At 67.0% G+C, this 56599-nt stretch carries 55 protein-coding genes, 1 tRNA gene and 1 pseudogene (1 of these 57 cut by a window edge); 25 read left to right on the top strand and 32 right to left on the bottom strand.

Annotation, left to right across the window (positions count from 1 at the left end; translation table 11 throughout):
- Window positions 1–1100: the 3' portion of a hypothetical protein gene (locus tag VI480_RS13180; RefSeq protein WP_323673315.1), read on the top strand. The gene continues 10 nt to the left of window position 1, outside the view; 1100 of the gene's 1110 nt are visible here — the last part of the coding sequence; its start codon lies beyond the left edge, outside the window; its stop codon occupies window positions 1098–1100.
- Between the two features lie 34 nt (window positions 1101–1134).
- Here the strand turns inward: VI480_RS13180 and VI480_RS13175 are convergent, their stop codons facing one another.
- The 5 genes from VI480_RS13175 to VI480_RS13155 all read right to left on the bottom strand — a co-directional run bounded on the left by VI480_RS13175 (window position 1135) and on the right by VI480_RS13155 (window position 7539).
- Complete coding sequence (locus VI480_RS13175) at window positions 1135–2091, bottom strand: TauD/TfdA dioxygenase family protein (RefSeq protein WP_323673314.1); 957 nt, start codon at window positions 2089–2091, stop codon at window positions 1135–1137.
- A gap of 19 nt (window positions 2092–2110) precedes the next feature.
- Window positions 2111–2845 (bottom strand): ABC transporter ATP-binding protein, encoded by a 735-nt coding sequence (locus VI480_RS13170; RefSeq protein ID WP_323673313.1) that lies wholly within the window; start codon window positions 2843–2845, stop codon window positions 2111–2113.
- 59 nt (window positions 2846–2904) lie between these two features.
- A complete protein-coding gene (locus VI480_RS13165; protein WP_323673312.1) occupies window positions 2905–4842 on the bottom strand; it encodes a dipeptide/oligopeptide/nickel ABC transporter permease/ATP-binding protein in 1938 nt (645 codons plus the stop codon).
- A complete protein-coding gene (locus tag VI480_RS13160; protein ID WP_323673311.1) occupies window positions 4839–5783 on the bottom strand; it encodes an ABC transporter permease in 945 nt (314 codons plus the stop codon). Before VI480_RS13160 ends, VI480_RS13165 begins: the two co-directional genes overlap by 4 nt.
- A 106-nt stretch (window positions 5784–5889) precedes the next feature.
- Window positions 5890–7539, bottom strand: coding sequence for an ABC transporter substrate-binding protein (locus VI480_RS13155; RefSeq protein ID WP_323673310.1), 1650 nt, complete (start codon window positions 7537–7539; stop codon window positions 5890–5892).
- 132 nt (window positions 7540–7671) lie between these two features.
- On the opposite strand from VI480_RS13155, the gene VI480_RS13150 reads away from it, so the two are divergent.
- Window positions 7672–7878, top strand: coding sequence for a hypothetical protein (locus VI480_RS13150; RefSeq protein ID WP_323673309.1), 207 nt, complete (start codon window positions 7672–7674; stop codon window positions 7876–7878).
- A gap of 18 nt (window positions 7879–7896) precedes the next feature.
- Here the strand turns inward: VI480_RS13150 and VI480_RS13145 are convergent, their stop codons facing one another.
- On the bottom strand, window positions 7897–8118 hold the full coding sequence (locus tag VI480_RS13145; protein ID WP_323673308.1) for a hypothetical protein: 222 nt from the start codon (window positions 8116–8118) through the stop codon (window positions 7897–7899).
- Between the two features lie 138 nt (window positions 8119–8256).
- On the opposite strand from VI480_RS13145, the gene VI480_RS13140 reads away from it, so the two are divergent.
- Window positions 8257–8676: a hypothetical protein gene (locus tag VI480_RS13140; protein ID WP_323673307.1), complete on the top strand. Its 420-nt coding sequence runs from the start codon at window positions 8257–8259 to the stop codon at window positions 8674–8676.
- 16 nt (window positions 8677–8692) lie between these two features.
- On the opposite strand, the gene VI480_RS13135 is transcribed toward VI480_RS13140, so the two are convergent.
- The 3 genes from VI480_RS13135 to mog all read right to left on the bottom strand — a co-directional run bounded on the left by VI480_RS13135 (window position 8693) and on the right by mog (window position 11324).
- Window positions 8693–9856 (bottom strand): enolase C-terminal domain-like protein, encoded by a 1164-nt coding sequence (locus tag VI480_RS13135; protein WP_323673306.1) that lies wholly within the window; start codon window positions 9854–9856, stop codon window positions 8693–8695.
- Complete coding sequence (gene udp, locus VI480_RS13130) at window positions 9853–10644, bottom strand: uridine phosphorylase (protein ID WP_323673305.1); 792 nt, start codon at window positions 10642–10644, stop codon at window positions 9853–9855. The genes VI480_RS13135 and udp overlap by 4 nt, the downstream gene beginning before the upstream one ends.
- 95 nt (window positions 10645–10739) lie before the next feature.
- Entirely contained in the window at window positions 10740–11324 is a 585-nt protein-coding gene (mog, locus tag VI480_RS13125) for a molybdopterin adenylyltransferase (RefSeq protein ID WP_323673304.1), read from the bottom strand.
- Window positions 11325–11458: 134 nt separating this feature from the next.
- Here mog and VI480_RS13120 point away from each other — a divergent pair, with 134 nt between their 5' ends.
- The 3 genes from VI480_RS13120 to VI480_RS13110 all read left to right on the top strand — a co-directional run bounded on the left by VI480_RS13120 (window position 11459) and on the right by VI480_RS13110 (window position 14383).
- Window positions 11459–12538 (top strand): iron ABC transporter permease, encoded by a 1080-nt coding sequence (locus tag VI480_RS13120; RefSeq protein WP_323673303.1) that lies wholly within the window; start codon window positions 11459–11461, stop codon window positions 12536–12538.
- Window positions 12539–12612: 74 nt separating this feature from the next.
- Window positions 12613–13611, top strand: a complete 999-nt coding sequence (locus VI480_RS13115) for an ABC transporter substrate-binding protein (RefSeq protein ID WP_323673302.1) — start codon at window positions 12613–12615, stop codon at window positions 13609–13611.
- A 7-nt stretch (window positions 13612–13618) separates the two neighbouring features.
- The gene (locus VI480_RS13110) at window positions 13619–14383 is read left to right on the top strand and encodes an ABC transporter ATP-binding protein (protein ID WP_323673301.1); all 765 of its coding nucleotides are present in this window, start codon (window positions 13619–13621) and stop codon (window positions 14381–14383) included.
- 346 nt (window positions 14384–14729) lie between these two features.
- Here the strand turns inward: VI480_RS13110 and VI480_RS13105 are convergent, their stop codons facing one another.
- Both VI480_RS13105 and VI480_RS13100 read right to left on the bottom strand, forming a co-directional pair.
- Entirely contained in the window at window positions 14730–15173 is a 444-nt protein-coding gene (locus tag VI480_RS13105; protein WP_323673300.1) for a Fur family transcriptional regulator, read from the bottom strand.
- 52 nt (window positions 15174–15225) lie between these two features.
- The gene (locus VI480_RS13100) at window positions 15226–16014 is read right to left on the bottom strand and encodes an alpha/beta hydrolase (protein WP_323673340.1); all 789 of its coding nucleotides are present in this window, start codon (window positions 16012–16014) and stop codon (window positions 15226–15228) included.
- Window positions 16015–16133: 119 nt separating this feature from the next.
- Between VI480_RS13100 and ribA the strand changes: the two genes are divergently transcribed.
- Genes ribA through VI480_RS13080 form a run of 4 tightly spaced genes read left to right on the top strand, consistent with a single transcriptional unit; the run spans window position 16134 to window position 19884 of the window.
- Window positions 16134–16814, top strand: coding sequence for a GTP cyclohydrolase II (gene ribA, locus VI480_RS13095; protein WP_323673299.1), 681 nt, complete (start codon window positions 16134–16136; stop codon window positions 16812–16814).
- Window positions 16795–17982 carry an iron-containing alcohol dehydrogenase gene (locus VI480_RS13090; protein ID WP_323673298.1) on the top strand — a complete coding sequence of 396 codons (1188 nt, stop codon included), beginning with the start codon at window positions 16795–16797 and terminating at the stop codon, window positions 17980–17982. The genes ribA and VI480_RS13090 overlap by 20 nt, the downstream gene beginning before the upstream one ends.
- 51 nt (window positions 17983–18033) lie before the next feature.
- Complete coding sequence (locus VI480_RS13085) at window positions 18034–19212, top strand: M20 family metallopeptidase (RefSeq protein WP_323673297.1); 1179 nt, start codon at window positions 18034–18036, stop codon at window positions 19210–19212.
- 36 nt (window positions 19213–19248) lie between these two features.
- The gene (locus tag VI480_RS13080; RefSeq protein WP_323673296.1) at window positions 19249–19884 is read left to right on the top strand and encodes a hypothetical protein; all 636 of its coding nucleotides are present in this window, start codon (window positions 19249–19251) and stop codon (window positions 19882–19884) included.
- A gap of 9 nt (window positions 19885–19893) precedes the next feature.
- Here the strand turns inward: VI480_RS13080 and VI480_RS13075 are convergent, their stop codons facing one another.
- Genes VI480_RS13075 through VI480_RS13065 form a run of 3 tightly spaced genes read right to left on the bottom strand, consistent with a single transcriptional unit; the run spans window position 19894 to window position 23197 of the window.
- A complete protein-coding gene (locus tag VI480_RS13075; RefSeq protein ID WP_323673295.1) occupies window positions 19894–20916 on the bottom strand; it encodes a WD40 repeat domain-containing protein in 1023 nt (340 codons plus the stop codon).
- On the bottom strand, window positions 20913–21896 hold the full coding sequence (locus tag VI480_RS13070) for a GTP-binding protein (protein ID WP_323673294.1): 984 nt from the start codon (window positions 21894–21896) through the stop codon (window positions 20913–20915). The genes VI480_RS13075 and VI480_RS13070 overlap by 4 nt, the downstream gene beginning before the upstream one ends.
- 26 nt (window positions 21897–21922) lie before the next feature.
- Window positions 21923–23197, bottom strand: coding sequence for a Fic family protein (locus tag VI480_RS13065; RefSeq protein ID WP_323673293.1), 1275 nt, complete (start codon window positions 23195–23197; stop codon window positions 21923–21925).
- A 173-nt stretch (window positions 23198–23370) separates the two neighbouring features.
- On the opposite strand from VI480_RS13065, the gene VI480_RS13060 reads away from it, so the two are divergent.
- Window positions 23371–24189, top strand: coding sequence for a phytanoyl-CoA dioxygenase family protein (locus tag VI480_RS13060; RefSeq protein ID WP_323673292.1), 819 nt, complete (start codon window positions 23371–23373; stop codon window positions 24187–24189).
- 42 nt (window positions 24190–24231) lie between these two features.
- Here the strand turns inward: VI480_RS13060 and VI480_RS13055 are convergent, their stop codons facing one another.
- The gene (locus VI480_RS13055) at window positions 24232–24924 is read right to left on the bottom strand and encodes an O-methyltransferase (RefSeq protein WP_323673291.1); all 693 of its coding nucleotides are present in this window, start codon (window positions 24922–24924) and stop codon (window positions 24232–24234) included.
- A gap of 188 nt (window positions 24925–25112) precedes the next feature.
- Here VI480_RS13055 and VI480_RS13050 point away from each other — a divergent pair, with 188 nt between their 5' ends.
- From VI480_RS13050 to VI480_RS13020, 7 genes are all read left to right on the top strand, one after another.
- Window positions 25113–26246 (top strand): aromatic ring-hydroxylating dioxygenase subunit alpha, encoded by a 1134-nt coding sequence (locus VI480_RS13050; protein WP_323673290.1) that lies wholly within the window; start codon window positions 25113–25115, stop codon window positions 26244–26246.
- Window positions 26243–27271, top strand: a complete 1029-nt coding sequence (locus VI480_RS13045; RefSeq protein WP_323673289.1) for a hypothetical protein — start codon at window positions 26243–26245, stop codon at window positions 27269–27271. The genes VI480_RS13050 and VI480_RS13045 overlap by 4 nt, the downstream gene beginning before the upstream one ends.
- 6 nt (window positions 27272–27277) lie before the next feature.
- Window positions 27278–28135 carry an FAD binding domain-containing protein gene (locus tag VI480_RS13040; protein ID WP_323673288.1) on the top strand — a complete coding sequence of 286 codons (858 nt, stop codon included), beginning with the start codon at window positions 27278–27280 and terminating at the stop codon, window positions 28133–28135.
- 7 nt (window positions 28136–28142) lie between these two features.
- Entirely contained in the window at window positions 28143–28442 is a 300-nt protein-coding gene (locus VI480_RS13035; protein ID WP_323673287.1) for a (2Fe-2S)-binding protein, read from the top strand.
- A complete protein-coding gene (locus VI480_RS13030; RefSeq protein WP_323673286.1) occupies window positions 28439–30802 on the top strand; it encodes a xanthine dehydrogenase family protein molybdopterin-binding subunit in 2364 nt (787 codons plus the stop codon). The genes VI480_RS13035 and VI480_RS13030 overlap by 4 nt, the downstream gene beginning before the upstream one ends.
- A 122-nt stretch (window positions 30803–30924) precedes the next feature.
- Complete coding sequence (locus VI480_RS13025; RefSeq protein ID WP_323673285.1) at window positions 30925–31620, top strand: DUF6338 family protein; 696 nt, start codon at window positions 30925–30927, stop codon at window positions 31618–31620.
- Complete coding sequence (locus VI480_RS13020) at window positions 31617–31775, top strand: hypothetical protein (protein ID WP_323673284.1); 159 nt, start codon at window positions 31617–31619, stop codon at window positions 31773–31775. The genes VI480_RS13025 and VI480_RS13020 overlap by 4 nt, the downstream gene beginning before the upstream one ends.
- Before the next feature lie 133 nt (window positions 31776–31908).
- Here the strand turns inward: VI480_RS13020 and VI480_RS13015 are convergent, their stop codons facing one another.
- Window positions 31909–33315, bottom strand: a complete 1407-nt coding sequence (locus VI480_RS13015; RefSeq protein WP_323673283.1) for a glutamine synthetase family protein — start codon at window positions 33313–33315, stop codon at window positions 31909–31911.
- A gap of 3 nt (window positions 33316–33318) precedes the next feature.
- On the bottom strand, window positions 33319–34620 hold the full coding sequence (locus VI480_RS13010; protein ID WP_323673282.1) for a Rieske 2Fe-2S domain-containing protein: 1302 nt from the start codon (window positions 34618–34620) through the stop codon (window positions 33319–33321).
- Between the two features lie 167 nt (window positions 34621–34787).
- Between VI480_RS13010 and VI480_RS13005 the strand changes: the two genes are divergently transcribed.
- The 4 genes from VI480_RS13005 (at window position 34788) to VI480_RS12990 (ending at window position 38595) form a co-directional block, all read left to right on the top strand.
- The gene (locus VI480_RS13005; RefSeq protein WP_323673281.1) at window positions 34788–35630 is read left to right on the top strand and encodes a phytanoyl-CoA dioxygenase family protein; all 843 of its coding nucleotides are present in this window, start codon (window positions 34788–34790) and stop codon (window positions 35628–35630) included.
- Window positions 35631–35794: 164 nt separating this feature from the next.
- Window positions 35795–36844, top strand: a complete 1050-nt coding sequence (locus tag VI480_RS13000; protein ID WP_323673280.1) for an IS630 family transposase — start codon at window positions 35795–35797, stop codon at window positions 36842–36844.
- A 318-nt stretch (window positions 36845–37162) separates the two neighbouring features.
- Window positions 37163–37747: a type IV toxin-antitoxin system AbiEi family antitoxin domain-containing protein gene (locus VI480_RS15700; RefSeq protein WP_416246696.1), complete on the top strand. Its 585-nt coding sequence runs from the start codon at window positions 37163–37165 to the stop codon at window positions 37745–37747.
- Entirely contained in the window at window positions 37744–38595 is an 852-nt protein-coding gene (locus tag VI480_RS12990) for a nucleotidyl transferase AbiEii/AbiGii toxin family protein (RefSeq protein WP_323673278.1), read from the top strand. Before VI480_RS15700 ends, VI480_RS12990 begins: the two co-directional genes overlap by 4 nt.
- A gap of 49 nt (window positions 38596–38644) precedes the next feature.
- Here the strand turns inward: VI480_RS12990 and VI480_RS12985 are convergent.
- From VI480_RS12985 to VI480_RS12955, 7 genes are all read right to left on the bottom strand, one after another.
- Window positions 38645–38731 (bottom strand) — tRNA-Leu (locus VI480_RS12985).
- 80 nt (window positions 38732–38811) lie between these two features.
- On the bottom strand, window positions 38812–39651 hold the full coding sequence (locus VI480_RS12980; RefSeq protein ID WP_323673277.1) for a TIGR03560 family F420-dependent LLM class oxidoreductase: 840 nt from the start codon (window positions 39649–39651) through the stop codon (window positions 38812–38814).
- A 61-nt stretch (window positions 39652–39712) separates the two neighbouring features.
- Window positions 39713–39940 carry a preprotein translocase subunit SecG gene (gene secG, locus VI480_RS12975; protein WP_323673339.1) on the bottom strand — a complete coding sequence of 76 codons (228 nt, stop codon included), beginning with the start codon at window positions 39938–39940 and terminating at the stop codon, window positions 39713–39715.
- A gap of 55 nt (window positions 39941–39995) precedes the next feature.
- Window positions 39996–41582 carry a thioredoxin family protein gene (locus tag VI480_RS12970; RefSeq protein WP_323673276.1) on the bottom strand — a complete coding sequence of 529 codons (1587 nt, stop codon included), beginning with the start codon at window positions 41580–41582 and terminating at the stop codon, window positions 39996–39998.
- Window positions 41583–41648: 66 nt separating this feature from the next.
- Window positions 41649–42659, bottom strand: coding sequence for a patatin-like phospholipase family protein (locus VI480_RS12965; protein WP_323673275.1), 1011 nt, complete (start codon window positions 42657–42659; stop codon window positions 41649–41651).
- 52 nt (window positions 42660–42711) lie between these two features.
- On the bottom strand, window positions 42712–43863 hold the full coding sequence (locus VI480_RS12960) for an alpha/beta fold hydrolase (protein ID WP_323673274.1): 1152 nt from the start codon (window positions 43861–43863) through the stop codon (window positions 42712–42714).
- A 45-nt stretch (window positions 43864–43908) separates the two neighbouring features.
- A complete protein-coding gene (locus VI480_RS12955; protein WP_323673273.1) occupies window positions 43909–44289 on the bottom strand; it encodes a poly(R)-hydroxyalkanoic acid synthase subunit PhaE in 381 nt (126 codons plus the stop codon).
- Window positions 44290–44556: 267 nt separating this feature from the next.
- Here VI480_RS12955 and VI480_RS12950 point away from each other — a divergent pair, with 267 nt between their 5' ends.
- Both VI480_RS12950 and VI480_RS12945 read left to right on the top strand, forming a co-directional pair.
- On the top strand, window positions 44557–45165 hold the full coding sequence (locus VI480_RS12950) for a MarR family transcriptional regulator (protein WP_323673272.1): 609 nt from the start codon (window positions 44557–44559) through the stop codon (window positions 45163–45165).
- 39 nt (window positions 45166–45204) lie between these two features.
- Window positions 45205–46434 carry a hypothetical protein gene (locus tag VI480_RS12945; protein ID WP_323673271.1) on the top strand — a complete coding sequence of 410 codons (1230 nt, stop codon included), beginning with the start codon at window positions 45205–45207 and terminating at the stop codon, window positions 46432–46434.
- Window positions 46435–46440: 6 nt separating this feature from the next.
- On the opposite strand, the gene VI480_RS12940 is transcribed toward VI480_RS12945, so the two are convergent.
- From VI480_RS12940 to uvrC, 8 genes are all read right to left on the bottom strand, one after another.
- A complete protein-coding gene (locus tag VI480_RS12940) occupies window positions 46441–48036 on the bottom strand; it encodes an AMP-binding protein (RefSeq protein WP_323673270.1) in 1596 nt (531 codons plus the stop codon).
- Between the two features lie 6 nt (window positions 48037–48042).
- Window positions 48043–48432, bottom strand: a complete 390-nt coding sequence (locus tag VI480_RS12935) for a helix-turn-helix transcriptional regulator (RefSeq protein WP_323673269.1) — start codon at window positions 48430–48432, stop codon at window positions 48043–48045.
- Entirely contained in the window at window positions 48432–48710 is a 279-nt protein-coding gene (locus VI480_RS12930) for a hypothetical protein (RefSeq protein WP_323673268.1), read from the bottom strand. The genes VI480_RS12935 and VI480_RS12930 overlap by 1 nt, the downstream gene beginning before the upstream one ends.
- A gap of 89 nt (window positions 48711–48799) precedes the next feature.
- Entirely contained in the window at window positions 48800–49573 is a 774-nt protein-coding gene (gene tpiA, locus VI480_RS12925; RefSeq protein WP_323673267.1) for a triose-phosphate isomerase, read from the bottom strand.
- 20 nt (window positions 49574–49593) lie between these two features.
- Window positions 49594–50757 carry a phosphoglycerate kinase gene (locus VI480_RS12920; protein ID WP_416246697.1) on the bottom strand — a complete coding sequence of 388 codons (1164 nt, stop codon included), beginning with the start codon at window positions 50755–50757 and terminating at the stop codon, window positions 49594–49596.
- Between the two features lie 86 nt (window positions 50758–50843).
- Window positions 50844–51854 (bottom strand): type I glyceraldehyde-3-phosphate dehydrogenase, encoded by a 1011-nt coding sequence (gene gap / locus VI480_RS12915; protein WP_323673265.1) that lies wholly within the window; start codon window positions 51852–51854, stop codon window positions 50844–50846.
- Window positions 51855–51944: 90 nt separating this feature from the next.
- Window positions 51945–52859: an RNase adapter RapZ gene (gene rapZ / locus VI480_RS12910; RefSeq protein WP_323673264.1), complete on the bottom strand. Its 915-nt coding sequence runs from the start codon at window positions 52857–52859 to the stop codon at window positions 51945–51947.
- A gap of 27 nt (window positions 52860–52886) precedes the next feature.
- Window positions 52887–54761 (bottom strand): excinuclease ABC subunit UvrC, encoded by a 1875-nt coding sequence (gene uvrC / locus VI480_RS12905; RefSeq protein ID WP_323673263.1) that lies wholly within the window; start codon window positions 54759–54761, stop codon window positions 52887–52889.
- A 90-nt stretch (window positions 54762–54851) separates the two neighbouring features.
- Between uvrC and VI480_RS12900 the strand changes: the two are divergent.
- Window positions 54852–56599 (top strand): annotated as a pseudogene (locus tag VI480_RS12900) (hypothetical protein); the annotation flags it as partial.

Raw genomic sequence — 56599 nt, 5'->3', positions numbered from 1 at the left:
CCAGGTTCAGCGCAGACGAGCTGTACGAGATCGTCGCGACCTACGCGAGCTTCGGCAACCACCACACCGGGACCCCCGCCGATGCCCAGACCACGGCGTGGCTCATCGACGTCCTTCGAAGCCTCGGGGCCTCGGCGCACGAGGACCCCTTCGAGTTCGACCGCTTCGTCTGCACGGTCGATTTGCGGATCGATGAGGGCATCGTGCCTGCGCTCGGGGTTTTCTACAGCGCCGTGGGCGACTGGCGAACCAGGGATCTTTCGGTCGTCGACCTCGATGCCAGCATCGTCGGCAACCCGCGGGGGCTCGACCCCTACCTCGACGCCGACCCTGATGCAGAAGCGCTGGTGTTTGCCATCAACGGCCTCGATGATCATCCCGTGCAGTGCAACCGGGTGCCGCAGATGCGTGCATCAGGACGCCCCGCAGTCATCATCCCGGGCAACTGGGCCGAGCGGGTTCGTGGCGCAGACGCCGAGTTGACCTTCTCGGCGGCCCTGGAATCAGGTCACAGCGCCAATGTCATCGCCACGTTCGGCTCGACCGACGCGAAAGCAATCAACATCACCACACCGCTGACCGGCTGGACCCCCGCCGGCGGCGAGCGCGGCACCGGTCTGGCAGTCGCGTTGGCGATGGCCGTCGATCTCGCCGCCGATCACCACGTCACGCTCTCGGTGTGCAGCGGGCACGAGATCGATCACATCGGTCTCAATCACTATCTCGCCAGCCGCGACGTGGTGGGCTGGCCGGTCGTCCATCTCGGCGCGTCGGTCGCGGCGGTCGAACCCACATCGACGGGTCCGGCTGGGCTCGGCGATCAGCGGATGGTGCTGACAACGGCCAATGGGGAGCTGCGCGACGAGATCGGCAGCCGAGTGGCCGCAGCAAATTGGCGGCTGACCGAGGCGAGTCCGTGGCCCGGCGAGGGCGGCAACTGGTTCGAAGCGGGGGCGTCGGTGCTGTCGTTCCTGGGCGGGTCATCGCTGTTTCACACCACCGCCGACACCGCCGCCGCCGCGACGACGCCGCAGGCCATGGCCTTGGCCGCCGAGGTCGCGATCGACGCGGCCCGGCTCTTTCTCGCCAGTCATCGTTAAGCAGAGCCAAAAGGCCGAAGCATCTCCGGCATGCTCACGCTGGGGCGATCGGCCGCCCTTCGATTGAGGTAGACGACCGGCCGTCAACCCCGACCGGTACCTCGCCCATCAGCGTGACCCGCCAGAACTGCCGGTCGAAGTCTGTCTCGAAGATGTCGCGCGGGGCGAGGTGAGCCGTCGACCGGTTGTCCCAGAAGGCGACACAACCCGGCTCCCAGCGGAATCTGACCGTGAACTCGGGACGCACCGAGTGCTCCCACAACATCTCCAGCAGAACCTGGCTCTCACGAGGAGCGAGATCGACGATGGCTTCGAGAAACGCCGGGCTCACATACAGGACGCGCTCGCCGGTTTCAGGATGGACCCTCACGAGCGGGTGTTCGCTGACCAGAGACTGCTCGCGAATGCTCCGTTCGAGCTCAGTCGAGCTCTGACCACCGGACGGCACGGCGTACCGGTGCACACCTCGGAGTCCGTCGACGAACTCACGAAGTGCCGGAGACAGGGCTTCGTACGCCGCCGCCAAGTTGACCCACTGGGTGTCGCCGCCGTATGGCGGGACAGTGTCGCTGCGAAGAATCGATTGTCCGGGCGGGTTGACCGCGGCAGTGATGTCGGTGTGCCAACCGGTCCACGGCCGCATCAACGGCGGTGCGTTCGTGCTGTTGGCGGTCCGGTACTTGGCGATCGAGTAGATCTCGGGGTGTTCCTCATTCCCTCCGAACACCACATGACCCGGTGTCGGCACCCCGAATTGGCGCGCCATGGCGACGTGAGCGCGGTGGTCGAGCTCCTGACCGCGGAAGAAGACGACTTTCCAGCGCAGCAGGGCCGCCCAGATGTCGGCCACCTCAGCGGGAGTGAGCGCACAGCTCAGGTCAACGCCGCCGATCTCAGCGCCGATGTGCACCGAGAGAGGCCGCACCTGCACATCGGCCGAACGCTGTGCGCCGTGCCCTGCGGTTGCGGTCGTGTCGGGATCGGCGCTCATACCGCTGTCCTCAGTCGGCTCAGCCGACCAGCGCGTCGGCCGGGTCGGGGATGGCCGCGATGAGCCGCTGGGTGTAGGGATCCTGGGGTCGGTCGCACACGTCGTCGGGGCTGCCGCGCTCGACGATGCGGCCGTTGTGCATGACCAGCACTTCGTCGCAGAGCTGGCGGACCAGAGCCAGGTCGTGGGCGATGAACAGCATCGCACTGTCGGCATCGACCAGTGCTCGCAGCAACCGGGCAACTCGGGTTCCCGTCGTCACATCAAGAGAGCTGAGCGCCTCGTCCAAGACGAGTACCCGGGGCTCGCTCGCCAGCGCCCTCGCAATGGCGACGCGCTGACGCTGGCCGCCGGAGAGCTCCCGGGCCGTGCGCGGCCGCAATTCAGCGTCCAGTCCGACATGCTCAAGGAGTTCATCGATGCGGGCGCTGTGCTCGGTGGGCTCGCGGTGGCCGTGCACTCTCAGCGGCTCTCCGATCAGCTGCTCTGCGCTGTGGCGCGGATTGAGCGCTTGCAGCGGATCTTGGAAGACGGCCTGGATGCGGCGGCGGTAGTCGAGGCCCGGATACGTGGGCAGATCGTGGACCGCTACACCGTCAACCGTCACCTCCCCTTCGAATGGAACGAGACGCAGCAGCGCCCGAGCCACAGTGGTCTTTCCCGAACCGGATTCGCCGACGATCGCTGTAATCGCGCCCGACTTGAGCTCGAAGCTGACATCGTCGACGGCGGTGAACGGCGCCGGACGGAGCATGGTCAGGCTCCTTGGCCGCTTGAAGCGGACCGTCAGGCCATCGGCCGTCGCTAGCACGGTCACTGGGAGCCTCGGGGCTCGAGCCCATCCGCGCCGGCCGTGATGGCGGGCAGCTCCAAATCCTCGGCGCGGATGCAGGCCACGCCATGACTCCGAACTGCTCTCAGCTCCGGCTCACGCTCACGACACTCCGGCAGTGCATGCTCGCAGCGGGGTGCGTACACGCACCCGACCGTCGGCACGGCAAGCGCCGCCGATCGGTCGATCATCGGCTCGATCTTGATGCCGCCCACGTTGCGCGGCACCGACAGCAGCAGCTCGGACGCATAGGGATGCTGCGGCGCCGTCACCAGGCCTGCCATCGGCGCCGTCTCGACCACCCGGCCCTGGTACATGACGAGGGTGCGATCGGCCAACTCGGCCGCCACCCCGAGATCATGGGTGACCAGCAGCACCGCCAGGCCACGTCGTTCGCCGAGCTGCTTGAGCAGCGTGATGATCTCGGCCTGGATCGTGACGTCGAGAGCGGTCGTGGGTTCATCGGCGATCAGCAGCCGGGGCTCACTGGCCAGAGCCTGGGCGATCACCACACGCTGAGCCATGCCGCCCGAGATCTGGTCCGGGCGCAGGCGGGCGACTTCGTCCGGGCGAGGCAAGCCGACAGCCGTCAGCAGCTCGATGGTCCGAGCTGAGATCTCTCGCCGCGATCTGTACCCGACCCGCTTCAGCGCGTTGGCCATCTGCCGGCCCACCGTCTGCAACGGGTTCAAGCTGGCAGCCGGCTCCTGGAAGACGACGCCGAGGTGGCTCCGCCAGCGACGCTGTTCGCGTCGGTCCATGTCAAGCAGGGAGATCTCGCCGCCGACGATGTCAAGCGACAATTCGGCGGCACGCACGTCGGCAGGCGGCGTCAGCAGCGCTGCGACCGCCATCACCGCGCTGGTCTTGCCGCTCCCGGACTCGCCGACCAACGCGACCACCTCGCCTTCATCGACGTGGAAGTCGGCCGAGAGCACCGCAGTGGTCTCGGGATAAGCAACCGACAGCGAACGAACCGTCAGAACCCGGTTCGAGACGCCTGCTGTATTGACGACCTGCGCATTGGCCTCTTTCGCCCTGTCGTCTCTGGGCGCAGCGATAACCGGCTCGAGGTGGCCCGCGGGATGGTCGAACGACTCGCCCTTTCGCCGGCGTAGCAACGAGTCGCCGACGATGTTGATCGCCAACACAGTGATGAAGATCGCCGCACCCGGCGGCACCGATTGAAACGGGTGGTCGCGATGGACACGCTGCGCGTTGGTCAGCATCGACCCCCAACTGGCGTCGGGGATCTGCACGCCGAGTCCGATGAAACTCAGGCTGGCCTCGATGACGATCGCATGGGCGAAGACCGTGGTGGCGATGACGACGAGTGGACCGCCGATGTTCGGCAGGATGTGACGCAGCAGCAGACCCGACCTGCCCACGCCCACCACGCGCGCGCCGTCGACATACAGGCGCTCGCGTTCGGTCAATGCCAAACCGCGCGCCAACCTGGCCACGCTTGCCGAGAAGGCCAGACCGACGGCCAGCATTGCCGGAATCAAGCCGGTGCCGATAGCGGCGATGATGGCGATGGCGAGGACCAGGGCCGGGATGGCGGCAACCGCATCGACGACGCGCATCACCAGTCGATCGATCATGCCGCCGAGGTACCCCACCGTGATGCCGATCGGCACCCCGACCGCGATCGCGATCGCCGTCGCCTCGAGCCCGGCGATGGCGGCCACGCGGGTGCCGACAACGAGCCGGGTCAGGGTGTCCCGGCCCAGGTTGTCGGTGCCGAGCCAGTGATCGCCGCTCGGGCCCAGTAGGAGCTTCTGGAAGTCACCGAGATTCGGGTCGTAGGGCGAGAGCCAGGGGCCGAAGATTGCCACGCCCGCCAAGAAGAAGATCAGCCCCCAGGCGACCTTGACCAGCGGGCTCTCCTTCGCCGAACGCGTCTCAGGCCCGCTCATGCCACACGCGTCCGCGGGTCGATGATCGTGTAGGTGATGTCCAGCGTCAGCTGGACCAGCGCGACGCCGACCGCCGCCACGAAGACGAACCCGAGCACGATCGGCAGGTCACCGTTCTGAATGGCCTCGAGCACGAGTGAGCCCAAGCCGGGATAGGCGAAGACCGCCTCGACGACCACCGCCCCGCCCAGCAATGTTCCGAACAGCGTCGCAGCGCTCGTGACCACCGGAATGGAGGCGTTGCGCAGCGCAGTTCGGTAGAGAATCGACCGCCGAGACAAGCCGACCGAGAGCGCAGTGCGTATGTACGGCTCGTGCAGCACTCGGACGAAGGCGGCTCTGGTCTGACGGGCGATCGCCGCCGCCGCAGCAGTGCCGAGCGCAATGGACGGCAGGGTGATGCTGATCAGCCAGTCCTTGACCGATTCGGTGGGGCCGGTATAGGCGGTTGCCGGAAACACGTCATAGGGCAGGGCGACGAACGCGACGAGCAGAATTCCGACCCAGAAGTTCGGAAGTGCCTGGCCCGACGATGCCGCCGCTGTGATGACCGTGTCCGTCGCTCTGCCGGCACGTACGCCCGCGGCGATGCCGAGCACGGTGCCGATGGTCGCCGCGACGAACAACCCTCCAAAAGCCAGCGAGAATGTGACCGACAGGCGCTCTTTCAAGAGCTGGGAGACTTGATTCGGACCATTCCAGGACTCTCCCAAGTCTCCGGTGGCCGCATTTCCCAGCCATCGTCCGTATTGGACGATGAACGGGTCGTTGACGCCGATCTGCTCCCGGAATGCCTCGTAGGCCTCTTCGGTCGCGTCGTCGCCCAGCCGGACGATGGCGGGATCGGTCTCGGTGAGTTGCAGCAGCGAGAACGTGATGAAGCTCGCGAGGATCACGAGCGGAATGAGCGAGACCACCCGGATGAGGACGGTGCGCGTCACGAGGTCATTCTGCCCTACAGGTCAGCCGTACTCCCCAGCCCGATGATGGTCGGGCTGGGGAGCCGGCCTGAGTGATTGAGGATCACGAAGCGGTGTGGCCCCGGAACTATTCGACGCTCATCCCATAGGGGCGCGGCATGATCTCGCTGGCGTTGAACTCGGCGCCGCTGACTCCCGGGCCGATGACCACGCCGTTTGTCCCGTGCCCGTACACCATCACGAACCCTTGGTTCACGGCATACGCGAACGTCCTGGCCCAAGCTGCGTTCTGCTCTTCGACCGTCGTGGCCTCGAACGCCTCGGCGGCAAGATCGGCCAGGTCGCCGCGGTCTGCGAGGAACGGATCGAAGCCGTTGCCGGGCGCCAGACGCTGACGGTAGAACCGCTCTGGCGGGTGACCCGCGTTGAACGTCGGAGTGAGCGCAGTCACACCGGCGCGCATGGTGCCGGCCAGCGTGCCCGGCTCGCCGACATTGACCGAAACGTCGAGCCCGAGGGCCGTCCACATCTGCGCTATGGCCTCGGCAGTGGGAGCGAGCGGCGGGATGGTCTCGAGCGTGATGGCGAACCCGTCCGGATAACCGGCCTCGGCGAGGAGCGCCTTTGCACGGTCAAGATCGAACGCCCACTGCTCGGTCGAGGCGTCGTGCCACGCCTCGTTCGGCAAGAACCATCCGGGGTACGGGTTGCCCAAACCGTTCTGGATCGCGTTGTTGTATCCATCACGGTCGAGCGCCAGATTCATTGCCTGACGTACACGAAGGTCGCCGATCGGTTCGAGCAGGACACCGTCAATGTCCATGACCTGCACGTATCGCAGGGCCGGCTCCGGGTTGTCGATGATCGTAAGACCGGCGTCGATATACGCCGACACCGACAGGTCTTCCTTGAAGACCAAGTCCAACTCGCCGTTCAGAATGCCGTTGGTGGCCGCTTCGTCTTGCAGCAGACGGATCTCGATTCTCTCGATCCGAACCGACGCTGGGTCCCAGAAGTCATCGGTGCGGGCCGTGAAGTCCTGCTGCACGCCGGCACGCGTCGACTCCGCGTCGAACACCCAGCCACCGGCGCCGACGGGCACGGCGTCGAGGTCGGTGTCGAAGGCATTCGGGCTCACCATCATGCCCGGCAGCCAGGTCAGCTCTTGGAGGAACGCCGTCGAGGGCTCGACCAGGTCGAAGCGAACCGTCAAGTCGCTCACCGCGGTGATTGCAGCGATGTTGCTGTACGTCGCGGCCTGCGGGCTGTCCTCGCGGGCCTTGGCCCGCTCAAAGTTGGCCACGACCGCTGCGGCGTCGAGGGCTGCACCGTCGCTGAAGGTGATGCCCGGCGCGAGGTCGAGCTCGTAGGACGACGAGCTGATGATGCGGAACGCCTCTGCCTGGCGCGGAGCGACCCCCCCGTCGGCACTGCGGATCAGCAACGTGTCGTACACCGGAATGAGGTACGGCCCTTGCGCGATCCCGGCCATGACCGGGTCGTAGGTCTGGACATCAGTCGTCATCGCCATCCGCAGCGTGCCGCTCGGCCCGGAGGGCTCGTCGGCCATGTCGTCATCGGCCGGCGCGTCATCGGCCATGTCGTCGTCAGCCATGTCGTCATCGGCTGGCGCGTCATCGGCCATGTCGTCATCGGCCGGTGCGTCGTCTGCGGAGTCACCGACTTCCGTATCGGTGTCGGGTGCAGCGCCGTCGCCGTCATCGTCGCCGCCGCAGCTCGCGGCAAATAGCGCGAGCACTGCGAGCAGCGCCAGCAATAGGCGGCCGCTTCGGAGGCCGCTCTCGAGTGGATCAACGCAACGCACGGGTCGCACTACGAGATCACCGGAATCATCGACGCAGACGACACCGTCGCACAGGCGCGAGAAGGGTCCTTCGAGCTGGGCTTGGTGCTGTGCGACGGCGACGTCTGTGCCCGTGAGCAGGTGGTGGTCGAACGATCAGCCGAGGGCTTTCGAGTGTCGGCCGCCGACGTCGACGATCCGCTGATCCCGCCGCTGCTCGACCCGCCGATCGGGGTGCGCACCGGGTGGCTCAACGCCCAGCTCGACAAGCACAAGTTCGTGGTCTTGGTGTTCTACCGCGGCCTGTGGTGACCGCCATGCCGTCGCGAGTTACGCGGCTTCGGAAAATCGGGGGTCGTCGAGAAGATCCGAGCGGCGGGAGGCGAGATCTTCGCGATCACCAGTGAGCCCCAGAGCCTCGCAAGCGAAGCACAGGACACCTGGGAACTGGACTATGAAGCGGTCGGCGACCCGCACCACGAGATCCTCGGCGACTGCCGTGAGGCTGGGTTCGATCTCTACATCGGCGACGGCGCAATCTTGGAGCGGCACTGGTCTTCGCACCCGAACGGCATCTTCCAGGCCGGAATTCTGGCCCTCGCCGAGGACCGACGGGTGCTGTACCGCTGGCATCGTCGCCCCACTCACCAGAACCGCGGTGGCGCCTCCGGTCGAGTCACCGCGTCGCACATGTGGTCGCGTATCCAAGACGGGTTGGCCAGCGACATCGACGCGCCATGGGACACCGACCCCCCGCTGGACGCCCCAGAGGCTTTCTGGCCGTACTTCGTCGCTCAGCTGTTTGCCCACGGCTGGTTCATCAGGCCGAAGCGTTTCCCGCTCGGCCGACCCGACGACAAGCCGTCTGCGCGCGTGTCCGCGATGAAGCCACGACTCATTGGATTCGCCGCCGCATGGGCCATCTGCTTCGTGCTCCTGCCAGCTCGCCGAGTGTTCCTCGCTTTGATCGGCTACGCAGTGGCGATCACACCGGGCGTCCGCAGGATGAATCGCGAGTTCCAGCACGTTCCCGACGGCCGCCCGCCCGAGCCCGGCGGGCGAAGCTTCGGCACCGAGCCTCTGCAGCCCCGCCCTCCTCGAACCAGGTGACGGAAGGCGAGTCGAGTTAGTCGAATGTGCGCCTGGCCGTTTCCCAGGCGCTGATCTTGTCCCAGTCGTACTCCACTCCCAGGCCCGGGCCGGTGGGTACCGCCACGCATCCATCAGCACCCACATCGTCGAGGCCATCGCCGTAACCGTCTGCGTAGATCGGCGGCTGCAGGCAGTTCTGCGACGTGTCGGGATTGACCAGGCCCAGCTCGTAGAACAGCGCGTTGGGAATGGCCGACATGCAGTGCCGGTGCATCGGGCCGGCCGTGTGGAGCTGCACCTCCATGCCGATGGCGTCGCAGAAGTGGGTCAGCTTCATCGTGCCGGTGATGCCGCCGTCCAACTCGGGATCGATGTGCATGATGTCGGTGCCGCGAGCCAGCACGAAGTCGGCCTTCTGCTCGAATCCTCGGATGTGCTCGGCAATGAGCATCGGCGTGCTGATGAACTCTCGCAGGCGCTGGTGAGCGGCGGCGCTCGACGAGGCATCGCGGTAGGGGTCTTCGTACCAGAGGAATCCCAAGTCGTCGCACGCCCGACCGACTTCCACGGCATCCATGAATGACTCCAGTGACGATGCGGGGTCGGTCATCAGCTTCATCGAGGACCCGACACGATCGCGAACCGCTGTCATGATGCCGATCTCGTTGGCCACGCTGCCGTCGAAGAAGCCGTGGATCTTGTACGCCGGCAAGCCGCGCTGCTGGCATTCCTCCGCGAAGTCTGCGTATTTCTCGATGCTGTCCAGGCCGCCGGGTGTCTGTTGGCCCGGTGTCGTGCTCGCGTACGTCGGCAACCGCTCCCGGTACCCGCCCAGCAACTGGCTGATGGAGGCGCCGTACTTCTTGCCTGCGAGGTCCCACAGGGCGGTGTCGAGTGCCGCGATGCCGACCTTGTCGAAGTGCCGGAACTGGATTTTGAGGAGTTCGAAGATCTGTTCGCGCTGCTCTGGGTCTCTGCCGATCAACAGCGGCGCCATGTCGCAGACTTGCGCCATGGCGTGCTCGGTTGCGCCGTAGTGGGGTGCGTAGCTGCCCGTGTGACCGTCGTCGGATTCGATTGTCACCACGAACTTCGAGACGCTCGTCTCCGCCCTAGGCAAGTACGTCCAGATCGTCGGACCGACATCGCAGAGTTGGTACGTGTAGGCCTGAACGACGATGCGGCTGATCTTGCTCATGGTTCACCTCGGTGGGAATTGTGTTGAAGCAGGCGGCGGGCGGCTTCGACAACCACGCCGACAGCACGCTCCTCGGTGGCGGCGATGCGGGCCTCGTCGACCACGGACTCCGACTCGGTGCGTTGGGCGATTACTCCGGCGACGCACCCGGCCCGCCAGCCGTTGGCCGCGCACATCGTGAACAGGGTGGCCGACTCCATTTCGTAGTTGAGCACGCCGATCCGACGCCACTCGGCCAGGCTGCCCCGCAGCCAGCTGACGACATCTCCGGCCACCGTGTCGTAGCGCTCCTGGCCGGGGTAGAAGGTGTCGCTCGACGCCGTGATCCCCACCTGATGGGGGGCGTCGAGGGCGACCGCTGCATCGACCAGGGCACGGGTGCACTCGTACGAGGAAGCGGCCGGGTACTCCAGCGGAGCAAAATGACGGCTCGCACCGTCGAGGCGCACCGCCGCCTGGGTGATGACCAAGTCACCGATCAGCAGATCAGGCTGGATCGAACCCGTGGTGCCCACGCGCAGGAACGTCCGCACGCCGAGCTGGGCCAGCTCCTCCACCGCGACCGAGGTCGACGGCCCGCCGACACCAGTCGAGCAGACCACCACCGGCTGGCCGTCGATCGACGCTCGATAGGTCGTGAATTCCCTCACGGAGGCCAGGTGCGCCGGCTCGTCCATCGTCTCGGCGATCCTCGCCACCCGCGCGGGATCGCCCGGCACGATCGCAAGCGTGGCCCCGCCCAGATCGGTCGCGGTCACGCCTAGGTGCATCACTCGCTCGTCACCCATCACCCGACCCTATTTCTCGGCCGCACGCGACACCGCCGTCGCCGTGTCGGCAACCGATCTCCGCCGACACGACTCGCTGCCGGCGATCTCTGCAGTCAGTCGACTGCGACTGGGCGGACGGCTGATGCCGGCCGGAACGCTTCGATGTGTTCGGTATTGGTCGAGATGTAGGGCCCGCCGATGAGGTCGATGCAGTACGGGACTGCGGCGAACACCGCGTCGAGGCACTCTGCGATTGCCTTGGGCTGACCTGGCAGGTTGATCACCAAGGCGCCGTCGCAGATGCCGGCAGTCTGACGCGACAGGATCGCAGTCGGCACTGCCTTCAGCGATGCGGTGCGCATCGCTTCCCCGAAGCCGTGCAACATCTTGGAGCAGGCTGCCTCGGTGGCCTCGGGGGTGACGTCGCGTAGTGCCGGGCCCGTGCCGCCGGTGGTGAGGATGAGACAGCACCCTGCTGCGGCCAGCTCCCGGATCGCTTGGGCCACCTGGTCCTGCTCGTCGGGAACGAGCGCAGCCTGCGCAGACCATCCCGAGGCCAGCACCCGCTCGAGATAGGCACGAATCGCCGGTCCTCCCCGATCTTCGTAGTCGCCGCGACTGGCCCTGTCCGAAACCGTCACGATGCCGATAAGCGCGTGCGTCGAGAGGTTCTGCGTTCCATCGGAGGTGCTGGTCACGCCGAAACGGTACCGCTCGGTTGGGAATGAGTGCCATTCCTATAGGACCATCTCCATTGCCACGGCGGAGCAGAACAAAACCACACATCAGCACAAAATGGGAATCGTTCCTATTCCTGTTATGATCCGCCGCCGTGTCTCTCCTCCAGGCGCCAAGTCGCGCCCCGGCTGCGTCGCATGACGGCTGGGCATGGAGTCGCCGGCCTACCCTCATTGCCCTCACATCGCTCACCGTTGTGTCGGTGGTGGTCGCCATCGGGCTCGGTCCGGTCGGCGTGGCCCCCCCGACAGTCCTGAAGATCATCGGGCACCACATGATGGGCCTGTTCGATGCCGAGAGCTGGGCCCGAACCGACGACGCAATCATCTGGCAAGTGCGCCTGCCACGGGTGCTGCTCGGCGCAATCGTGGGTGCGGCACTCGGGGTCGTGGGAGTGACGCTGCAAGCCCTCGTCCGCAACCCGCTGGCCGAGCCGTACATCCTCGGCGTGAGCTCGGGAGCATCCGCCGGAGCAGCTGCGGCGATCCTGTTCGGAGTCGGCTCCTGGCTGGGCCGAGAATCGGTGTCGCTGATGGCGTTCTTCGGCGCCCTCGGCGCCCTTGCGCTCGTCTTGGCGTTGGCCCGTTCCTCCGGTCGCATCACCCCCTCGCGGATGCTCGTAGCCGGCGTGGCCGTCGCCTACCTGCTGAGTGCCGTCACCAGCCTGCTCATCCTCTTCGCCGAAAGCGAGTATGGCGCCCGGGCGGTGATGTTCTGGCTGCTCGGCTCGCTCGCGAACGCCGACTGGTCCACGCTGCCCATCGGCTACCTCGGCATGGGGGCCGGCATGATCCTCGTGTTCTGGTGGCGCCGCCGACTCGACCTGTTGGCACTCGGCGACGAGACCGCAATGGCGAGCGGCGTCGATCCCGGACGCACCCGGCTGCAGCTCGTGGTCGTCGTCGCGATGTGCGTCGGCTTCGCCGTGTCGCTGTCGGGCGGCATCGGATTCGTCGGTCTCGCGGCACCTCACATCGCGCGACGGATCATCGGACCGATTCACCGCCATCTGATCCCGGCATCCGCAGCGTTCGGCGCCCTCATGCTGGTCTGGGCGGACGTTGCGGCTCGCATGGTGTTGCAGCCCCGCGAGCTGCCCATCGGCGTCGTCACTGGCGTGCTCGGTGCGCCGGTCCTCGTCGCGCTCGTTCGAAAGCTCAGCCACAACGCATGAGGTGCCTGCGCCCGTCTACCCCCTCCATGAAAGGAAACCTCCCAGTGAATCCCCCAATGAAGAAGGAAACCCCCATGAAATTGTCACTGCCTCGGAGCATGCGCCGAGCAGTCGCACTGCTCCTGGCAGCCGCATTTGTGGCCGCAGCATGTGGAGGAAGCGACGAATCACCCGCAGCGGCCCAAGACGACGGCTTCCCGCTGACCTTCACCAACTGCGACACCGAGTTCACCCTCGACGCCCCTCCTGAGCGGGTGATGCTGATGGAGGCAGCGGCGCCCTCGCTGCTGTTCGCCGCCGGCGCCATGGACCGTGTGATCGCCCGCATTGAGAGCTTCCCGGAGGAGTACTACACCGCCGAGGAGTTGGCCCTGCTCAACGACATCCCGGCGTTGGTGGCCCAGCACACATCGACCGGCGGTGTTGAGATATCGGTGGAGGCGATCATCGACCACGACCCCGACATCGTCATCGGCTACGACACCGCCACCCTCACCCACGACGCGCTCGCGGACGTGGGCATCCAGCTCTACGTGATGCCCCCGTTCTGCGACAACCCGCCGACGCCGTCGTTCGAGAGCATCTTGGACGAGGTCCGCTTCTACGGGGAACTCTTCGGCACCAGCGAGACCGCCAACGCGAGCGCCGACGCGCTGGAGGCCGCCGTGGCCTCCGCAGCCGATGCGCCGGTTGCCGAGGGCCAGACCGCTGCTGCGCTGTATGTCAGCTCTGACGGCAGCGCCATCTACGCCTACTCCTCGCTCGGCATGGTGCATCCGCTGATGGAGGCGCTCGGCATGACCAACGTGTTCGCCGAGCTCAGCGAGCGGGTGCCCGAGGTCTCGATCGAAGAGGTCATCGGCCGCAACCCCGAGATCTTGGTGCTGCTCTATGACGACTTCGGCCTCACACCCGACGAGATCAGCGCGCTGGTCACCGATCTTCCCGGTGCGGACAGCATCGCCGCAGTCGAGCAAGGCGCGGTGTACCCGCTCCTGTTCAACTGGGCCGAGCCCCCGACGCCGCTCGTAGTGAAGGGACTGTCTGAGCTCAGCGCTCAGATCACCCAGTGACGAACCCGTGATCACGGCCACCGGCATCGACCTGCGGCTGGGCGCCGTCGATGTCCTGTCCGGGGCGCAGCTCAGCACGCGCCCCGGACAGGTTGTCGGCCTCATCGGGCCCAACGGCAGCGGCAAGTCATCGCTGCTGCGCTGCCTGTACGGCATGCTCCGCCCGCACAGAGGGGCCGTTCTCATCGACGACGTCGCGATCGGGTCAATGTCGCAACGCTCGATTGCACGTGCGGTCGCCGTCGTCACTCAAGACACCTCAGCCGAAGGGATCGATATCTCGGTCGGCGAGTTCGTGCTCTTGGGACGCCACGTTCATCGCGGCGACCATCAGGGCTTCACCGACGACGACCGCAAAGCCGTGCTTGACGGGCTGGACATGGTGGACATGTCGAGCTTCGCCGATCGCAGCATCCACCATCTGTCGGGCGGGGAACGCCAACGGGTGCTGATCGCCCGGTGCATCGCGCAGCAGAGCTCGGTCATCCTGCTCGACGAACCCACGAATCATCTTGACGTCCGCTACCAGCACGAGGTGCTCGCGCTGGTCCGGCACCTCCAGATCGACAGCATCGTCGTGCTGCACGACCTCAACCTGGCCAGCCGCTACTGCGATCATCTCGCCCTGCTCGACCACGGCAGGGTGGTGCGACAGGGACAGCCCGACGACGTGCTGCAAAGCGAGGTACTCGAACCCGTCTACGGCATCGAGGTACGACGGCTGGCCGACGGGCGCCACTCCCACTTCGCGTTCGGCCCTCTCTCGCCGTGATGGGCAACGAGCGATGAATTCCGCGCCGAACGGCTGGGCTTCCCCGGCCTCCATACGTGTCCAGATCTGCCGCGGCTGCTGCTGCGGGACCGAGCGGAAGCACCCCGAGACCGACCACGATGGGCAGACCGCCGCGATCTCGGCCGTCGCTCGAGCTCGCGTGGTGGACTGCGTGGACGAGTGCGCCTACTCCAACGTCGTGATTGTCCGCCGCGGCGACGGGTCATCGGTGTGGCTCGGTGGCATCAACGACGCCCTGCTCACTGATGCACTGTGCGAGTGGCTTGCCGACGGCGCCTCGCAGCCGCCGCCTCCGGTCCTTCAGTCGAAGGTCTTCATCCGCAGGTCAAGTGCAGTCGGGGCAGATTCCGAAGACGTCGAGCCGGTGGGTGCTCGGCTGGAACCCGCTGGTGTCCAGCGCCTTGTCGAGTGATGTCTCGAGGCTGCGTTCGTCCGCAGCGGGCATGAAGAAGTCGTCAACCATGCCGCACACGGTGCAGATGGTGTGGTGATGACGGCCGATGATGTCCTCGGAGAACTCGTAACGAGTCGGGTCATCGATCCCGACAACACGCCGGACGATGCCCACGCTTTCGAGGTCGGCCATGTTGCGGTACAGCGAGCTCTGAGTTAGGCGAGGCCGGAGCTCGAGCATCTCGGGGATAGTCGCCGGTCGAGCGGCGCGCACGAGAAGCTCCACGAGTTCTCGCCGACCCTTGGTGTAGAGCTGCCCGGCGTCATTCAGGCGGGCCGACACCAATTCGTGAGTATCGGCGAGTCGCTCGCCCATCAGCACATTCTACCGAGGCCGGTTGCGCCAGCTTGAAGGTGCTACGCCGTCTCTATGCGGTGATCCGGCCAACGAATGCGGCGATTTCATCGATCACCTCGTCTCGGATCGTCTCATTCACCAGTTCGTGGCGAGCGCCTTCGTAGAGGCGGATGGTTTTGTCCTCGCTGGGCATCGACTGCACCGCCTCGAGCGAGGTGCGGTAGTCGACGAAGGGGTCATCAGTGCCGTGGCAGAACAGCACCCCCATGGTGAGGGTGCTGACCTGGGCCTGGAATCGGTCCAGGGCGACAACCTCGGCTTCAAGCAAGGGCCGCTTGTACCGGCCCCGGTAGATGAGCGGATCGGTGGCGTAGGCCTCGACTGCGGCGGTGTCGCGGGACATGCCCGAGAAGTCGGTCGTGGCGGGAGGCAGCTCTGGCTGCGCCAGAACCTCCCGGGCCCAGTTCCAGTCGCCGATCACCGCGCCGAGCAGGACGATGCCGGCGACATCGTCGGGGTATTCCTGGGCAAACCTCGAAGTGAGCAGCCCGCCCATCGAGTGCCCGATCATCACCACCGGCAGCCCAGGATGCTCGGCCTGCGCGATGTCGACGAGCATCCGCAGGTCGTCGACCACGTGCTCGAAGTCGGTGATGAGCGCCCGCTCGCCGTCGCTGCGACCGTGCCCCATGTGGTCCTCGCCGTAGATCACCGCGCCATCGGCCATCAGCCGCTCGGCCAGGTGGCCATAGCGTGCCGCGTACTCGGCGTAGCCGTGCACCACCACCGCGATGCGGCGCGCGGGGCCTTCGGGCACCCATCGCTCGTAGTGAATCGATCCCTCTGACCCAGCGAACATCGGCACGGGCGCGGTTCTAGCACCCCCGCACACCGGCGCCCTTCGTGCTGAGTCTCGTAGGAACCGTTCTCATTCCGGTTAGAGTCCCGGTCCGGTTTCCATCGTCGAAACACACCCCCATGAGCACGGCACCCGACGAAACCCCGCACACCCTGGAACGGGTCGGCGAGGCCCAACTCCCGACGAAGCACGGCCTGTTCACGATCTTCGCCTACATCGGAGAGGGTGTAGGCGAGCATGTGGCACTGGTCTTCGGCGATCCGCACTCGCGTCGGAAGGTGCCTGTGCGTATGCACTCCTCGTGCGTCACCGGCGACGTGTTCGGCTCGTTGCGGTGCGACTGCGGGCAGCAGCTCGAGCTCGCGATCCAACACGTGACCTCCTCAGGGGCCGGCGCGATCCTCTATCTCGATCAGGAGGGCCGCGGGATCGGGCTCGCCAACAAGATCAGGGCCTACCAGTGCCAGGACACCGGCTTCGACACCGTGGACGCCAACACCACGCTGGGTTTCGAGGCCGATCAGCGTGACTACGCGCCTGCGGCCTGGATCCTTCGTGACCTCGGCATCACTGACGTCGAGCTGCTCACCAACAACCCCCACAAGGCAGACAGCCTTCGCGAGAACGGAATCACCGTGGAACGCGTGCCTCTCGCTGTCGCGCCGAACCTTTACAACCGCCGATACCTCGAGACCAAGGCCCGCCGACTGGGCCATCAACTTCCCACCACGAACGGGCATGACCCGGCGTGGTCACAGCAGCAGAGGAGTTTCCCGACAGATGAGCACCTACACGCTTGAACCCATGCCGTCCACCCACGTGGGTGAGGGCAGCGTCGCCGAGCTCGCCCAGCACGTACGGGCGCACGGCAGCCGTGCCTTCGTGGTGAGCGACCCGGGCGTGCGCGCCGCGGGCATTGTCAACACGGTGATCGACGCCCTCACAACCGATGGCCTCGAGTGGACGGTCTTCGACGACGTCGACCCCAATCCGACCGATGCCAACGTCGCCGCCGGGGTGGAGTCGCTTCGAGGGTTCGGCACCGAGGACGTCGTGATAGTGCTCGTCGGCGGCGGGTCGGTCATGGACTGCGGCAAGTACATCGCTATGGCAGCCCCGTCAGGCATCGAGGACTCGTCGCTTGCCTTCTCGCCCGAACTCGACGACGCCGACCGGATCGACTTCGCAACCTTGGCGCCCCCGGCTCGGGCCAGTGCGCCGTGCGTGCCCACGATCGCCGTGCCCACCACCTCCGGCACGGCGTCGGAAACCAACGGCGGCGGCCTGATCACCCGGACAGAGGACCATCGCAAACTGACCTTCAGCCACCCCGACGTTCGGCCGCGCGCTGTCGTGCTGGACCCCCTCTTGACCGTCGGGCTGCCGTCGGGTGCGACTGCGGTGTGCGGTATGGATGTGCTGACGCACGCCATCGAGGCCTACACGTCCACCGCGTCGAACCCCTATGCCGACGGCCTCGCGCTGCAGGCCATCCGGCTCACCGGGCAGTGGCTCCCCCAGGCCGTCGCCGTCGGCAGCGATGTGCAGGCCCGGGCGTCGATGCAGATCGCGTCCCACCTCGCGGGCCGTGCATTCTCGTCGGGCCCGCTGCTCGGGCTCGTCCACGCAACCGGTCACCCCGTCTCGGGCACGTTCGGCGCAGCCCACGGGCAGACGCTCGCCACCATGCTCCCCCACGTCATGCGCTTCAACCTCGAATCGGTCTCCGATCGCTACGCCGACGTGGGCCAAGCGCTCGGCGTCGCCCGCGACCCGCTGGCGGCCGTCGAGGCGGTCGAGACGCTGTCTGCAACCGTCGGAACGGACCGCAGTCTCAGCGACCTCGGCGCCAAGACGCAGGACATCGACGGGCTCACCACCGACGCGTTGCGCGACCTCATCATCTTGAATACGCCGCGCTACCCGAGCCGGGAAGAAGTCCATGCGCTGTACGAACAGGCGATGTAGGTGAGCCAGCACGATCGGCCCGCTTCGGAGGGGCTGGGTAATCTCGCCGTCATGGACGTCGCGGATGCCAAGAACATCGTTCGTGCCGAGATCGAGCGCCTCACGCCGGCGCTGCTGGATCTCTCGCACACGATCCACGCCAACCCCGAACTCAACTTCGAAGAGCACCACGCCCACGAAGCCCTGACCGGCGTGTTAGAAGACAACGGGATCGACGTGACCCGTGGTGCGTACGACATGCCGACAGCGTTCGATGCTCGCGTCGGCACAGCTGACGGCCCGACGGTCGCTGTGCTGTGCGAGTACGACGCACTCCCGGGGATCGGCCATGCGTGCGGTCACAACATCATCGGCTCGGCAGGGCTCGGCGCCGGCATCGCGGTGGCGAAGGTTGCCAAAGCTCTCGGCGGACGGGTCGCCATCCTCGGTACACCCGCCGAAGAGGGCGGCGGCGGCAAGGAGTTCATGGTCCGCCGCGGCGCCTTCGACGATGTCGATCTGGCGATGATGGTGCATCCCGCCGATCGCGACCTCCGCACGTTCCATGCGATCGCCATCCAGCAGCTGCACGTGACCTATGACGGCCAGGCGGCCCACGCTGCTGCCTCACCGCACCGGGGCCGCAACGCTCTCGATGCGGCGGTACTCGGCTACAACGCGGTCGCCGCGCTGCGCCAGCACATTCGGCCCGACGAGCGGATCCACGGCATCTTCACCGACGCGGGCGACAAGCCCAACATCGTGCCGTCGCGCGCTGCCGCCGAGTGGTACGTGCGCAGCCACAAGATGGCGAGCCTTGAGACGCTCAAGGAGCGGGTGCAGCGTTGCCTGCAGGGAGGCGCCGACGCTTCTGGGTGCGAGATGCAGGCCGAGTGGATCGATCCGCCCTTCTACGACATGATCGACAACCACCCCCTGCTCGACGTCTACGTGCGCAACGCCATGGATGTCGGGCGTCACCCGTTGCCCTCAGAGGAAGGGTCGATGGTGGTCGGATCGACCGACATGGGCAACGTCAGCTACGCCGTCCCGTCCATCCACCCGATGATCAAAGTCGCCCCCGAGGGCACCCCGATACACACGCCGGAATTCGAGGTGTACACGGGTCGCGAGGAAGGCGACCAGGCAGTTATCGACGGTGCGCTCACCCTGGCGCTCACCATGGTCGACTGCCTGGCCAGCGCGGACACTCGCGAAGAGATCCGTGCAGCATTTTCGCCGAGCGCATAGCTTCACCGAACGAACAGCACAGGAGCGTTGCGTTCCATGTCATTGACCCAGTACCGGATTGACCGCGACGGCGTCGACCGTCTGCTCTTCCTCATGCACGGCTACACCGCCGAGCAGCACCACCTCGCGTCGTATGTGCCGCTGGTGGACCCAGACGAACGCTTCACTGCGATCGCGCCGAGGGGGCCGATCGACATGCCCGACGGCGACGGCGCGGGCTGGTGGTCGATCGACCTCGAGACGTTCGAACAAGACATCTCGCAGTTCGCGCCCTCGCTCGAGAGGCTCGAATCCTTCATCGCAGACGAGGCCGGCAAGGCCGGCGTGCCGCTCGAGCGGTGCATTGTGGGCGGGTTCAGCCAGGGCGGCTACTTGTCGCTGGCACTCGCCGGCAGGGCTGGTGCGCCCCGCTACGCCGGCGTGTGGGCCATCTGCTGCGGTCTTCCGAACGCGCCTGGGCTCAGCCTCGACCTGTCCAACGGAGACGGCCGACCAGCGCTCTTCCAGTGGGGAACCCGCGACCTCCTCATCGGCCAAGAACAGCCCAAAGAGGTGATCGCAGCTCTCGGCGATGGCGGGTGGAACCTGCGACACCACGCCTACGACATGGCTCACAGCCAGACCATCGAAATGATGATCGACGCCCGCGAGTGGCTCGCCGGCGTCCTCTGAGCTGTCCTTCTAGAGAGCGAGTTTGACCAAGCCTCCGTCGGCCCGACCGACCAGGAGGCAGTCCTCGCTGACCCACCGGAGACGGCTGGTCGCCTCATCAGACTCGAGCGCAGTCACCGGCGACAGGTCCTGACCGGCGCGGGTCGGGGCCGCCCACACAATGGTGCGGCCATCTCCTCCCCCCGTGGCGACGGACTTGCCGGAGGGATCCCAATCGAGGTCCTCAATGTGGTTGTCATGACCGGAGGCAGAGGCCGGCGCAGTGCCCGCAGGTCCCTTGCCGCCGAAGTCCCAAACGGTGAGCTCACCGAGGCACGCGACCGCTAGCCATCGGCTGTCGTGGCGGAATCTGATTCGCTCGATCTTGGACGGATAGCCCGACATCGAGAGGTCCTTGCCGCTCCAGAGCCGCCACAGATGCACGGTCGCGTCTTGGGCGCCGGCACAGGCCCATGCTCCGTCGGGCGACATCGCCAGCGACAGCAGCGACCCCTTCCAGTCGAAGCGACGTCGGCGGCCGGTCCGTGGCCCGACGACGTCGTGCCAACCAATGCCGCCGTATGCGGTTGCGCCGACGCGGCTGCCGTCGGCCGACCAGGCCACCGCCGTCACCGTCGAGGGCTGGTCGTCGAAGTCGTGGAGAAGCGCGCCGTCGAGGTCGGTGATGAGCAAGTGCCGGCCCGCGCCGATCGCAAGCACAGGTGCGTTCGGCGACCAGGCCAGTGCCGTCACCCAGGCCGATGTGTCGACAACGCCCTGAGCAGCTCCGGTGCGGTCGTAGATCCGCACGCAACCGTCCTGGCCCCCGACCGCCACGCGGCTGCCATCGGATGACCAGGCAGCGCTCAGCACTCCCATCTCATGGCGTTCCAGCGCTGTGGCCGAACCGTCGTCGACTTCGATGAGGGCAGCGTCACCGCCTAGGGATCCCACCACCGCCTGGCCTCGGTCCCGGTAAACCTCGAGGACCTGCACGTAGTCGTCAACGTCCACCCGCCACTGTGCGATGGGCGATGTCGCAGCGTCGGTCATACCAGGCAGGACCTGAAGCTGGCCTCCAGTGACTCTCGGTCGAGGTTGCGTCCGATGAATACGAGACGGTTGCGTCGTTCCTCGCCGTCTGCCCACACTCCTTGAGGCTGGCCGTCAAGCAACATGTGGACGCCTTGGAACACGTACCGTTCGTCCCAGCCGGCAATCGACAGGATGCCCTTTGAGCGGAAGATGTCGGTTCCCTTCGTGCGCAGGAGATCGCCCAGCCATTCATTCAGCCGGTCGATATCGAGGTCGCCATCGGCTTCGATCCCCACCGATGTCACGCTGAGGTCGTGCTGGTGTTCGGCATCGGGGTCGAGGAACTCGGGATCGTCGGCCAACACACGATCGAGCGAGAACGCGCCGACCTCGAGGATGGCATCAAGGTCGACCTTCCCGTGCTGAGTCCGGATAATCGGCGGCAGTGGGTTGATCTGCCGGATGCGGGTTTCCACTTCGTCCAACTCGTTGTTGTCGGCGAGGTCGATCTTGTTGAGCACGACCCGATCAGCGAACGCCAGCTGCTCGACGGCTTCGTTCTCGACCCCTTCGGGCTTCTCTTCGTCCAGATGCGGAACCAGATGCTTGGCGTCGACCACCGTGACGATGGCATCGAGCCGCAACTGGGCTGACATCTCGTCGTCGACGAAGAACGTCTGAGCCACCGGTGCCGGGTCGGCCAGCCCCGTCGTCTCGATGAGGATCTGGTCGAATCGGTCCTTGCGCCGCATCAGATTGCCGAGAATGCGGATCAGATCGCCGCGAACGGTGCAGCAGATGCAGCCGTTGTTCATCTCGAAGATCTCTTCTTCGGCATCGAGGACGATGGCGTCGTCGATGCCAACCTCGCCGAACTCATTCTCGATCACCGCAATCCGCTTGCCGTGCTGCTCGGTGAGGATGTGATTCAACAACGTTGTCTTGCCCGCACCGAGAAATCCCGTCAGCACCGTCACAGGAACTCGCTCATCAACCATGCCGTTGATGGTAATGATTCCCATTCCTACATGCACCGTGGCACCGGCTGGCGCCGAGTCAACGAAGTTGTCACGACACAATAGCTGTCGATGTGGCGCCGAGGGATGGTGGCGTTGATGGTGTCGATCGCATCGATGACCTCGTGGGCCACCCAGACACGAGATCGGCTGGCACGGTGTTCGCTCAGCCGCAAGATGCCGGCATCCGCGAGCTGGTGCAGGATCTGCGAGGCGCGACCCGGTGTCAGCTTGTACGCGGATTGGATTTCGCCAGCGGTGATGGCGGGCGTTCCGAGCAGACCGTCGAGAATCTGCGAGACAGCGGATCCCTGGCGGGTGCGGACGCGCTGGCGATGGGCGTCAGCGATATCAGCGATGCGTGCCACGAGGCGGACTGCAGCGTGTGCACCGTCATTGACCGCGGTGGCGAACACGGTGATCCAGTCGTCGAGGTCGCCCCGGCGGTATGCGGTGAGGCCGCCGACGTAGCCGTTCGGGTTATGCAGAAGACCGTGCGCGACGGGCACCGGCGTTGTCGCCGTCGCGGATCCGGAGTCGAGCAGTCGGTGGATCAGCAGCCGTCCGATGCGGCCGTTGCCATCGACGTAGGGATGGATCGTCTCGAACTGTGCGTGCGCAATCGCGGCGTGCACGATCGGGTGCACATCGCGTCGGGCAGCGAAGCGCACCAAGTCGTCCATCAGCTGAGGAACCTGGTCCCACGGCGGGCCTTCGAAGTCTGCGCTCCGGCGGTTCTGGCCGATCCACACTGCACAGTCCCGCCATGCACCGAGGTGGCGCCGTTCCATCTCGGGATCCGCGGCGAGCAAGCTGCGGTGGCGACGGTGGAACCAGTCCTCAGTCAGATCCTCGGTACCACGTTGAGTGTTCAGAGCGGCAGTGACGTTCGCAGCGACCAGCTCTGTCGCGACCGGGTAGCTGCTCCGATCGGGATCGTTGTCGCTGAGAGCGGCGAGCGCGACCGCCAACGCTTCGCTGGAGGTCGTGATGTGCTCGATCTGCGAGGAAGCGACCGCGTCGGCCCGGATGAGCACAGCACTCAGGTGGCCGAGCACGCCGGTTGTCTCGGCGGCGCGTTCGCGCAGATCGCTGATCGAACGCGCCGCTTCAGCCAGGGCCTCGCCTGTGGCCGGTTGAAGAGCGGGAATCGCGAGCGTCACGATCTGCGGAGGCACCGTCTGTGCGACCGTGATGGTGCGCGGGCTCTCGTCATCCCACGACCGCCACAATTCGTTCTCCACCGTTGCGCTGTGCAACTGGGCAGCGGGCCATCGGGACACTGGCTGCCTCCTTGACTCAAGACCGATGCTGTTAATGCAAGGTTAACACCGGTTACCTAAATCTAAAGTGCAAGAGTTTAGGTTCGTCAGGCGATGGAAACCCAGGTCGCTTCGGGCCGGCCTCGACCGGGTGTGCGAAGCTCCGCTGAGCTAGAGGCCCAAGGAGCAGCTCCATGTCACTCGGCATCCCGACGTGTTCGGCCGACGACGACCCCGACGCCATGTACGCCAAGCTCGACGCCGCCGGCTGCCTGGTCGTCCATGACACTGCGAGCTCTGACCAGGTAGCTGCCGTCCGGGCTGAGCTGGTCGACCACATGGCCAGCGCCAGGGTGGCCGATGACAAGCCAACCGCCTTCTACCCCGGCATCACCCGCCGGGTGGTGGCGCTCATGCACCGCTCGCCGACAGTGCGGGAGCTGATGATGCACCCGATCACCGAAGCGCTCGGCGACCGTCACCTCGGACAGAACTGCTCGAAGTGGACTCTGAACGTGACCGCGGCGCTGGAGGTCGGGCCCGGAGCCCGCGACCAGATCCTCCATCGCGAGGAAGACCTCTACCCGTACTTCCCGCTCCCCCGCCCGAACCTGATCCTGGCATCGATGTGGGCCATGTCGGACTTCACCGCCGACAACGGCGGCACCCAGCTCGTGCCCGGCAGTCACCGCTGGGACGCCGAGCGCACCGCGACACCTGACGAGGTCGTCCGTGCCCACATGCCCGCGGGCTCGGTCCTGTACTGGCTCGGCGGCACCCTTCACGGCGCCGGCGCCAACTCCACGCCCGAGGACTGGCGCTACGGGATCATCCTCACCTACAACCTCGGCTGGCTCCGCCAGGAAGAAAACCAGCACGTGTCGATACCCCTCGCCGATGTGCTCGCACTCCCCGACGCCATGCGCAGCCGCCTCGGCTTCGACATGGACTACGAGAACTCCCTCGGCTTCTACGACCGCTCCGTGCTCGCTCCCCGCACCGCAGACCGATAGCTCTCGCTCTGGAGTCGACCTACGACGTCGTGGCGTCGGCCGTCACCGCTGCTCGTCGATGCGGACGGTGAACTCGAGTCCGCCTGAGAAGGGCAGGGTCATCGTGCGGAGCTTGTTGGCGGGGTCGTTGAGGAACTCGAAGTAGGGCTGGTAGCCCTCGGCGGACGAGATGGTGTTGTCGGTGACGACGACCGCTCCGGGGCGCAGGGCTGGCGCGACCAGTTCGAGCGCGTCGAGAGCGACATGCCAGATGTCGACAAGCAGGAAGTCGACCGGTCCCCCGCAGTCGACCAGCGTCTCCCGCAGATCGCCCTCCCGCAGCTCGATCCAGCTAGCGAGACCTGCTTCGTCGAAGTTGGCTCGGGCAACGGCAGCTTTATCAGGCTCGTACTCGGTTGCGATGACCACACCGTCGTCATGGCCGTTGTCCCGCACGGCGGCGGCCAGGTACAGGGTGGAAACACCGTGGGACGTCCCGGCCTCGACCACACGGCGAGCGCCCAGAGCCCGGCAGACCTGGTAGCAGAACATCGCCTTGTCGCGATCGAGCGCAACGAGCTTGTCGGCGAGGTACCGACGCATGTCGTCGTCGAAGCCCCGCTGGGTCCGGTCGCGACCGCTCTCCCGCCGGGCCTCCGTGAAGAATGCCGAGGTCTCGGCGGCCTGCGCATCGCTCTCGGCATGCAGCCGGTCCAGCAGCGCCTCAAGCTCCGGGTCATGCAGCAGCGAAGTCATACAGTTCCTACATACCACTCCGGCAGGCTGATGTGATGAGCAAACGGCGGTAGCCGAGATCCACCTATCGCCGCACCTAGCGAGCGTTTCCATGGCGTCTGGGCTGTTGCCCTGCTATGCAACGGAGAGCGAATTGAGTTTCGCGCTGCGGAACCGTGGGTCGGGGCCGTTGGCAACGGGGGGACGTCATGTCTGATTCGTCCGTGATCGATCCGAGCAGGACCAGGGCCGCTCTGGACCAGGCCAGCCATGCACCGGGCGCGATCTATGCCAGCCCAGAGATCTTCCGTCGCGAGGTCGACGAGTATTTCAAACGCGAGTGGCTGTATGTGGGCCGCGTCGAAGAGCTCGCCGAACCAGGTGACTACATGGCGCTGCGACTGGTCGGCGAGCCAGTGCTGCTGTCGCGCGACCGCGACGGCCGGTTGCACGCCAACTACAACATGTGCGTCCACCGAGGCGTCGAAGTCGCGTACGGAGCGGGCAATCTCAAGGCCTTCAGCTGTCCCTACCACGGCTGGGTCTACGGTCTCGACGGCCAGCTCAAGGGCGCCGCCTACATGGCCGAGTCGGAAGGCTTCGATGTCGCCGATTGCGCCTTGACACCGCTGCGGCTCGACGTGTGGCGGGGCAACATCTTCATCAACTTCGACCCCGATGCCGAGCCGCTGGTAGATGCGATGGCCGTGATCGACGAGGAGTTCTCGTTCCTCGGGTGGGAGAAATGCCGCCTCGGCAACAAGCTCGAGATCGACCTCGCATGCAACTGGAAGTTCGTGCACGAGAACTTGATGGACTTCTACCACGTCGGTGTGCTGCACGCCGGAAGCTTCGGCGCCAACTTCAAGTTCGAGCCCGACCACGTGATGATCAAGCCCGGCGGCGGCCTGTCGATCTTCTACGACGCCGGTCCGCCCACGCCGGGCGCCGAGCCGCTGCTCGGCAAGATGCCATGGCTGGAGGACCGCCCGCACAGCTTTGCCTGCACGGCGTACAAGGCGCCCAATATGACGTTCTTCGGCCGCATCGACTGCATCCGGCCGATGATCGCCTGGCCGATCGACGAGGGCCGCACCCGGGTGGTCATCTACCACCTGTTCCCCGAGGAGTTCTTCGACCGGCCCGACTTCGACGAGACGCTGAAGATCTACTACGACTACCAGATCCTGGTGCTCGAAGAGGATCGGGTGATGATCGAGTCGATGCAGCAGGCGATGAGCTCCCCCGCCTACCGGCCGGGGCGTATGAGCACGCACGAGAAGGGCGTTCACAACTTCCTCAACGGCTACCTGGACCGTGTCCTCGACGGAGCCACCCCATGACCCCCACCGTCTCGAGCGCAGCGGACGTGCTGATGCGCGACTACATGGCGTTGGAGCCGGGCGAGACGGTCCTGATCACCGCTGACACCGACAGCGACGAAGTGGTCTGGCAGGCGGTACTGCGGGCGTCGCTGCTCGCCGGCGCCAATGCCTCGGTCCACCTGATCCCGCCGCTGCCGTATCAGGGTCGCCTCGCCGATCCCTACGTGACTCCCGCACTGGGGGCCGCAGCGCTGGCCGCAGACGTGTGGATCGACTTCACGTTCCCCTACCTCGCCGGTTCGGAACTGCACGATCACGCGATGGAGACCGACCGCATCCGCTACCTGCTGGGTGCCGACCTCAGCGCCGGGGGCCTGTTGCGGCTGTTCGGGCGAGTCGACCTCGACGGCTACTTCGCGGTGCACCATGGGTTTGACGCGCTGGTGAACGATGCCGTCGGCAAGAGCGTGCGCATCACCGATGGCGCCGGCACCGACGTGAGCTTCGTTCTGGGGCAGCGGGGGTTCGAGAAACCTCGACGCGCCGACAAGCCGGGGACGGTTTTGATTCCCGGGCAATGCACGCTGTTCCCCGAAGTCGAATCCGTGAAGGGCCGCATCGACGTCGGCGCCATGTTTCACGAGTACTACACCCGGCTTCCGTCACCCATCACCCTCGAAATCGACGGCCGCATCCGGGCCATTTCCGGCGGAGGCAACGAACGGACCGTCGCCGACCGGGCGCTGCGACGGGCCGGCAAGGACGGCGAATACGGCTACGTCATCCACTTCACCCACGGCATCCATCCCACGGCCCGGGTCACTGGCGGCTCGTTCGTCGAGGACACGCGTGCGATTGGCAACAACGCGATCGGAATGGGCATGCCGTGGTGGGATCCCGGCGGTGGCGAGAACCATCCCGACGCCGTCTTGTTCATGCACACGATCGACATCGACGGTCAGCGTGTGGTCGAAGACGGAGCGATCGTGGGCCCTGAGCCATTGGCGGCGCTCGCAGCCGATCTGCAACCCCTCGCCGGCTGAGCCGCCATGAAACCTGCGCCGTTCTCGTTCGTTGCTCCCGAGACGCTCGACGAGGTGGTCGGGGCCATGGCCGCCCACGGCGAAGACGCCCGGATTCTCGCCGGCGGACAGAGCCTGGTCCCGCTCATGAATCTGCGGCTGGCCCGGCCCGAGGTGGTCGTGTCGATCAACCGCTGCGGTGAGCTCGACTACATCCGGCTCTCCGACGACCGCCTCGTCGTCGGTGCGCTCGTGCGTCAGATCGACGCCGAGACCAGCCCGCTGGTCCAAGCCGAGTGCCCGCTGCTGGCCAAGGCGCTGCGGCACGTCGGACTGCCCGCCACGCGCAACCGCGGCACCGTCTGCGGCAGCCTGGCCCACTGCGACCCGCTCGCCGAGCTGCCGGCCGTTGCGCTCGCACTAGAGGCCGATCTGGTGCTCACCAGTGCCGCCGGCGAACGCCGGGTTGCGGCCCACGAATTCTTCGTCGCAGACATGACCACCTGCATCGAGCCAGGCGAGATCGTCTCGGCGGTCGCATTCGAGCGCCAGGACCCAAGCGAGCGAAGCGCGCTGCTGGAGGTCTCGAACGGGGGCAACGTGTTCCCGGTGGGCGGGATCGCATTGCGGTGGGCCAGCGCAGGCGGCACCTGCACCTTGGCACGCATCGCGGCGTTCGGCGTCGGGTCGGTGGCCCAGCGTCTGGTCGACGCCGAGGACGCGCTGGTCGGCACCGACCTCGGTCCCACCGCAATCGCGGCTGCTGTCGCCGCTGCTCGCAATGCCGTCAATCCGACCGGCGACATGCACGCCGACGCCGAGTACCGGCGACACCTCGTCGGCGTGCTGATCGAGCGCGGGCTGCTGGAAGGGGAAGGCCCATGACCGATGAATGCGAGGTGACCATCACCGTCAATGGCCGGACATCCGCACCGTGGAAGATCTCGCTGACCTCGACGCGCTGCATCCGATCCAGGAGATGTTCCACCAGAAGCATGCGCTCCAGTGCGGGTTCTGCACGCCGGGATTCCTCCTCACGACCGTCGAGTTGCTCGAGAGCACTCCCGACCCCGACGAGGCCGCCATCCGGGAGGCCCTGATGAACAACGTCTGTCGTTGCACCGGCTACGCAAACATCGTGGACGCGATCACTGAGGCCGCCGTGGAGCTGCGACGGGGGCACCAGTCATGAGCAGCGACCTCCAAGGCGCTGTCGGGCAAAGCGTCCTGCGGCGAGAGGACGACTACCTCCTGCGGGGCCAGGGCCGCTTCGTCGACGATCTGCCCACACCGCTCAACACGCTGCACCTCGCCTTCGTGCTCAGCCCCTACGCCCACGCCCGGATCGCCTCGATCGACGCGAGCGAGGCCCTCGCGCTCGACGGCGTGGTCGATGTCTTCACCGGCGCCGATCTCGCCGCCATGGTGAAGCCGATCGCTGCCCAGATCGAGCTGCCCGGCTACAGCCCCAACACCCGCGACGTGCTGGCGATCGACGAAGTGCGCTTCGCCGGCGAGGCGGTGGCCGTGGTCGTGGCCGAGAGCCAGTACCTCGCCGAAGACGGTATGGAGCTGGTCGACGTCGACTATGAGCCGCTTCCTGCGGTCGTCGACATTCACGAGGCCACCGAGCCCGCCGCCCCGCAGGTCAACCCGACCGTGCCCGGCAACGTCTATTTCGAGGGCCGATTCGCCACCGACGGCGTCGCCGCTGCTTTCGACACGGCGGCCCACGTCATCTCCGAGGACTTCCACTCGAACCGCGTGACCGCGGTGCCGATCGAACCCAGAGGCTGCCTCGCCGTTCCCGAGCAGCCGGCCAACCTGGTCTTCTACTCATCCACCCAGATCCACCACCTGCTGCGGACTGCCCTGGCCGAGTTTCTCGATGTCGCCGAGTCAACCCTCCGGGTCGTTGTTCCCGACGTCGGCGGCGGATTCGGCATCAAGGCGGCCCTCTACCCCGAGGAATTCGTCTGCGCCGCGCTCGCCCTGCGGTTGCGCAGGCCCGTGAAGTGGATCCAGGACCGGTACGGGGCACTGCTCACCGACGTCCACGCCCGTGACAACCACTATCGAGTCGAGGCCGCTGTCGATGACGACGGCATCGTCACGGCGCTCAGGGCCGAGATCCGGACCAACGGCGGCGCCTACTCAGCGGTGCCGTTCGGCTGCACGCTGGAGACCACCGGCGGCGCCCGCATGATCGTCGGGCCGTACCGGATCACCGAGTATGAGTACACAGCCACGGCGGTCGCCACCCACACAGCGCCCGTGCTGGCCTACCGGGGCGTGGCCCAGCCCGTCTGCTTCATGGCGATCGAGGGCATCATGGACCGGATTGCCCGCCGGCTCGAGCTCGATCCTGCTGAGGTTCGGCTGAGGAACATGGTGCCCACGGCGGAACTTCCGTGGAACAACGTTGTCGGTGTCCGCTACGACACAGGCAGCTTCGTCGAGTCGCTCAAGATGGCGATGGAGATGGCGGGATATGACGAGTTTCGCTCCCGCCAGGCGGCGGGACGGCTGGTCGACGGCAAGTACCGAGGCATCGGCATCTGCAGCTTCACCGAGGTGAGCGGGACGGGCGCCCCCGGCTGGCGTGCCCGCGGACTGAGCCGCCTGCCCGGCTTCGACAGCGGAACGGTGAAGGTCGAGCCCACCGGCAAGGTGACCGCCTTCGTGAGCCACGCGCATTCAGGGCAAGGCCACTTCACGACCTTCGCTCAGGTCGTCGCCGACGAGCTCGGGGCTCGCTTGGAGGACGTGACGGTCGTCGAGGGCGACACCGCGGCGGGGCCCTACGGCACCAACACCTTCGCCAGCCGCAGCGCAGTCACCGGCGGCGGGGCGCTGATACGCGCATCGGAAAAGGCCCGGCTGAAGCTGGCGCGCATCGCGGCGTTCATGCTTGAGTCCACCCCCGAAGACATCGTGGTTGCCGACGGCCAGATGCACGTCGCCGGCGTGCCGAGCCGGGCGCTCTCATTCGCGGAGGTCGCCGAGACGGCGTACGCGATGAACACCTTCGACCTGCCCGAAGGCGAGAGCTTCGGCATCGAGGAGACCGACTTCTACGACCCTCCGCTGGTCACGATGGCGAACGCCACCCACATCGCACAGGTGGCGGTCGATGCCGCAGACGGGACGGTCGACATCGAGGGCTACGTCGTGGTGCACGACTGCGGCCGCGTCATCAACCCGATGATCGTCGACGGTCAGGTGATGGGCGGCGTGGCACAGGGCATCGGCGAAGCGCTCATGGAAGAGTTCGTGTACGACGAAGACGGCCAGGTCCGCACGGCGACGCTGATGGACTACCTGCTGCCCTGCTCGACCGACGTTCCCAACTTCCAGATCGCTCACATCGAGTCGCCGTCGATCGACACCGTCGGCGGGTTCAAGGGCGTGGGGGAAGGCGGTCTGATCGGGGCAGTGCCCTCGATCGTCAACGCAGTCGCCGACGCCTTGGCCGACCTCGACGTCAACGTCAACACCAAGCCGCTGCGACCCGCGCTGCTGTCACGCCTCATTAGAGAAGCCGGCGGCTGACCTGGGCATCGCAGCGCCGACTGCTTCGAGGAGATGCACAACACGCTGGGGTCCATCGCCGGACCGCTAGACACCGCAAAATTGGCTGGTGACGCATGAGGGGCCACGGTTAGCGTCGGCCCGTGGACACCATCAACCAGACAGTTCTGCTGCTGGTCGTGTTTCTCTTACCGGGCATGTCCGCAGCTTGGGGCTACGAGCGCACCAGTGAAATCCAATCGCGTCGGTCGCGGGACTGGTACGCGCGCCTTGCAGGCATGTCTGCGCTGTGCATCGCCCTCATGGCGGGGCCGATCTACTGGCTGATAGCCCGCTATGGCACGGAGTTCACGAACGGTGAAGCCCTGCCTTGGTGGCTGTGGGGCGCTGCCTTGGGCTACGTGATCCTGCCAGCAGTCGGAGCTGCTGCAATCCAACGATCAGGGCTGACAGCACGCCTCGGCAACAGGCGACCTGCGCAGACTTCCTGGGACGGCCTGTTTGAGAGCGCGCGGGGCGGCCTGGTCAGGTGCCTGCTCAAGTCCGGATACTGGGCGGGCGGGTTCCTGGTGAACACTCCATCCAGCCGGTCGTATGCGGCGATCGACACCACCTATGCCGCCATGGACATTCCCGACCGCGACATCTACCTCGCCGTAGCTGTCCATCTTGACCAAGACAACGGAACACCAGTACTCGACGAAAATGGCGAATACGCCCGGATCGGCGGCGGGGTGCTCATCAGACGTGAGAACATTGAGGCGCTGCACTTCACTGTGTGGGAGGAACTCGATCCGCCCCTCCTCGGGCCCACTACGCAACAAGGGATGAAGCAATGAGCAGGCCGAAGCCTGAACGCCACGTCGAACAGCGCGCAGCGATTTCACCAGAGATCACCATTGCCGATTTCACAGAGCTGCCCAGCGGCTTGGTGGCCCCTCCTCCTCAGCCTTCAGCCGAGACCGACGACTCCAAGAACGCCGCCGACAGGTAGCGATATCGACACTCATTGCGACGCCAAGACTCCTCCGCTTGGCGGGACACGACGAGACACGGCCCAGCGATGCTGTCACGCCTCATCCGGAACGTCGGAGGCTGACTTCGCCGTCGGTGCAGTCTGGCTGCGGCTAGAAGGTGTCGTAGTACTCGCGCTGTTCCCAGTCGGTCACGGCTGCGTTGAACCGTGACCACTCGGACCGCTTGAGGGTGACGAGGTAGTCGTCGATCTCGTCGCCGAGCGTGTCGCGGTAGAAGCTGCTGTGATCGAACGCTTCGATGGCGTCGCCGAGGGTGCGCGGCAGCAGGGGCCCGGCCTCGGCCTCGTACGGCGTCTCGCTGGGGGGCGGCGCCTCGAGCTTCGCCTCCATGCCGTCGAGCCCCGAGAGGATCTGCGACGTGAGGTAGAGGTAGGGACTCGCGGCGGGGTCGCCGGCGCGGTTCTCGATCCTGGTCGCGTGCCCCGGGGGCTCGTCGATGACTCGCAGCATGGCGCCGCGGTGCTGGCGGCTCCACACGGTCCGGTCGGGGGCGATGCTGTGTGGCCGGTAGCGCTTGTAGCCGGTGACGGTCGGCGTGGTGAGCAGGCACGACTCCTCGGCGTGGTCGAGGAGCCCGGCAAGGTAGTGCCGCGCCGTCGCCGAGAGCGTTTCTGCTGGGGTCGTCGGCGCGAACCGGTTGCGGCCGTCGTCGATGCCGATGAGCGACTGATGGAGGTGCCAGCCGCTCGGGAAGGCGTCGCCCAGTGCTGGCCTGGCCATGAACGTTGCATGCAAGCCGTGCCGCCTCGCGATCTGCTTGACGGCGGCGCGGATCAGGACCGCTTGATCTGCCAGTTCGATGCCGTCGGCGGGAGGGAAGGTGAGCTCGACCTGGCTGGGTCCGTGCTCGACCTCGATGGTCCTCGGCGGCAGCCCCAGCGCCGAGAGGCTGCGCTGGATCGGCTCGAGGAGCGGTTCGATCTGATCGGAGAAGTTCTCAGCCAGCAGGTCCCAGCCCCGGTGGACGAGCTGGTGGTCTCCGGAGGACTCGTCGACGCGGTAGAGGTGGAATTCCATCTCGAGGCCTGCCCGGAGCCGCAGCCCGCGATCGGCCAACCGCTGGTGCGCCTGAGCGCAGATGCGGCGCGTCGACAGCTCGATCGGGGCGCCCTCGACGCTGTACAGGTCGCTGAGCAGCCACCCGGTCCCGTCCAGCCACGGCCGCACGCGGAACGTGGTGGGGTCCGGGACCATGACCATGTCACGCGCCCCCATCACCGAGGCAAGCGTCGGGCCGCCGTCAGGCTCCCAGATCTTGAACGCGTAGTGCTGGCCGGTGTCCTTGGTGAGCAATGAACCCGGGAACGAGACGCCGTTGCGCAGTGCGTCGGGGATCTGCGCCGCATCGAGCACCTTGCCGTGCAACCGCCCGTGCTGGTCGGCGAACGAGACCCGCACGCTTCGCAGCCCCTTGTCGCGGACCTGGTCCTCGACTGCCGCCGCGGCGTCGGCCCAGTCCCCATCCCAGCGGTCTTCGGGCTTCGAGGTGTCGGGCATCGGTCAGTCCGCCAGCGCGGGGGCCCACCCGGAGGCCTCGCGTCGCTTCGTCTCGAGGTCGCGCCACGCGGCGTCGAAGTCGCCGCCGGTGGTGACGCCGTCGATGGCGCCGGGGCCTCGGAGTCCGCCGGGGTCGGCCGCACCGATGAGCGTGTCCGCGTCGGGCTGGCGCAGAGCGGCCAAGAACATGCGGCGATGGGTGCGGATGCCGGCATCGGTCGGGCTCAGGTGCTCGGCAGTGCGGTCGAAGATCGGGCCGGGCGACTCGACCGCCCACTGGTCGTGGACGTTGATGTCGGCCCCCATGCCGGTGTAGGTCCGCTCGCGCTGCTCGACCGGATCGAACCCCCACCTGTTCGACTGGTCGGCGATCGGGCGGTAGTCCGGCAGCGTGACCTGGCTGATGCGCTGGGCTCGCATGACCTCGGCATCGACGGACTCGCCGTAGCTGACGAACATCGAATACCAGTAGCAGCGGTGGTCGTCGATGGGCATGTGCCACTGGAAGATGCTCATCTCCCGGCTCATCGCAATCGTGATCGCGTTGGGGAAGATGCAGTTCGAGATCCGGACATGGGTGAATTCGTCCCGGTACCGGCGCAGCGTCCGGAACCGGAACCCGAACGGGGTGGGCTCGATGGTGATGTCGGGCGCGGAGGCCTCCCGCATCAGCTCGGCGACGGTCACGTCGGTGTCCGCGATGGTGTCGCGGAACTGCAGCCCGTAGGTACCGTCCTCCGCGCCGAGGAAGCGATGCAGGAAGGCCGCATGCGCCGGGTCGATGCCGACCTCGTGCGCCTGCAGCCAGTTGCACCCCCACATGCCCTTGAACGCGAACACCTGGGGGCCGGGCGCCACGAAACAGTCCAAGCCGGGAAGCTCCGGCGGATCGCCCTCGCCCAGGAACGCCCACACGATGCCGTTGCGCTCGGTGACCGGATAGTGGACCTGACACACCCTCGTGTGGAATGTCGATGTCGGCGGCTCCGCCGGGGTCTCGAGACATGCACCGGTGACATCGAAGAGCCACCCATGGAACGGGCAGCGCAGTCCGCCGTCTTCCACGCGGCCATAGGACAGATCGACGCCGCGGTGGGGGCACCGGCGCCCGATCATGCCCAGCCGGCCCTGGTCGTCGCGAAACAGCACGAGGTCCTCGCCCATCAAGCGAATCGGGACCACCGGCCGGTCGCTGTCGAGTTCCTCCGTGAGCGCCGCCGGCTGCCAGTACCGGCGAAGCACGTCACCGCCCGGGGTCCCCGGGCCGCTCTCGGTCAAGAGTCGGTTCTCATCGGCACTGACCATGCGAGCCTCCCCCCGGGTCGTGCGATACGAGGACTCACCGTCGTCTATCAGGCGATGCTAAGACGTGCGTCCAGACCCGAGCACGCCCAGCAGCGCCATATCCGGACGGGCGATAGCTTCGGCAGCGAGCCGGAACGGCCAGTCACGGCGGGCAGAGAGGGGACGCGATGCCGAAGCACCTGACCGACGCCCAAGTCGACCACTACCGCGACCGGGGCTATATCGCGCCGCTCGATCTTCTGACCGCGAGCGAGGCGGCCGAGGCGCGGGCGAAGCTCGAGGCCTACGAGGCCGAAAGCGGCGGCCCGCTCGGCGGCGCTCAGCGCGCCGGCGGTCATCTGCTGTGGCCTTGGATCGACGAGCTCATGCGCCACGAGACCCTGCTCGACGCGGTCGAGGATCTGATCGGCCCCGACATCCTGTGCTGGAACTCGATCTTCTGGATCAAGGAGGCGCATTCGCCCAGCTACGTCGGCTGGCACCAGGACCTCGAGTACTGGGGACTCGACAACGACGAGCTCGTCAGCGCGTGGATCGCACTCTCGCCCGCATCCGAGGCAGCCGGCGCGATGTCGGTTCTCCCCGGAAGCCACCGGGAACTCCTCTCCCACGACGAGACCTACCACGCGGACAACATGCTGACGCGGGGTCAGGAGCTCAAGATCGACGTCTCCCAGCGAGAGGTCGCGTCGATGGCACTCGAGCCCGGCCAGATGTCCATGCACAACGTGCGGCTCGCACACGGATCGGGTCCGAACACGACCGACGACCGTCGCATCGGCATCTCGCTGCAGTACATGCCCACCCGGACCAAGCAGCTCCTCGTCGACTGGGACTTCGCCACCCTCGTCCGGGGGACCGACAGGTACGGCAACTTCGAGCTGACCCCGCGACCACGCGAGGACTTCGACCCGGCTGCCGTCGAGTTCCACCAGCGAGCCGGCGTGGCACTCCGCGAACTCCTCTACCAGGGCGCCGAGCGCCCGGCCGAACGAGCCCCGACGCTGTAGTTGCGCCCTGTTCCTGGGTGTCGAGGGGAGGACTGTCTTTGTGCAGGTCAGAGCAGGGGCTGAATAGCAGTTCACCAGATCCGGGTTCACATCGCTGAGGAATGCCCGCTCTGACCGGTGACCAGTGAGGTGCAGTCCCGAAGAACACGGCCGAGCTGGGCCGTGTGGCTTCGTCGTCTGCGTCGACGGTGCGGGCGGCGCGTCAGGCGAGGGTGCTGCTGCTCGCGGCCGATGGCGTCGCGAACGAGGCGATCGCCCGCCGCGAGCAGGTCGCGCCGAACACGGTGCGTGCGTGGCGGGCGGGGTTCGAGGCCGGCGGGCTCGCCTGGGTGGACACCGTCGCGCCCGGCCGCGGCCCCGAGCGCGAGGCGGGTCCCGAGGCCGAGGCGGCGATCGTCGCGGACACGCTGACCGTCGAGCCGCCTGATGGGGCTTCGCGCTGGTCGACGCGCCAGATGGCGGCCCGTCACGGGGTGAGCAAGGACGTCGTGGCGCGCACCTGGCGCGAGACGGGGCTGCGCCCGTGGCGCACCGACGTCTTCAAGATCTCCTCCGATCCCGATTTCGAGGCGAAGCTCGACGACGTGATCGGCCTCTATGTCGACCCGCCCGAGCGGGCGGCGGTGTTCAGCTTCGACGACAAGACCCAGATACAGGCCCTGGACCGCACCCAGCCGTCGCTGCCGCTCAAGGCGGGCAGGGCGCGCACCCTCACCCACGACTGCAAGCGCAACGGCACCATCGACCTGTTCGCCGCATTGAACGTCGCCACCGGGCAGGTCCTGACCCAGACCCGCCGGCGCCACACCGGCGACAACGTGCTCGCGTTCCTCAAGGAGACCGACCGCCGGACGCCGCGCCACCTCGACATCCACGTCGTGCTGGACAACCTGTCCGCGCACAAGTCCGACCCGGTCCGCAAATGGCTCGCCGAGCCCCGCCAGCGCCGCTGGCACCTCCACTTCACCCCCACCAGCTCCAGCTGGGCGAACCTCGTCGAGGGTTGGTTCTCGATACCGGCCCGCAAAGCCCTCAAAGGACGGGCGTTCACCTCCGTCGCACACCTCGTCGAAGTCATCGAGACCTGGGCAGCCAACTGGAACGACGACCCCCGGCCGCTGCGATGGACCAAAACCGCCGAACAGATCAACGCCAAAATCCAACGAGCACGAACCGCACTCAACCGCGCAACCCAACCCGCGACACACCACTAGCCAGCAGGCCAGAAGCGATCCGAAGCCCTCACGCTCAGCGCACCGGTCTCGCCAAGCATTCGCACTCTCCGGGACATCTGTGTCGTTTGCGGGGTCCTCTCTCAATCGTCACCCGCAACCTCTGATGGTCCTTGACCGCCGACAACGCTGACGCGAGCACAGGCCACGAAGACGGCCACCAACCGAACAAGGGAGAAGAAACCGTCTCGTCGGACGCGCCCGATCGGGCGGGAGCTCAGCCGCGAAGGCCAGGACAATCCCGATCGGCCAACGTCTGCATTATGAATCAATTCATAGCCATATAGCCACTATCTGGCTATGATTTCATACATATCCTCAACAACCATTCCGATCGCGTTGACACACGCCCAGGCCCGCGACCTCGGGATCTCGAACCGCGACCTCGCGAAGCTGACCGCACAGGGCGATCTGGAACGCATTGCGCGCGGTATCTACGCCCGCGTCGGACACGGTGCCGACCCAGACCTTCTCGAGCTGGCTCTGCGCAGCCCTCACACCACCCTCTGCCTTACCACCGCCCTCGCTCACCACGACCTCACCGACGAGATCCCACACACCATCGACGTCGCCTTGCCGCGTCACCATTGGCAGCCGAAGACACGGGCTCCCGTGACCTGGCATCGGTTCGACCGCGACACCTTCCACATCGGACGCGACGATCTTCACCTCGCCGACACGATCACCATTGCCATCTACAGTCCGGCGCGCTCGATCATCGACGCCTACCGCCTCCGTCATCGACTCGGCATCGACCTCGCACACACAGCCCTTCGCCGCTGGCTCAACCAACGCGGCAACCATCCCTCCGAGCTCCTGGAACTAGCCAGATCGTTCCCGCACGCCATGCCAGCACTTCGCGCCGCAATCGAAACCCTTCAATGAGCCCCCGACCGAGCCGGGACACAACCGCGGGCGCCGCCTATCTCGACCTCCAGGCCGCCGCCCGCGCCACAGGCCGACCAGTCGACGAACTCTTCCAGCTCTACGCGCTCGAAGGCTTCCTCCGCCGCCTCGTCGAAACCGACCACGCCGCAACGTTCGTCCTCAAAGGCGGCGTCCTGCTCGCCGCCTACACCGACAGACGACCAACCCGCGACATCGACCTAGCCGGAACCGACGTCGACGGCGACCTCACCGCCATCGCAAGCATCGTCGCCGACATCGTGACCGTGAATCTCGATGACGGCCTCGACCAGCTGGCCATCGCCAAGGTGGAGGAGATCCGCGACGACGCGTCCTATCCAGGAATCCGCGCAACGGTCACCGGACAGCTCGACCGGGCGAAGCTCCGCTTCCGCGTCGACATCAACATCGGTGACCCGCTGTGGCCCGAACCAGACCTCGTCGAGCTTCCTCGACTCCTCCACGCCGAGCCAATCCCTGTCCGCGCCTACTCCGCCGAGCTGATCCTGGCCGAGAAGATCGTCACTGCGATCCAGCGCGGGACAGCATCAACGCGCTGGCGCGACTTCGTCGACATCGCCGCACTCGCCGAGACCCAGCTCGACATGACCCACCTCAGCGCAGCCCTGCAGATGGTCGCAGACCATCGACAAGTGAGCATCCGCCCGCTGGCCGACGTCCTCGACGGCTACGCCGACCTCGCACAAAGCAGATGGTCGGCCTGGCGCAATCGCCAAGCCCTCCACACCACCCCAGAGCAATTCGCCGACCTCATAGACCAGGTCATCAGCTTCGCCGATCCACTCCTGCAGCCCCTTACTGACTGACGGTCTCCGAGACAGAGCGGCACCAGCTCCGGCGATCTCGCCTTGCATGTGGTGTCGGAGGGGGGACTTGAACCCCCACACCCTTTCGGGCACTAGATCCTTAATCTAGCGCGTCTGCCAATTCCGCCACTCCGACTGAAGGCCCGAAACTGCTGGCTGCGCAGCCATTTCGGGGCGCGTCAGCATAGCGCTGCGCCCTGGATTCTTCGGCGGCGTTCAGGCCTCGTCGATGGCTGTCGCGAGCGCGTCGAGACTCACCGGGTTGAGCTCGCCTCGCCACGACCACACGACGATGTCGACCCCCGCGTCGAAGAAATCCTGCGCGCCCGCGACTGCCTTGCCGACATCGCCATCGGCCTCGAAGCCGAGGTGAATCGATCGGTCGATCTCAGCCTCGTCACGCCCGACGCGTTCGCAGTGCGCGCGCAACACGTCATCCAGCTCCCGCCACGCAGCGACATCGGGCGGGAACGTCATGTCCCACTGGTCGGCGTACTTGGCCGCTGTCCGCAGCGTCCGCACCCGGCCCTGCCCGCCGATCACGATCGGGATGCGCTCCTGGATCGGCTTGGGCTCGCACCAGGCATTGGTCAGATCGAAGAAGCGCCCCTTGTGGGTGGTCGTCGTATCGGTGAGCAGCTTGACGATCACCTCCATGCCTTCCTCGAGCCGATCGGAGCGATCCCGCAGCGGCCCGAGGTCGATCCCGTACGCATCGCTCTCCATGAAGTTCCAGCCGGCGCCCATCCCAAGCTCGAAGCGACCGTTCGAGATGTGGTCCAGCGTGGCTGCCATGTTCGCCGTGACCGCCGGATGACGGTGGTGCATGCCATTGACCATCGCTCCGAGACGGATCCGGGTGGTGGCCTGCGCCAGACCCGCCAGCATCGTCCAGCCCTCCAGGTTGGGACCGTCGTACGGCGGGGCCAGTGGATAGAAGTGGTCCCAGTTCCAGGCCGACTCGAACACTTCGATCTCGTCGGCGACCTGCCAGATCGCCAAGTACTCCGGCCAGGTGGCGTGGTGCGGCGGTGTCTTGATGGCGTGACGTCCCATGGATGCTCCTTGTCGCAGGCGACCCGCACGATAGGTGCTGATCGGCAGCAGCAACCAGGGTTCAGGCGAGCAGCAAGCCCAGAATCAGCGTGGTGAAGCCGAACGAGACCGCCACCACCACCGTGATACGGCTGAGATTCTTCTCGGCGACCGTCGAGCCCGCCGCCGTGGATCCCACGGTGCCGCCGAACATGTCGGACACGCCGCCGCCACGACCGCTGTGCAGCAGCACCAGGCCGATCAGCCCGAAGGCGGACAGCAGGTGGATTCCGCCGACAATCCACGTCATCACGGCATCTGAGGCTACCGGCGCCCGTCGGCGGCCCCGAGTCGGGAAGGCCCGTCTATGGGCGGATCGGGTGGGTGATGGGGGTGCTGCCCTTGGCGCCCGGCACCCAGCCCTCGATGATGGCGCTGAAACCGCCCGCTCCCCCGCCGGCGCGCACCACCATGGGCGACCAGGGCGGCAGTTTGCGCAGGCCGCCGCTGGCGGCGCCTTCGGCCGAGCCGAACACGTGCCCGCCGTCGACCGAGCCGCTCTGGTTGCCGGCAACCTCGGCGCCCAGAAGCTGCCGCACGAAGCCCTCGGGCAGGCCCTCGGACATGCCGCCAGCGCCGCTGACTGCGAAGTCCAGGTCCATCTGCAACAGCGGCTCGAGTTCTTCGTAGAAGCGCTCCCTCGTCCAGCCCGAGTCCGCGAACGTCGACATGTGCTCGGGTGTCATCACCAGCATCGCCTCGGTGGGCAGCTTGCGATTGCCCACGCACATCAGCTGCTGGGCGATCGTGCGGATCAACGAATCAGGCGTCCGGGACACCTGGTCGATGCAGCCGATCGGGCCGTGCCCGGCGAACAGCGTGACCGTGTCCTGGCCGGGCTCGAAGCCGCGGGCGACTGACAGCGGCGGCCAGCCGTCGGGTAGCCCTTCCTCGTCCTCGGCGAAGCACCAGCCCACCTTCGAGGGCGACCCCAGCGCCGAGCGGTCGATGCCGCCGATGCCCGGCTTGCCGCCGCCGACATTGCGGATCACCAGCTGCAGGGCGCGCCCGATGGTGGAGTTGGCACGGTTTCCCTGCCCGAGCGAGTTCTTGTCGGTGTTCATGCCGACGCGTCGGCGGATGGGGCCGTTCACGATCACGATCGGCCCCGAGAACCACAGCGTGCACAGCAGCCCGTGCATATTGAACGTGTCGGTGCATGCCGCCTCCACGGCGGCCAGCACCACCGGCAGGTACTCGGGCTTGCAGCCCGCCATGACGGCGTTCACCGCCACCTTCTCCACCGTGCACTCGACCAAGGCGGGCGGCACCACGGCCACCACTTCGCCGGGCGCCCGGGTGGTTCCCGCCAGCATGGCAGCCACGCGAGCCTCGGTCGGGGGCACCACCGGCAATCCATCGGACCAGCCGCGGTCGTATGCCGCCTCGACGGGATCCTCCGCCGATGCCAGCTCCACCTTGCGGCTCGCGAACGACGTCGCGCCGAAACGCAGGGCCAGCTCATCGGCCAGCAGCGGGTCCACCGACATCGAGCCGCAGCCCGGCCGCATGTCCGGCAGTTCGGCGCCGAGATCGTCGGCGCCGCTCAGCGCCTCCCAACTGCGACGGTCCCAGCCCACGGTGCGCGCCATCTCACGGCCGTCCATCACCGCCATGAGCGTCGGCACGGTGTCGATCTCGTGGTGCCACGACATTGCCAGGTCGTGGTCGTGCAGCACCTCGGAACACTGCCCGCCGAGCCCAGCCATGAACTCGGCGTCGTCCTGGGTGAACACCGTCAGGCGAGTGCCGCTGCGCACGGCGTGGTCGACGAGTTCGGCGAGCACCGGCTCCACATCGCGGCAGGTGGGGCAATCGCGTTTCACAAAAGCCACGAGGCCGTCGCGCAGACTCGGCATCTCGGCGGCGGTGGACGATTCTTCAGCAGGCACGCTGAGACTCTAGATCTGAGCCGCTACCCGCGGCCTCCCGGCCAGCGCCGGCGCACGAGCGATCCGTTACAGGGAGTGCGCCGTGAACTGCTCGCTCGCCGTGGCGTAGGCCTGCAGGGCCACAGCCGGCCGGCGGCGCGGGTCGAGCAGGTTGGCGCCCATGGCATCGAGGTCGGCCGATGCTGGCATGACGATTTCCACACGCTCACACTCCGTCAAGCTCAGTCGTTCGCATTCGGTGGCCATCCGGCTGGCAACTCGCAATGCGCTCCAGCCGAGTGTTGCCGCGCCGAAGTCCATCGCCGCGGCAATCGGCATGGCCCACGGACGCGCAGCAGACGGCAGCTCGGCAATGCCCATCGGCGAGCTCACCACGACCAGGTCGTACGACTCGTCGCGCAGTACATCGAGGTTGTCGGACGAGTGCACGCCGGCATCGATGTACGCGGTGCCGTCGATCTCGACCGGCTCGAAGACTGCCGGCACAGCACAAGACGCTGCGACAGCCTCCGCAGGGGTCGCCGGGCCGTCGGCATCGAAGACCACCCGCTGACCGGTGTCGAGACCGACCACCGGCACACGCAGTCTCGGCCCTGCCGGCCACTCCCCCTCGAACAACCCGCGCACCATGTCGGCCACGTGCGACGTCGGCACCCTGCCACGGGGCAGCAGCGACGCCAGCGCGGTACCTGGCGCCACCTGGCCCGGCATCGCCGCAGCGAGCATCCAGATGTGGGGGGCCATCGGTGCGCCGAAACTGGCGGTGGCCTGGCGTTTCGGGCCGCGCCGGGCCCGTGCAGCGCCGAGCAGTCGCTCGCCGTCGGAGCTGAGCGGCTGACGTGTCTCGCGGCGGAACAGATCGCTGGGACTGAGCCCGGCAGCCACCAGGGCACCGGAGATCGAGCCGGCTGACGTGCCGACGATCAGGTCGACCTCCCGGGCGTCGATCGCCCAAGCGTCTTCCAGTGCTTTGAGCACGCCGGCATGGAACGCCCCGCCGACGATGCCGCCCGAGCCCATTACCAGCGCCACGCTCTGACCCGCCCGGGGGCGCCCCGATGTGGCTGTCTCGCTCACGGGTTGCAGCGCCCCCGACTCAGGCTCGGCTCTCGGCCACGAGTGACGTCGACTAGCTCTCGACGTCGCTGTGTTCGAGCATCCAGCCGATCATCGAGGGGATCGAGCGCTTGCGGGCTCCGTTGCCCACGATCAGCCCGACGTGGCCGGCGGGCAGCCGCATCTCGGTGGCATCGTCGGAGCCGACCAGCTCATCGAGGCCGTAGGTGGACTCGGGCGGCACGATGTGGTCGCGCTCGGCGATCACGCTCAGGAACGGTGCCGTGATGTCGGCAAGGTCGAGCTTGCGACCGCCGAGCATCAGATCGCCGGTCACGAAGCCATTGCCCTCGTTGAACATCTCGACGGTCTGGATCATGGTGGCGCCGGGGAACGGGATGTGATTGCGGGTCCACGACGTCATCGCCTGGTACGAGCTCAGGAACTTGTCATCGTCGAGGTGCTCCCAGAAGTCCATGACCGTGCTGAGATCCGACGTGGGCGTGAGCAGCGTGAACGAGGCCCGCACGGCCTCGGCGGGCACGTTGCCCGTGTGGTCCATGAGATGTTCGGGGTGGATGCCGCCCTTGCCCACGCCGGTCATGGCCGCCGGCATCTTGGCGAAGTCCACCGGGGTGGCCATCACGACAAGATTGCGGACGGGATCGTCGGGATGGCCGGCCGCGTACAGCAGCGACAGCAAGCCGCCGTAGCAGTAGCCGAACACGGTGACGCCGTTCTCGCCGCCCATCTGGTTGACCTTGGCCACCGCCTGGGGCAGCAGCTCGTCGCAGTAGGTCTCGAGGGTGTTGTTGGCCTCTTCGGTGTCGGGCACGCCCCAGTCGAGCAGGAAGACGTCGAAGCCCTCGGCCACGAGTCGCTCGACAAAGCTGTTGCCCGGCTGCAGATCCAAGATGAACGAGCGGCTGACCAGGCTCATCACCAGCAGGAGCGGCGGGCGCACCGTGGGGTTCTCGCTGCGGTAGCGGTACAGCACTGCCTTGCCGTTGCTCCACACGGCGTCGCGGGGCGTCTGGCCGACCGGGGCACGATCGATGCCCATCACGTGGCGGGTCAGGTTCCACCAGCGCCGCATGCCGGTCTCCCACATGTCGGCAAACGGGGCGAAGCCGGCAAACAGGTTGAGTTCGGTGGCGTCAGCCTCGGGCGCAGTGCCGTTGGCGCCATTCTTCGGAATGGGCTTGGCCAGTGTGGATGGGGGCATGGCTGCTCCTTCAGAGTGAGGGGGTAATCGGAGTGTTCGGAGGCTTCAGGCCTTCGATGCCGTCTTGGCAGGGGCCTTCTTGGCCGTTGGCTTGCTCGAAACCGACGCTGCCTTGCCGTTTGTTGCAGGTGCCACGTCGTCGGGAGCAGCTGCGGCGACCTCGAACACGAGATTCTTGAGGCCCTTCAGCTCACGGTCTACCGCTGCGACCTGCTGGCGAAGCTTGCGAACATCGGTGGCGGCGGGCAGGTTCCAGAAGTGCAGCCAGCGCCGGCTGGCGCGCTCGAACTCCGCGGTCAGTGCGTTGGTGACCTTGGCGCTCGCGGCCATGAAGTCGCGGAAGCCGTCCGAGGCGGTGAACTGCTGGAGACCAGGCGCTACGGCCTTCTCCCACTCGTCATAGATCTCACGCCATTGCTTGGCCATGTCTGATTCCTCCGGAATACAGGGGGGGGTGTCCGGTCTGATGTCACGCATACCGGCGGCGTACCAGACACCTGCCGGAGCGAATTGATGAATTGAGACATGTGCTGTCGTGTATCAAATGGTCGTCCATCAATTGCATGACGCTATGCAATCATATCTAGGTTACAGCAAGGTCACAAGAGCATTTCGCTTGCAGAAATTGTGTGACATGCTGCAATGATCTGCCGGCACGGAGGCAGCGGATCGGCTAGAGTATGAAGACAGCCGATGAACTTGATCGACACGGACCAGCAGGGCGAGGGAGGCCCAGCGCAGTCCACGGGCAGCGGCGCTCGTCGCACGCTCGGGCTGCCACGAGTTCGTAACGCGCAGCAATCCTGGGCGCCCGAGTCCGCCGACTGGGGCGACGAATGGGATCTCGATCACAAGGTCGCTGCCCTGTGGCGCGCCGCGCGGCTGGGGCCGACCGTCGAACGGCTGCGCCGACACGTGCTCGGGGGCGGGTCCCAGTCGATCGAGCCCGGCCAGTTCCGGGCGCTCGACGCGGTGGCAGGCCACGGCCCCGTCTCCATCCGGACGCTCGCCGACATCATGGACGTCGAGCCCAGCACGGTCACTCGCGCCGTCGTCCGGCTCGAGACCGATGGGCTCGTTTTCAAGCGACGGGCCGACCGCGACCACCGGGAGGTGCTGGTTGAGCTGACCGATCTTGGCGCGGCCCGCCACCAGTATTTCGTCGACCGCGCCTACCGCATCTACGAGGAGATCTTCACGGTCTTCGACACGAGCGAACGGGCGCTCCTTGCAGACTTGCTGGAACGCATGCTGGTGTCGACCGATGCCGCACTCGCCCGTCTCGATGCCCGGGCGCTGTAGAGCGAGATCAAGCGATCACAGAGGGACGCCCGACCGCCGATGACCGCCATTCCCGCCGACGCTCCGACGAGTCGCCGACCGGCCTCGAAGCATCCTGCGTCGCCGCTGAGCGCCGGCTGCCGGGCCGCCGGCTCAGTGGCCGAGTGGATCCGCGGGCACAACGAGGATGACTTGCCGGCGGTTCGCCAGACTCCAGCCGCTGCTTGGAAGTGGATGATCGATGAATGGTCGATCCAGATGGAGCTGGCGTCGGCGCGCATGAGGATTCCCGACGGGCCGTTCCGCCAGCGGCTTCGCTCCGAGCTGGCCGAGGCCCGCAGCCTCTACTCGGACTGCGGCTGGCTCGACGACCCCGCTGCATACCACCGCACTCCCCCGCCGCTCGACGGCGGGGTGCAGATCAGCGCGACCTCAGCGGGCGACGCCGACTTCTGGCACGTCCGCTTCGCCAGCGAATTCGAGCCGTGGCCCGGCGAGCCAGGGCGCGACCGCTGGATGAACTACCGGCCGGTGCGCACCACACATGCCTGGATGCTCCAGCACCCCGACCGGCCCCGTCCCTGGGTGGTGGCCGTCAACGGCTACCGCACGGGCGAGCCCGAGATGGACATGTGGATGCTGTACGCGCATCGCCTGCACCGGCGCTGGGGGCTCAACGTGATCGCCGTGGTGCTCCCGCTGCACGGTCCCCGGGCCATCGGCGTCAGCGGTTCGCGTGTCATCCACGCGGGCGCCATGAACACCGTGTTCACGGCGGCGCAAGGCGCCTGGGACATCCGCCGGGTGATCGGATGGGTGCGCGACCAGCATGAAGCGCCGGCCGTCGCCGTGTCGGGCATCTCGCTCGGCGGCTACATGGCTGCCATGACCGCTGCACTCGAAGACGACCTGGCCGCAGTGATCGCCGGGGTGCCCGAGAGCGACCTGGCGCGCGGCACCCGCCGGCAGGTCGAACCGCTGCTCCCGCCCTTCTACGAGCAGTGGGGGCTGTCGTGGGAGCCCTACGAGCAGATCCTCTCGGTGGTGTCGCCGCTGTCACTTCCCTGCAAGGTGCCCTACGAGCGCCGCTACATCTTCGCGGGACTGCTCGACCGCTGGGTCCGACCGGGCAATGTCAAGACGCTCTGGGAGCACTGGGAGCGCCCCGACATGCTCTGGTACCAGGGTTCGCACCTGTCGTACCCGTTCGAGCGCGAGGTTGCCCGCTACGTGGATCGGGCTGCCGTCGAGACATTCGGCCAGCAGCCGCCGATACCGCCAAGAGGCTGAGGGCCGCTACACGCGGTCGGGGTGCCCCAGCACAGCGAGACGGTGCCGCACGACCTTTCCCGTGGTGGTCATGGGCAGGGCATCCACGAAGTGAACGTCGCGCGGCACCATGAAGCTCGGAAGGTTCTCGCCGACCCAAGCGCGGAGCTGGTCGGCATCGACGCGGCGCCGCGGCCGCGGCACCACGAACGCAGCCACACGCTGTCCGAACTCGGGATCGCCCACGCCGACCACGGCAGCGATCTCGACGCTCGGATGACGCCCCAATACCTCCTCGACACCAGAGGGGAAGACGTTCTCGCCGCCGGTCACGATCATGTCGTTGGCGCGCCCTGAGATGTGCAGCCGGCCGTCGGCGTCGAGACGGCCGATGTCGCCGGTGGCCATGAGGGTGCCCGCTCTGTCGCCGTCGCTCCCGTCGGTGTAGCCGAGGAATTGCGCCGTGCTGGCGAGGTGAACCCAGCCGGCACTGCCGTTGCGCGCCGGCATGCCGTCATCGTCGAGGATCGTGAGCGTCACGCCATCAGGCGGGCGGCCCACCGTGCCGGGGGCAGCGCGCAGATCGGCGGGATCGGCGATGGTCCCGATGGCGGTCTCGGTGGAGCCGTACACGTTGTACAGGCGGTCTCCGAAGCGGTCCATCCACTCCCGTGCCAAGTCGCCCGACAGGACGTTGCCGCTGCTCAGCACCATGCGCGGCTGGTGCACGGCGTCAGGTTCGATGGGCAGGTCGAGAATGCGGCGCAGCATCAACGGGACCACCACGAGGGCGTCGTAGCGCCGCTCGCACAGCAGCTGGCCCAGCTCGGCCGCCCGGAACTGTCGCCTCATCTCGAGGGTGCTGGCGGTGGCGAGACCGACGACGAGCTGGCTCAGGCCCCAGGCGTGAAAGAGGGGCGAGGCGATGAAGCAGCGGTCGCCCAGGCGGTACGGGACGCGCCGGAGCATGCCGGCGCCGCCCACGCGCGTGGTCTTCAGTGTTCGCACGGCGCTCTTCGGTGCCCCCGTCGTGCCGGACGTCAGCAGGACGAGCTTGGGCCGGCGCGACGGCGGCGAGCACGGCGAGCCCTCCGCTGCGACACGAGACAGTGCGTCCGGGCCGCTCCCGTCGGCGACGAGCACCGTGGCCTTCGTGCCCGACTGGGCCACGACCTCGGCGAATTCCTCGTCGGCGACGATCACGGCGATGCCGTCGCGTTCGCACACCTCCGCGAGATTCGAGGCGGGCAGCGCTGTCGAGAGCAGCACGGTGTCGCAGCCGGCGCGTTCTGCCGCCACGAGCGCCGTCACGAACCACCGGTGGTTGCGGCAAAGGATGCCGACGGCGCCGAGGCTGCCGTCGGGCCGGGTCGATTCAGCGCGCAGTTGGGCCGCCACGCTCGATGCACCGCGGTCGAGCGTGCGGTAATCGACCGAACCAGCGTCGTCCACGATCGCGCTGCGACCGCCGAACCGCAGCGCCGCGGCCGTCACAGCAGCAGCGGTGCCGAGGCCCCACTGCACCGAAGCCCACCAGCGCGCCGAGCCGAGAGCTGCATCGGCAGCCCCCATCCGCAAGGCGACCTTCCACATGCTGTCGCCGGCGGTCACGGACCCGGGCACAGAGCGTCAGTCTCCGCCGGTGTCAAAGCTGCGGTACACGCCCAGCAGCGCTGCTTTCTGCTCATCGGTGAGGTTCGGGTCGGCCTGCACAGCCTCCACCACCGTGGGCACGTCATCGCGGTCCATGAGGCCGGCATACGACAACAGCGTGGCTGCGCGGACGTTCAGCGCTTCGGCCAGTGCCTTGAGGACGCGCACTGAGGGCTCGTGCAGGCCGCGCTCGATCTGGCTGAGGTACGGGTTCGACAGCCGAGCCATCTTGGCCAGCTGCCGCTGGCTCAGCTCCATCAGCTCGCGCTGGGCCCGTATGAAGTCCCCGAGCTGGTCGAAGCCAGGAAACGGATTCGCCGACCGCTGATCGTCCGCTTCTGCGGCGTCAGGGTCGGAAGCGGCCATCAGGCCTGGGCGTCCTCGCTGGCCCGCTCCCAGGCTGCGGCGATGCGTGCGGCGCAGTCCTTGTTGGCCTCGTGCACCTGGCTCCAGAAGCTGAAGTAGGTGTCGATCATCTCGGTGGGCTTGGGCAGGTACTCCGCGAACGGGCTCGACGCAGCGGGCACGGCCGACAACCAAGCCTCGGCGACGCGCTCGTTCATCGAGACGAACTGCTCTTGGGCAGTCTTCATCTGCTCGAGGGTGCGGTCCTGCATATCGCGGATGGAATCGAGAACGGCCATGTGACGTGCTCCAGGGAAAAGGGGGAAGTGCCGGCGGGGGTCACCGGCACTGCTAGAAATAGTACCCACTGCGGGAACAACTTGCAACCTTAGGAGTGCACCGCCGATTGGACTATGCGGGCGAACTGCACCGCGTCCAGAGAGGCACCCCCCACGAGGGCGCCGTCGATGTCCGGCTGGCTGAGCAACTCGGGAGCGTTGACGGGCTTGACGCTGCCGCCGTACTGGATGCGTACCTGGGCGCCGGCGTCTCGGCGCATTCCTTCGACCATCTCGCGGGCCGCAGCGCACATGTCCTGGGCATCCTGCGCGGAGGCGTTGCGGCCGGTGCCGATGGCCCAGACCGGCTCGTAGGCCACTACCAAGGTCTCGAATTGGGCCTTGGTGAGCTTGGCGAGGCTGCCCCGCAGTTGCGCGCTCACCACCTCTTCGGCCCGGCCCGCTTCACGCTGTTCGAGGGTCTCACCCACACAGACAATCGGTGTCATGCCCGCTTTGGCGACCGCGGCAGCCTTCGCAGCAATGAACTCATCGGTCTCGCCGAACAGGGCTCGCCGTTCGCTGTGGCCCACGATGACGTAGCTCACGTCGAGCTTGGCCAGCATGGACGGCGAGATTTCGCCGGTGTAGGCACCCTGGCCCTGGTCGTGGCAGTTCTGCGCCCCGAGCTTGAATTCGAGCCGGTCGGCGTCGATGACCGTCTGGCAGCTGCGCAGGTCCACGAACGGTGGGTGCAAGCTCACCTCGACCTGGTCGTAGCGGTGACGAGCCAACTCGTAGCTCAGCTTCTGGCAGAGCTGGATTGCCTCAAGGTGATTCAGGTGCATCTTCCAGTTGCCTGAGATCAGCGGCGTCCGAGTCATCGTGGCTCTCCCTGCCTCGCTCACTGCTGCGGTGAGTCTCGCAGGGCGGCGAGACCGGGCAGGTCTCCGTGCTCGATGAGCTCCAGACCCGCCCCTCCCCCAGTCGAGATGTGATCCATGTAGGGGGCGAGGCCGAACTGGGCCACGGCTGCTGCACTGTCGCCGCCGCCGACGACAGTGAACGCCCGGCTGTCGGCCATCGACTGTGCAACTGCACGGGTCCCAGCGGCGAAGCGCTCATCCTCGAACAGGCCCATCGGACCATTCCAGAAGACCGTCCGCGCTGCAGCGATCACATCATCGAACTCGGCAGCCGAGCCGGGGCCGATATCCAGGCCGCGGCAGCCGTCGGGCAGGCTGCGGCCCATCTGACGCACGGTGCCGCCGGCATCCAGCGCCGTGATGTCGCTCGGGAGCACGATGTTGGCGTCGCTGCGCAGCAGGCGCTCGCAGGTCTTGATGAAGTCGGGCTCGCAGAGCGAGTCGCCGATCGGGTGACCCAACGCGGCGAGAAAGGTGAAGCACATGCCTCCGCCGATGACCAGCGTGTCGACCACCGACAGCAGCGCCTCGACGACGCCCAGCTTGTCGCTGACCTTGGCTCCGCCCAGCACCGCCACAAAGGGCCGCTGAGCATCGGTTCGCAGGCTGCCGAGCACCTCGGCTTCCCGATGCAGCAGGCGGCCGGCCGCGCTCGGGAGGCGCTGCGGCGGCCCCACGATGGAGGCGTGCGCCCTATGGCTCGCGCCGAAGGCATCGTTCACAAAACCGTCGAAGGGAGCCGAACCCGCTGACGATGCGCCGCGCAGGAGGCCGAGGCGACCATTGACAAGTGCCTCCACGTAGGCCGAATCGTTTGACGTCTCTCCCGGGCTGAAGCGAAGGTTCTCTGCCAACGCGATGCCGGGCGCCAGCTCAGCGAGGAGCTCGGCCACGGGCGCCAGCGAATAGCGCTCGTCGACGGTGCCAGCGGGACGGCCCAGGTGCGAGCACGCAGTGACAGCGGCGCCCTGCTCAACCAGCCAGCGCAGGGTCGGCAGTGCGGCCCGGATGCGCAGGCCATCGGCGATCTCGAGTCGGCCGGCAGCCGTGTCGCGCAGTGGGACGTTGAAGTCGCAGCGAGCCAGAATGCGCCGGCCGTCGAGTCCTCCGAGCCGCTGCTCCAGGTCCTCGAGCGCCGGCAGGCTGCCATCCTTCTGCGTCACCTGTTGTTTCCCGCTCTTGTTCGCTTCGCTCACGGGCCGCTCGGGCCACGGCTTCGCCTTTCGGCTCAGCCTCTGGGACTGCAGGTGATGCCCACCAGGTCCACCAGCCGGTTCGAGTAGCCCCACTCGTTGTCGTACCAGCCGAGCACCTTGACCATGCTGCCCATCGCCATGGTCAGACCGGCATCGAACACGCAGCTCGCCGGGTTGCCCACGATGTCACTGCTCACGAGGGGGTCCTCGGAGTAGTCCAGAACACCGGCCAGCGGGCCGCTGGCCGCAGCGGCAGCGAAGGCCTCGTTCACCTCGTCGACGCTGGGGCTGGCATCCAGCGTCGCCGTGAAGTCGGTGATCGAGCCATCGGGGATCGGCACTCGCAGCGAGGTGCCGTCGAGCTTGCCGTCCATCGCCTGCAGCACCAGCCCGGTCGCTCGCGCGGCACCGGTCGAAGTCGGGATGATGTTCACGGCTGCCGCGCGGGCCCGGCGCAGGTCGCCGTGCGGACCGTCGACCAGCGATTGGTCGCCGGTGTAGGCGTGGATGGTGGTCATGAGGCCCTGCTGGACGCCGAAGGCTTGGTCGAGCACCTGCACCATCGGCACGAAGCAGTTGGTGGTGCAGCTCGCGTTCGAGACGACCTTGTGCGCGCCGGGGTCGAAATCGGCGTCGTTGACACCCACCACGAAGGTGGCGTCTGCGCCGGATGCCGGCGCCGAGACGATCACGAGCGGCGCACCAGCGTCGAGGTGCATCGCCGCTTTGTCACGCGAGGTGAAGATGCCCGTGGATTCCACCACCACGTCGACGCCGTAGTCAGCCCAGGGCAGATCGGCCGGGTTGCGCTCTGACAGCACCGGCAGCACCTCGCCGTCGATCGATATGCCGCCGTCGGCAGCGGCGATGTCGTGCGGCAGATTGCCGAGTACGGAGTCGTACTTGAGCAGATGGGCCATGGTGGCGGTGTCGCCGAGATCGTTCACCGCCACGATCTCGATGTCGCAGTCGGGGCGGTCGGCCGCCCGGTAGAAGTTGCGCCCGATCCGGCCGAAACCGTTGACGCCCACGCGCACGCTCATCTGCTGCTGTCCTCTTCGCTCTGCGAGCCCGGCGAGATGCCTGTGCCCCGGCCCCGTTCCGTCGCTAGCTGTCTAGCGGGCCGGCGGCGGCTAGCGGGCGATGTCGCGATGGCGGCAGTGCAGATCGTGGCCTTGGTCCGCGAGCGACTGCGTCACCTGCTCTGCGATGGCAACGCTGCGGTGCCGGCCGCCGGTGCAGCCCAACGCAATCGTCAGGTACGACTTGCCTTCGGCGCGATAGGAGGGCAGCAGCGCTTCGAGCAGCGGCATGAGGTGCTCAAGGAAGGTGCTGGTGGTCGGCTGTCCCAGCACCCAGTCGCGCACACCGGGATGGAGCCCGGTGTAAGGCCGCAGTTCGGGCACCCAGTGCGGGTTCGGCAAGAAGCGGCAGTCGAACACCAGGTCGGCCTCTGTGGGCACGCCGTGCTTGTAGCCGAAGGACATGACCGCCGTTCGCATCTGGGGCTCGTCGCCCGGAGCTCCGAACTCGTCACGCACCCGGTCGCGCAGCTCATGGACATTCAGATCGCCGGTGTCGATGACGACATCGGCCGTGTCACGCACGTCGGCCAGCAGCTGCCGTTCCAGCTCGATGGCGTCGATGACCGACTCGGCCACCGGCTCAGCGCTGGACGGCTGTCCGGTCGGGGCAGCCGCCGGCTGCTCGCCGGTGTGCAAGGGGTGGCGCCGCCGCGTGTCGTCATAGCGTCGTACCAGCACATCGGTCGGCGCATCGAGGTACACGACCCGCACCGAGGCATTGCGCTCACGCAGCTGGGTGAGCGCCGTCACCAGATCTTCCCGGTATTCGCGCGTGCCGGCCACCAACGCCACGCGGCGCAGGCGGGTGCCAGGGCGCGCCACCATGTCGGCGACGTCGCCGATGAGATGGGGCGGCAGGTTGTCGATGACGAACCAGCCCACGTCCTCTAGCGCGTTTGCCGCTGTGGAACGGCCCGCGCCCGACGAGCCGGCCACGATGACGAACTCCGGCCCCCCAGCCATGCGACGAGCGTACGGGGGTTCAGCCCCTCAGGAGCCCGCCAGCGCCTCAGTCGGGTGTGTTGCGGCGTACACCGCCTCGGCGACGGCATCGGGCAGCCAGCTCAGCGCTCGCAGGTCGTCGAGCGAGGCCGACTTGACCGCCCCGACGCTGCCGAACTCACGCACGAGCCGCGCTCGCCGCTTGTCACCCAGCCCGGCGATGCCGTCGAGCACGCCCCGCTTCATGGCCTTGCTGCGCAGTCTGCGGTGGTACGACACGGCAAAGCGATGGCTCTCGTCGCGCACTCGCTGCAGCAGGTACAGCGCTTCGGACTGGCGAGGGATGCGCACCGCCTCCGGACGGCCCGGCACGAACACCTCCTCGAACTGCTTGGCGAGGGCGCACACCGGGATCTGCTCGCGGAGCCCCAGCTCGTCGAGCACCGCAGCCGCCACGCCGAGCTGCCCCTTGCCACCGTCCACCACCAGCAGCTGCGGCGGGTAGGCGAAGCGGCCCTGCTCGGACGCCGGCAGGTCGCGCTCGGCCAGGTAGTTCCGCAGCCGCCGGCGCAGCACCTCGTCCATGGCTGCGTAGTCGTCGTTGCCTGCGACGCTGCGCACCCGGAAGTGCCGGTACTCGCTGCGGCGCGGCAGGCCGTCCTCGAGCACCACCATCGAGCCGACGTAGTTGGTTCCCTGCAGGTGGCTCATGTCGTAGCACTCGATGCGCAGCGGCGGCCGGGGCAGTTCCAAGTGCTCCGCGAGCTCATTCAGCGCACGGGCCCGGCTGTTGTGGTCCTGGCCTCGGCGCATCCGATGCCGTGCCAGCGACTCGCGCGCGTTGTGGCTCGCCGTCTCCATCAATGCCCGTTTGTCGCCGCGCTGCGGGACACGCAGCGTCACCCGCGAACCTCGCTGGGAACTCAGCCATTCCTCGTACACCCCCACCTCCGGCGGGAGCTCGGGCACGAGCACCACCTTGGGCCAGCCCAGCGGGTTCTCGTCGTGATACAGCCCCGAGAGCACGCGGGCAACGAGCTGCGAACCGTCCAGCTCCTCGACCTTGTCCACGACGAACCCCCGCTGGCCCATCACACGCCCCTTGCGCACCAAGAACAGCTGCACTGCCGCCTCGAGCTCGTCGTCGCCGATGCCGATGACGTCGAAGTCCTCGTTGCGCGTCCCAGCGATCTGCTGCTTCTCGATCGCCTTGCGGACGCTGGCGAGCCGGTCGCGCAGCCGAGCCGCCAGCTCGAACTCCAGCTCTTCGGATGCATCGGCCATGCGCTGGGTCAGGTCATTCACCACCTCATCGGTGTTCCCTTCGAGGAACCGCACCAGCTCCCGCACGAGCCGGTCGTAGTCGCCGCGGCTGATCTCCCCCACGCACGGACCTGCACACTGCTCGATGTGGTAGAGCAGGCACGGTCGGCCGAGCCGCTCGTGCGTCGCGAGCTTGCTGTCGCTGCAAGTGCGGATCGGGAAGGTCCGCAACAGCAAGTCGAGCGTCTCCCGGATCGCGTAGGCATGCCCGTAGGGCCCGAAGTACCGGTTGCCGCGCTTGCGCCGTCCGCGAATCACCATCGCCCGCGGCCACTCGTCTGCCAGCGTCACGGCGAGGAACGGGTACGACTTGTCGTCCCGCAGCCGGACATTGAACCTGGGCTGATGCCGCTGGATGAGGCTGTACTCGAGCATGAGCGCCTCGACCTCGGTGGACACCTCGATCCACTCGACCCCTGACGCCGTGGCCATCATCTGTGCGGTGCGATGGTGCATGCCTGCGGGATCGCCGAAATAGCTGTTCAGGCGAGCGCGCAGGCTCTTCGCCTTGCCCACGTAGATGACACGGCCGTCCGAGTCCAGGAACTGGTAGCTCCCGGGCGCATCAGGCACCGATCCCGCCTCAGGACGCAGGCCCATCCCCGCAGACTATGTACCGCTGGCCGCCATGGTGATCTGTACCTTGTGGCAATGACTCGTTCGTGCTGTCGGACTCGCTCGTGCTGCGGAGTGCTCGCTGCAGTGTTGCTGGCGGCTGGGCTGTTGACCCCGGTTGCTGCGGCACCCGCGGGCGCGCAGACGCCGCCGGTGGTGGATTACGACACCGACGACGACGGCCTGATCGAGGTGTCGAGCCTCGCTCAGTTGAACGCGATCCGCTGGGACCTCGACGGCGACGGCACAGCCGATGTGTACCCGGCCGACGACGATGGGAACCGAGCGCATGATCCTGACGGCGCGACGAAGCTGGCGGCTGCGTTCCCCAACGCAGTGGCGGGCATGGGCTGCCCGTCGTCTGGCTGCGCCGGCTACGAACTGGCGGCCGATCTGGATTTCGACACCAACGGCAACGGCTCGGCCGACTCCGGCGACGATTTCTGGAACGGCGGCAAGGGGTGGGCGCCGCTGATGGGCGGCGAAGCGATCTACGGAGAGGCCGCGAATGACCGCTTCGACGACTATGTGGGGGGCCGTTACCTGGGCGAGAGGCCGCGTTCGAAGGCCAGGATGTTCACGGGGATCTTCGAGGGCAACGGACGAACGATCGCGAATCTGCATATCGACCGCCCGGGGCGTTGGTACGTGGGCCTGTTCGGCTTTATCGGCCCCGGCGGGCATGTGCGCAACTTCGGGCTGAGCGCCCCCAACGCCGACAGCGGTGTGCGCGGCGGCACGCAGGTGGGAGCGCTGGCTGCACAGGTGGAGATGGCGCGCGTCAGCGGCGTGTGGTCAGAAGTCGACGTGTCCGGCGACCTCGATGTCGGGGGCCTCATCGGCAGAACCCGGCGAGAGTCCTTCGTCGTCGAGAGCTATGCCACGGGCGATGTGACCGGTGCCAATGTGGGCGGCCTGGTCGGGATCGCCGACGGTTCGGGCATCGCTGCGGTCTACGCCACGGGCGATGTGGCGGGAAGCGGATGGGTCGGCGGCTTGGCGGGCTTTAGGTGGTCGGGGCATGTCCGCGCTGCATATGCGACCGGTTCGGTGACCTTCACCGGTGTGCCGTACAGCTACGTCGTGGACGACGAGAGGATTGTGAGATCGCGCGCCGGGGGCCTGATCGCGTTGCTGACCCACGCTTGGGAGGCTGGCTGGCCACGCTCGAACTACGCGACCGGGCAGGTGTCGGGACCCGACGGCACGATCTTGGGCGGGCTGACGGCTGGATGCTGGGGCGCGGACCGCCCTCGCGCTGAGGGCGGGAACTACTGGGACACCGACGCGTCGGGGCTAGCGGCGAGCCCGGACTGCGGCGTCGGCTACACGACGGCGCAGCTGCAGGCACCGACTGGCTACACGGGGATCTACTCGGGCTGGAACGTGGACGTCGACGTCGGCGGCTACCACCTGCTCGCCCCCTATGGAGGTGCGTTTCTCGGGCCGGGTGATGATCCGTGGGATTTCGGTACGTCCACTGAGTATCCGGTGTTGAAGTATTGCGCAGACAAGCCGGGGATCGACACGGCGGACGGGTCGGCGTATTGCCCGCTGCAGCCGGACAGCCAGCGGCTGGTCGCTGCGGTGGCTCAGGACAGTCCGCCTGATGTGGCCGACGATGACATGGCGGGCTATGTGGCGGACCCGGTGGTGGTGGCGAAGGTGGAGTCGCTGGCTGCGCAGACCCAGCATGGCACCGCGCATGTGAATCGGTGGAACCGGGTGCTGGTGGCGTTCGGCGTTCATGACGGCGTCGGCGTGTCGGGCGGCGCTATGACCGCGGCGCAGGCCCAGCAGATGGCCGACGCGCACTCCAGCCC

The sequence above is a fragment of the Candidatus Poriferisodalis multihospitum genome, from assembly GCF_028283155.1.
Taxonomy (GTDB): domain Bacteria; phylum Actinomycetota; class Acidimicrobiia; order Acidimicrobiales; family Poriferisodalaceae; genus Poriferisodalis; species Poriferisodalis multihospitum.
Note: the sequence above shows the minus strand (reverse complement) of the source record. Positions and strands in the feature narration are given on the sequence as shown.

Excerpts from the sequence above, each read along its gene's own strand:
- VI480_RS13175 (WP_323673314.1), bottom strand. The coding sequence starts at position 2,091 with ATGAGCGCCGATCCCGACACGACCGCAACCGCAGGGCACGGCGCACAG.
- VI480_RS13170 (WP_323673313.1), bottom strand. The coding sequence starts at position 2,845 with ATGCTCCGTCCGGCGCCGTTCACCGCCGTCGACGATGTCAGCTTCGAG.
- VI480_RS13165 (WP_323673312.1), bottom strand. The coding sequence starts at position 4,842 with ATGAGCGGGCCTGAGACGCGTTCGGCGAAGGAGAGCCCGCTGGTCAAG.
- VI480_RS13140 (WP_323673307.1), top strand. The coding sequence starts at position 8,257 with ATGTGGTCGCGTATCCAAGACGGGTTGGCCAGCGACATCGACGCGCCA.
- VI480_RS13135 (WP_323673306.1), bottom strand. The coding sequence starts at position 9,856 with ATGAGCAAGATCAGCCGCATCGTCGTTCAGGCCTACACGTACCAACTC.
- udp (WP_323673305.1), bottom strand. The coding sequence starts at position 10,644 with ATGGGTGACGAGCGAGTGATGCACCTAGGCGTGACCGCGACCGATCTG.
- VI480_RS13115 (WP_323673302.1), top strand. The coding sequence starts at position 12,613 with ATGAAATTGTCACTGCCTCGGAGCATGCGCCGAGCAGTCGCACTGCTC.
- VI480_RS13105 (WP_323673300.1), bottom strand. The coding sequence starts at position 15,173 with ATGGGCGAGCGACTCGCCGATACTCACGAATTGGTGTCGGCCCGCCTG.
- VI480_RS13100 (WP_323673340.1), bottom strand. The coding sequence starts at position 16,014 with ATGTTCGCTGGGTCAGAGGGATCGATTCACTACGAGCGATGGGTGCCC.
- ribA (WP_323673299.1), top strand. The coding sequence starts at position 16,134 with ATGAGCACGGCACCCGACGAAACCCCGCACACCCTGGAACGGGTCGGC.
- VI480_RS13090 (WP_323673298.1), top strand. The coding sequence starts at position 16,795 with ATGAGCACCTACACGCTTGAACCCATGCCGTCCACCCACGTGGGTGAG.
- VI480_RS13085 (WP_323673297.1), top strand. The coding sequence starts at position 18,034 with ATGGACGTCGCGGATGCCAAGAACATCGTTCGTGCCGAGATCGAGCGC.
- VI480_RS13080 (WP_323673296.1), top strand. The coding sequence starts at position 19,249 with ATGTCATTGACCCAGTACCGGATTGACCGCGACGGCGTCGACCGTCTG.
- VI480_RS13075 (WP_323673295.1), bottom strand. The coding sequence starts at position 20,916 with ATGACCGACGCTGCGACATCGCCCATCGCACAGTGGCGGGTGGACGTT.
- VI480_RS13070 (WP_323673294.1), bottom strand. The coding sequence starts at position 21,896 with ATGGTTGATGAGCGAGTTCCTGTGACGGTGCTGACGGGATTTCTCGGT.
- VI480_RS13060 (WP_323673292.1), top strand. The coding sequence starts at position 23,371 with ATGTCACTCGGCATCCCGACGTGTTCGGCCGACGACGACCCCGACGCC.
- VI480_RS13055 (WP_323673291.1), bottom strand. The coding sequence starts at position 24,924 with ATGACTTCGCTGCTGCATGACCCGGAGCTTGAGGCGCTGCTGGACCGG.
- VI480_RS13050 (WP_323673290.1), top strand. The coding sequence starts at position 25,113 with ATGTCTGATTCGTCCGTGATCGATCCGAGCAGGACCAGGGCCGCTCTG.
- VI480_RS13045 (WP_323673289.1), top strand. The coding sequence starts at position 26,243 with ATGACCCCCACCGTCTCGAGCGCAGCGGACGTGCTGATGCGCGACTAC.
- VI480_RS13040 (WP_323673288.1), top strand. The coding sequence starts at position 27,278 with ATGAAACCTGCGCCGTTCTCGTTCGTTGCTCCCGAGACGCTCGACGAG.
- VI480_RS13035 (WP_323673287.1), top strand. The coding sequence starts at position 28,143 with ATGCGAGGTGACCATCACCGTCAATGGCCGGACATCCGCACCGTGGAA.
- VI480_RS13030 (WP_323673286.1), top strand. The coding sequence starts at position 28,439 with ATGAGCAGCGACCTCCAAGGCGCTGTCGGGCAAAGCGTCCTGCGGCGA.
- VI480_RS13020 (WP_323673284.1), top strand. The coding sequence starts at position 31,617 with ATGAGCAGGCCGAAGCCTGAACGCCACGTCGAACAGCGCGCAGCGATT.
- VI480_RS13015 (WP_323673283.1), bottom strand. The coding sequence starts at position 33,315 with ATGCCCGACACCTCGAAGCCCGAAGACCGCTGGGATGGGGACTGGGCC.
- VI480_RS13010 (WP_323673282.1), bottom strand. The coding sequence starts at position 34,620 with ATGGTCAGTGCCGATGAGAACCGACTCTTGACCGAGAGCGGCCCGGGG.
- VI480_RS13005 (WP_323673281.1), top strand. The coding sequence starts at position 34,788 with ATGCCGAAGCACCTGACCGACGCCCAAGTCGACCACTACCGCGACCGG.
- VI480_RS15700 (WP_416246696.1), top strand. The coding sequence starts at position 37,163 with ATGATTTCATACATATCCTCAACAACCATTCCGATCGCGTTGACACAC.
- VI480_RS12990 (WP_323673278.1), top strand. The coding sequence starts at position 37,744 with ATGAGCCCCCGACCGAGCCGGGACACAACCGCGGGCGCCGCCTATCTC.
- VI480_RS12980 (WP_323673277.1), bottom strand. The coding sequence starts at position 39,651 with ATGGGACGTCACGCCATCAAGACACCGCCGCACCACGCCACCTGGCCG.
- secG (WP_323673339.1), bottom strand. The coding sequence starts at position 39,940 with ATGACGTGGATTGTCGGCGGAATCCACCTGCTGTCCGCCTTCGGGCTG.
- VI480_RS12960 (WP_323673274.1), bottom strand. The coding sequence starts at position 43,863 with ATGCCCCCATCCACACTGGCCAAGCCCATTCCGAAGAATGGCGCCAAC.
- VI480_RS12955 (WP_323673273.1), bottom strand. The coding sequence starts at position 44,289 with ATGGCCAAGCAATGGCGTGAGATCTATGACGAGTGGGAGAAGGCCGTA.
- VI480_RS12950 (WP_323673272.1), top strand. The coding sequence starts at position 44,557 with ATGAACTTGATCGACACGGACCAGCAGGGCGAGGGAGGCCCAGCGCAG.
- VI480_RS12945 (WP_323673271.1), top strand. The coding sequence starts at position 45,205 with ATGACCGCCATTCCCGCCGACGCTCCGACGAGTCGCCGACCGGCCTCG.
- VI480_RS12935 (WP_323673269.1), bottom strand. The coding sequence starts at position 48,432 with ATGGCCGCTTCCGACCCTGACGCCGCAGAAGCGGACGATCAGCGGTCG.
- VI480_RS12930 (WP_323673268.1), bottom strand. The coding sequence starts at position 48,710 with ATGGCCGTTCTCGATTCCATCCGCGATATGCAGGACCGCACCCTCGAG.
- tpiA (WP_323673267.1), bottom strand. The coding sequence starts at position 49,573 with ATGACTCGGACGCCGCTGATCTCAGGCAACTGGAAGATGCACCTGAAT.
- gap (WP_323673265.1), bottom strand. The coding sequence starts at position 51,854 with ATGAGCGTGCGCGTGGGCGTCAACGGTTTCGGCCGGATCGGGCGCAAC.
- rapZ (WP_323673264.1), bottom strand. The coding sequence starts at position 52,859 with ATGGCTGGGGGGCCGGAGTTCGTCATCGTGGCCGGCTCGTCGGGCGCG.
- uvrC (WP_323673263.1), bottom strand. The coding sequence starts at position 54,761 with ATGGGCCTGCGTCCTGAGGCGGGATCGGTGCCTGATGCGCCCGGGAGC.